Source organism: Erwinia aphidicola, from assembly GCF_014773485.1.
Classification (GTDB): Bacteria; Pseudomonadota; Gammaproteobacteria; order Enterobacterales; family Enterobacteriaceae; genus Erwinia; species Erwinia aphidicola.
Genome location: NZ_JACXBP010000001.1, coordinates 229040 through 285030 on the forward strand (window position 1 = coordinate 229040; position 55991 = coordinate 285030).

The window sequence follows — 55991 nt, forward strand, 5'->3', positions numbered from 1 at the left end:
ACCATTCGCTGGAACTGAACCCGAAGGCGCTGAATAACGCCAACTAGTTTGCGGGGCGGGCATGCCGCCCCCGACGACGCGATAAGCCGGAACTCAGGTTCCGGCTTTTTTTTACGTTTAATTTGCAGTTGCCGCTCTGGTCAAAACTGGACCAGACTGTAGAATAGTGCGTTTTTTACTCTGGGGCAGCGATGGTGACAATGATAGTGCGGGGATTAGCGGTGGGGCTGTGCGTGCTGGTGCTGAGCGGCTGCGGCAGTATTATCAGCAGAGCCGTGCCCGGACAGGGGCACGGCAATCAATACTACCCCGGCGTACAGTGGGATATTCGCGACAAGCCGTGGCGTTTTCTCGCCATTATTGACCTGCCGCTGTCGCTGGTGGTCGACACATTACTGCTGCCGGTTGATGCCAGCCACGGGCCTTACGAGTAATTATTGTCGGCGTCGGTGTTATCGTCTTCCCACTCTCCCGCTGCCGCGTCGGCCTCTTCGCTGCCGGCAGGCGGTTCCAGCTGGAATTCGCCCTCATCCCACTCGTACAGCGTCTTCTCCGGCAGCCACTCCTGACGCAGTTCAACCTCATCGAAATCATCTTCAAAGATGGCCTGCGCCGCATCTCCACTGCGGAAGGCCAGTAGCTCTCCTTCATCACTGTCATCGGTGAGAAACTCCGCCTGCCACATAATATCCCCATCCTGCATCACAAACTTCTGCAGATTGAACTGATTAACAGAGGCTTCACCCTCGTCCAGCTCCGGGTTATCAGCAAGGTACTCTTCACGTGCCATCTCAATCGCTTCTTCCAGCGTGGCATACATGCTCATGGCATCTCCTCAGGTCAAAAATGACTAAAGAGTAATTGTTGTCGCTATGGGCAAAGATGCAAGGCGGGGGAGGAGAAATATTTTCATGGTGATTTATTGTACGGGTATTGCCAGGGTTTATCCCTGAACCCCCATCCACTGCTTCAGCTTTGCCACCGAGGCAGGGGCCTGATAAACCAATCCACGCCCATCTTTGAGCGCACGCAATAAGCCGCGAGATGCCAGTGTCTTCAGGCGACTTCTGGCGGTGTTATCCGAGAGTGACAGACGCTGGCTGACGCCGGCGGCGCTCAGCAGAGAGCCGGGAGCGTTTAGCGCGAGTGCCAGAATATCCTGCGCGGTTTTATCCAGCATGAAGATATTTACTGTCGCTGGCGCTATGCTGCGCCAGTAGTGCAATAAGCTCCTCAGCGCTAAGTTCAGCCTCAGCCACTGAGGGCGGCGTTTTGATTCTCATCTCAGACAATCTCAAAAAGGCTATTATTTGAGATTACTTGAGATGAGCCGCCACCGCAATTCCCCTTACTCTGCTTCAGATAGCGGGCGCTGTTCTTCTTCCCGCACCACCATTCTTGCGGTTCGTTTTCTCAGCGTGTACCAGGTGTACCCCACGTTGAACAGCACGATGCAGGCGGTGACCAGAAACACCGCACGGAAACCGTAATGGGCCGACACCGCGGCGCCCATCAACGGGCCACTGACGTTACCGATGTCGCGGAAAGACTGGTTATAGCTGAAGATGCGCCCGGCGACCTGATTGCTGGCGTTGTAGATCAGCAGCGACTGCACCGCTGGCAGTAGTGCACCGTCGGCGGCGCCGAGCAGAAAGCGCAGGATCCCCAGCTGCCACGCATTCTGCACAAAAGCCATCGGGATCAGTAGCACGACTGAAATCAGCAGCATGGCAACGAGGATTCGCTCCGGGCCGATGCGATCCCCCAGCCTGCCAAGGCGTGGCGCACTCATCAGCGCCGCCACGCCAGGCACCGAGGCAATCATACCGCTAATAAAGGCCAGATTCGCCACGTTGCCCGCCAGCTCGCGCACGTACAGCGTCAGAATGGGGGCAATCGAACCGGTAGCGACCTGGATTATCAGCGTGGTGACGAACAGTGCCAGTACCAGCCGGGGATTTTTCAGCGAGGTGAACACCTGGCGGGCGTGCAGCAGATCTTTTTTCTGCACCGCGGTGAAGCTCTCACGGATGCAGAACAGGGTCATCAGGAAGCAGGAGAACAGCACCGCCGCAGTAATATAGAACACCGGGCGCAGGCCAAAGCTGTCGGCCAGCAGGCCGCCGATTAGCGGGCCGATCAGCGCGCCGCTGACCGCCCCGGTTGACAGCCAGCCCATCGCCCAGCCGGTTTTATTACGCGGCACCTGGGTGGCGATCAGCGCATTGGCGTTGGGCACAAACCCCCCGAGCAGGCCGAGCAGTGCACGCAGCGCCAGAAACTGCCAGACGGAAGTGGCCATACCCATCAGCATCATCACAATTGCCATGCCCAGGGCGGAGCGCAGCAGCATGATTTTGCGGCCTTTACGGTCGGCAAGTCCGCCCCAGAAAGGGGATGCAATAGCAGAGAACAGGAAAGTGATACTAAAAACCAGCCCGGACCAGATGTTCAGCGCCTGGGGATCGGTAATGCCCAGCTGCTCGACATACAGTGGCAGAAAGGGCATAACCAGGCTGAAACCGGCGCCGGTGAGGAAACATCCCACCCAGGCGACAAAGAGATTTCTCTGCCAGTTGATGACAGTTGAGGGCGTATCGGCCGTAGACATAGCGTGTGCAGTAACCTTAGAAGTTAACGTCGCAAATTAACCATTAGCTGGCTAAGTATGCGCCATTAAATGCTCACTGCCTAGCCACTGCAGAAATAAATGAAAAACGGTTTCAAATAGTGGAACAGGCCGGATAACCGGCCTGTGGAGAGGGGTCAGTAAAGGGAAGGTTGACCTTCCGGGCGGGTCTTAAAGCGGCGATGCAGCCACATATACTGATCTGGCGCCATCAGTACGCCGTGCTCGACCACGCGGTTCATCGCGGCGGCTGTGGCGACTTCATTGTCCAGTGGGATATCCTGAACTTCCGGCAAGATCACCATCTCATAGCCTTTACCCGACGGCAGGCGGCGTGGCACAAAAGGGATCACTGCCGGGTTGCCGCTGCGGATCAGCAGGTAGCTGCCTTTAGTGGTTGCCGCCTGGTCAACGCCGAAAAACGGTACAAATACGCTGCTGCGCGGACCGTAGTCGTGATCCGGAGCGTACCAGATAATATCGCCGTTTTTCAGGGCGCGGATCATGCCTTTCAGATCCTTGCGGTCCAGCATGCTTTTATTGGAACGCATACGGCCCCAGGTTTGCAGCCAGTCAATCAGCGCGTTGTCGTTGGGGCGGTAAACGCCAATACCCGGGTTGTGGATGCCGAAAATACGCGCGCCCAGTTCCAGGGTTAAAAAGTGCATGCCAATCAGCAATACGCCTTTACCGTCGGCAGCCGCTTTGCTGATGTGCTCCAGGCCGCTGACGCTGAACCATTTTTTGATGCGCCAGTCAGGCCAGAACCATGCCATGCCGGTTTCTATCAGGCCCATGCCGAGCGATTCGAAGTTGCGTGTTACCAGAGCTTCACGCTCGGCGGCAGGCATCTGCGGGAAACAGACTTCCAGGTTGCGCCGGGCAACCTCCACACGGCGCTTCAGTAGGTGCATTGACAGCCGACCCAGCCCGCAACCAATGTAGCGGAGCAGGGGGTAGGGCAGCATCACCAGCAGGTAAAGCAGGGCAATACCCAACCAGGTAAACCAATAACGGGGATGCAGCAATGCGCGACGAAATTGAGGCAGCTGAGTCATGATTTTCCAGATCGCAAAAAAAGGGGGAACATTATAGTGCCCGTTTAAAATGAGTTATGGCCTATTGTGCCATTTTATTCGCATCAGATGAAATAAGCGCCTGTTCAGATTAGGTTTTCACGGGCAGGTAGGTCAGGTGTGCTGCTAATAGCATAGTCATAATGCGCATATTGCGCATCGCTTTTTGCGCCGACTGCTGCTATTTACAGCGTTCATGCACGACAAACCCCGGGTCTCTCAGGTATGATAGCGCCGCAAAATTTTCCCTCTCTTTAGAATTCAGGAACGTACACCATGCCAGTGTTACATAACCTTGTTTCCAATGAAGAGCTGAAGGCACGCATGCTGGCCGAAACCGAACCGCGTACCACAGTCTCTTTTTATAAATACTTCACTATTGACGATCCGCGTGCGTTTCGCGACGCGCTCTACGTTACCCTCACCAAACTAAACGTGTTTGGCCGCGTTTACGTCGCCGCTGAGGGAATTAACGCGCAGGTCAGCGTTCCCGCCAGCCAGTACGAGCAGATGAAAGCCGCGCTGTACGCTTTCCACCCGGCGCTGAATAACCTGCGCATGAACATCGCGCTGGATGATGACGGTAAATCTTTCTGGGTACTGCGTCTGAAAGTACGTGAGCGCATTGTGGCTGACGGCATTACCGACGACAGCTTTGATGCCAGCGATGTCGGCGCCTATCTGAAAGCGGCGGAAGTGAACGCCATGCTGGACGATCCGCAAGCGGTGTTTGTCGATATGCGTAACCACTATGAGTATGAAGTGGGCCATTTTGAAAACGCGCTGGAGATCCCGGCGGATACTTTCCGCGACCAGCTGCCGATGGCAGTTGATATGCTGCAGCAGGATAAAGACAAAAAAATCGTCATGTACTGCACCGGGGGGATCCGCTGTGAGAAAGCCAGCGCCTGGATGCGTCATAACGGTTATGAGAATGTCTACCACATCGAAGGCGGAATTATTGAGTATGCCCGCCGCGCGCGCGAGCAGGGCTTACCGGTGCGCTTTAAAGGCAAAAACTTTGTCTTCGATGAGCGAATGGGCGAGCGGATTTCAGACGATGTGATTGCCAACTGCCACCAGTGCGGAGCGCCCTGTGACACCCATGTAAACTGCCTGAATGACGGCTGCCATCTGCTGTTCATCCAGTGCCCGAGCTGCGCCGAGAAGTTTCATAACTGCTGCAGCCCGCTCTGTATGGAAGAGCTGGCACTGCCGCCGGAAGAGCAGCGTGCGCGTCGTGCGGGCCGTGAAAACGGCAATAAGATTTTCAACAAGTCGCGCGGCCTGTTGAGCACCACCATGCATATTCCTGAAGAGTAACAGGCTGAACTCACCGGGCGCAGGCCCGGTGAGTGTGATGGCTACTGGCGCACGCCTTCCACCGAGATCATCAGCTCCACCTGCTGCGATGCCGGGCCCAAATCCTTCTCAATGTTGAACTCTTTCAGCGCGATAGTTCCCGTCGCTTCAAAGCCAGCACGGTAGCCACCCCACGGATCTTTACCTTCCCCGGTCAGTTTTGCCGCCAGTTTTACCGGTTTAGTCACGCCGTTCAGCGTCAGGTCACCGTCTACGATCAGGCCATCGCCCTGTTTACTGACCTTGGTGGAAACAAACGTTGCCTGGGGGAACTTCCCGGCATTGAGGAAATCAGCGCTGCGCAGGTGCTTGTCACGCTCGGCGTGGTTAGTGTCGACGCTGCCGGTATTGATAGTCACGTTAACTTTGTCTTTGCCAGGGTCGGCCTGATCAAAGGTAAAGCTGCCGTCGAAATCTTTAAACGTGCCGTAAAGCCAGCTGTAGCCCAGGTGCTTGATGCGGAACTGCACGAAAGCATGCTGCCCCTCTTTATCAATTTTGTAGTCGGCTGCGGCGGCTGTCCCCGCCGTCATCAGCAGGGCGGCGGTAGTGATGGCCAGAATACTTTTTTTCAACATGGTGTTCTCCATTCCAGAGGTTAATGGATGCGGCGGCCCAGCATCCTTTTCAAGGTAATATCACGATCGATAAAGTGGTGTTTTAGCGCGGCCAGGGCGTGCAGCCCGGAGAGGATCACCACGCTCCACGCCAGCCAAAGATGGACTTCCCCCGCCAGATCCGCCTGCTCGCCCAGCCCGGAAAACAGCGCAGGAACCGGCAGGATACCGAAGACATTGATCGGTTTACCCTCTGCGGTAGAGATCAGATAACCGGTAATCAGAATGGCGAACAGCACGCCGTACAGCAGCAGATGCGCGGTAATCGCGCTATAGCGTACTAGCGGGGAATAGCTGCTGAGCGGTTTCGGCGGCGGCGAAACAAAGCGCCACACCACGCGTACAATCATTACCGCGAACAGCGTGATGCCGATGCTTTTGTGCAGTTCGGGAGCTTTGTGATACCAGGTATCATAATAACCGAGGGTGACCATCCACAGTCCGAGGGCAAACATTCCGTAGACCGCAGCCGCGACCAGCCAGTGCAGGGTGATGCTCAGTGAGCCATATTTTGCAGCGCTATTTTTTAACGGCATCCAGGGTTCCGCCAATAAGAATTTTAAGTCAGACTGACGGCGACAAGGGTGAAAATCAACAAATAAATTAACTGATTACTAAATTAAATCTCATAATGAAATATTTTGAATAAAATAATGGCTTATCACCAGTAAATCAGAAAGCGGGTGGCCTGATATGGCTCTGCGCTCGAGTTTGTGGAGAAGCTTTGCCATGGTGAGGGCAGGATCATGTTCTGTATTTTTGTCTTTAATTTCAATAAATGTCATTTTTTTGTCACGTTATGTCAATAATACCTGCTGTGTAATAGTTATTTTGCTTAATGAATAGGGCGGGCGTGGTAGCCGCCGGGGGCCGCCTGCCAGTGGACTCTATTAACCAGGACAGAGAGGGTGGCGAATACGGCAGGTTTGCTCGCCAATGGCAGCGATTAGTGTGGTTAACTTGAAAAATCACCGAATCTTGTATAGATTAAATTTGTGTAAGCAACGGCAGTCTAAGATTTACCGTTCATTACCATCCGCATTTTCGCTGCGTTATAGCTTTCTTCCCCTCTGTTATTCCCCACTATTTTTCAGGCGACGAAAGCTATAAGGCTGCTCACTCACTACAACAGGGAGCTGCTATGAGCAATACATCTGAAGGGCAACAGCCGCAGAAGAAGCATTTCTGGAACAAGAACAAAAGCGCGAAGAAGGAGCTGAGCGTCGATGATATTACTATCGTCGATAAAGACATGCTCAAGCGTGCGGTCGGCGCGGCCGCGCTGGGTAACGCCATGGAGTGGTTCGACTTCGGGGTTTACAGCTACCTGGCTGTGACTATCGGTAAAGTTTTCTTCCCCGGCGGCAGCCCGGCAGCGCAGCTGCTGGCGACCTTTGGGGCATTTGCCGCCGCCTTCCTGGTTCGCCCGGTGGGTGGACTGGTGTTTGGCCCACTTGGCGACCGCATCGGACGCCAGAAGGTGCTGGCGATTACCATGATCATGATGTCGATCGGCACCTTCTGTATCGGGATTATTCCTGGCTATCACTCCATCGGGATTATGGCGCCAGTGCTGCTGCTGGCAGCGCGTCTGCTGCAGGGGTTCTCCACCGGCGGTGAATACGGCGGTGCAGCCACGTTTATTGCTGAGTATTCAACCGATGAGCGCCGCGGTTTTATGGGCAGCTGGCTGGAGTTCGGCACGCTCGGCGGCTATCTGCTAGGGGCGGGGCTGGTAACGGGCCTGACGGCGGCGATGCCGGAACAGGTCCTGCTTGACTGGGGCTGGCGTATTCCGTTCTTTATCGCGGCGCCGCTCGGCCTGTTTGGCCTCTATATTCGACTGAAGCTGGAAGAGACCCCGGCATTCCAGAAGCATATGGAAAAGCAGGAAGCGCTGGAGCACAGCAAACCGCGCCTAGGGTTGTGGCAGATGCTGAAGAAGTACCGAGCCTCAATGCTGAAATGTATTGGTCTGGTGCTGCTGTTTAACGTCTCCAACTATATGCTGACCTCGTATATGCCAAGCTACCTGACCGGGATCCTGGGTCTGAGCGAGCTGAGCAGCCTGCTGCTGATTCTGGTGGTGATGTTTGTCATGATGCCGCTGACCCTGTTCTGGGGCCACTGGAATGACCGTTTGGGCCGTCGTCCGGTGATCTGGGCCGGTGCCATCGGCCTGATCGTTATGGCAGTGCCGTGTATGATGCTGATTGGTACGGGCAACCTGTGGCTGGTGTTCCTGGGGCTGATTATTCTCGGGGTGATCCACACCTGCTTCAGCGGCTCAATGCCGGCGACATTACCGGCGCTGTTTGCCACCGATATTCGCTACAGCGCGCTGGCAATCGGCTTTAACCTGTCGGTTTCACTGTTCGGCGGCACCACGCCGCTGGTGACCACCTGGCTGGTGGAGAGCACCGGCAATCTGCTAATGCCGGCTTATTATCTGATGGGGGCGGGCGTTATCGGGGTGATTACGGTGTTCACGCTGCGTGAAACGGCGCGTAAGCCGCTGCGCGGCTCTGCACCCTCGGTCGGTAGCCGTGCCGAAGCACACCGCCTGGTCAATAAGCTGCGTCTGCGTCGTAAGAAAGAAGACGATGCCGCCAAAGCCGAAACGCTGACCAACAAATAACGGGCACTGACTGCCATTTAAAAAGGCTCACAGTTGAACTGTGAGCCTTTTTTTATTGTTTAACGTTGCTGACGAACGTCAGGCGAAGCGCGATAAAGAGAACGGGGTTAAGTCGAACTCGCTGCTTTTACCCTGAGCAAACTGTGCGGCGATTTCACCCAGCACGCTGGCGAATTTAAACCCGTGCCCGCTCAGGCCGGTAATGATCATGCGATCGGTTTCACCAGGGAAGCGGTCGATAATAAAGTCTTCATCCGGTGAGTTATCGTAGGTACAGGCTTCACCGCGCAGGCAGACGCCGACCCCGGGTAAGAACTGACGCAGGAAGCCAAACAGTTCGTTGCCGTCCGCCGCCACGCTACCAAACGGCTTGCGGCCTGCCGGGGAGTCGATCGGCTGTCCGCCTTCATGCTTTCCGATTTTAATGGCGTTATTATCCGCCGGGAAGCCGTAATAGTGGGTGCCGTCCGGCATCTGCGCGGTAAATGCCGGGAATGTGTTGTTCTCGCTGTAGCGGCCGTCAGCCTGATGCCAGGCAAAGACCTTGCGCACCGGCGCGACCGGCAGAGCAGGGTAGAGCGTTTTCACCCAGGTGCCGGCACTCAGCAGCAGCTTGCGCCCCTGGTAAATCCCGTCTGCCGTGGTGACGGTTTGCAGGCCGTCCAGCGTGTCGATCTGGCTGACCGGGCAGTTAAACAGCTGCGCGCAGCCGGCTTCTTTCGCCAGACGGATCCAGCTTTTAATCGCCACTTCGGATTTCAGATAGCCGGAGCCGGGTTCAAAAACGCCGATATAGCCCTGCGGCACGCTGATTTGCGGCCAGCGCTGCACGATCTCGTCGCTGTTGAGGATCTGCACTTCAAGCTGGTACTGCTGCGCGCTTTGCATCACGTTCTGAATAAATTCGGACTCCTGCGGCGCGAAGTTGAGCACGCCGCTGCGCTGCATGATGCGTTCACCGCTCTGCTGCTCCAGCTCATCCCACAGCTGCTGGGCACGCAGCACCATCGGTACGTAGCGCGCACCTTCACCGTAAGCGTGACGAATTAAGCGGCTTTCACCATGATGGCTGCCTTCGCGGTGCGGCGGATGGTGACCGTCGATCATCAGTACCTTCAGGCCGGCCTGGGTGGCATACCATCCGGCGGCAGCCCCTACGGAACCACTGCCGACCACAATTAAATCGTAAACCATTTGCAGCACTCTTTTTTTTCAGGAGAGGGCAGCAGAATAGCAAATTATTGCGGGCATGAAAAAGGCACCCTGCTGTGGGTGCCCTTAGGCGAAACGTTGAGCGAATTAGTGCTTCTTGTAATCACGATCCTGGTAATCGGTCGCTTCAATCTTGGCAATGCCAGCTTCGAGAATGGAGATAAATTGTCTGGCAACATCAGTGGTCAGCCAGTAAGTCTGGCCTACATCGGCATCTTCGGCTTGCTGCTGATTAGAAGAGAGCGAATGCAGACGGATCATCATGGCATCATAGCTGTCTACAGTACTGATATCCCATCCGATGAGGGGATGTGTCTGGATGACTTCTTTACTTCTGTCCATTAAAACCCCCTATAACTCGTGAATAATGACGATACCGGTCATACTTCAAGCTGCAGGTGCCTTGGCTTCTCTGGCTCACCCGAATCACTGACTGATGCAGGCTCATCGGGATTTGCTCATTTTCCGCCTTACTGCAACTCGAATTATTTAGGGTAACCAAGTGATTTTTCGAGGTTCAATGCGGCTTTTTTTCCATGGAGCAATGTCATTATAACAGCAATTCTCTCTTTCGCAGGATTAAATTTTAGCCTGGGTCAATATCGGATGTTATTGGCACGCTTATTAAGCCGGGAGCCTGGTAAATAATCAACGTTAAGAGTAAAAGAAGGATTATTCAGGGCTGACTATCAGATTCTACTGATGGTGAACCCAAACGTTTTTCCAGCTCCAGCGCCAGCCGAATGAAATGCTGCTGTAGCTGTTCATCACGATTCTGGTTTTGCCCTTCAAGGCGTAAGCTGTGGATTAACAGCTGGTTAGCTTTGTCATCAAGGCAAAATGACAGCGTAGAAAACGCATTTTCTAATACGGTCAGGCGGCGCTGTTGCTCGGCGATCATTGCCAGCAGCTCACCAAATGTCATTGCCTCTTCTGGATTATCGGCAGCCATGAAAAAAACCTCAGTAATTAATCACCGCCTCAGAATAGGTTATTCTGCCTGCGCCGTCTATCGGTGTTGCGGGGTAATAATTGGGCATAAAAAAGCCGGATAGCGTATCCGGCAAAAACGGCACAAGCGGTCGAAAGCGCAGCGCTTAATCGGTAATAAACCAGTCGTCGGCGCTTTCCCAGGTTTCCTGCAATATATCGGTGATGCGATCTTTGGCTTCTTTACCACCGCCCATCACCGTCAGGTTATTGGCGCTGGCGTAGCGTACCGAAATGGTATTGCTGCCATCCGGAAAATGCTGATCGATTCGTTTGCTAAGCTCCTGCGTTAGCGCGTCAATCGCGCCCGCAGGCAGGGAAGTGGTTTTTGCTACAGTGACTTCAATACGCATGATAGCCTCCGGTTGAATTACTGTAAATATATACAGTAATACCGGCGTAAGCAAATATTATTACTGGAGCAGTGAAATGCCGGGGACGCCCGCTGAGGGATCGCCATAAACATCGATCTGAATATCATCGCGGGATGACAGGCGTCAGGTTCCATGAGGGAGGACTGCTTTCCGCACCGGCATGAATACATCCCTGTAGCCTGGCTCACGGCCATCCCTGGCCGTGGGCCTGCTGCAATCAGCCCTCCCTCCTGCCACCCAAAGCCTCAGCGTCGCGGTTTAGAACCCACAGCGAGCACGATGATAGTGGGGGATGAGCTTGGCCTGAGGTAAGCCGGACGTCACGCGGCAGGGATGCCGCGTGCCGAGGCCCGCAGGGAGCGTCTTTTGCCGTTCCGGCGTGCTCAGGCTGAGCTCAGACCGGTTAGCGGACGATTAGCGATAGCAGTCATTTCAGGGGGGCCCCAGAGGACGACCGCTTTTCTGGTCGTCCCGCTGGACAGGTTAACTCTCGACGCGCCAGTTCAGCGTCTCGCCGGCCAGGAACGGCACCAGCGTATGGCCATCGTTACCGACCTGTACGCTTTCCGGCACGGTCCACGGCTGGCGCACCAGCTTGAGGGTGCCTTCATTCAGCGGCAGTCCGTAGAAGTTAGGGCCATTTTCGGAGCAGAAGGCGGCAAAATGCGCCAGCGCGCCGATCTCTTCAAACACCGTGGCATAAGCGCTCAGCATAGACGGGGCGTTGAACACGCCGGCACAGCCACAGCTGGTCTCTTTACGGTCGCGGGTATGAGGTGCGGTATCAGTACCGAGGAAAAAGCGTGAGTGCCCGCTGGCAACCGCCTCGCGCAGCGCCTGCTGATGGATGTTGCGCTTAAGGATTGGCAGGCAGTAAAGATGCGGGCGAATGCCGCCAACCAGCATATGGTTGCGGTTGAACATCAGGTGCTGAGGGGTAATGGTGGCCGCAAGAAAACGATTGCCTTCCAGCACATAAGCAGCGGCTTCTTTGGTGGTGATGTGCTCGCACACCACCTTCAGCTCCGGGAACTGCTGGCGTAGCGGGTCAAGCACGCTTTCAATGAAACGCGCCTCACGGTCAAAGATATCGATATGGGCATCGGTCACCTCGCCGTGGATCAGCAGCGGCATACCGATCTTCTGCATGCGTTCCAGCACCGGAGCAATCGCCGCGATACTGGTAACGCCATGCGCGGAGTTGGTAGTGGCATGCGCCGGGTAGAGTTTCGCCGCGGTAAACACCCCTTCATGAAAGCCCGTTTCGATTTCGTTCGGATCCAGGCCGTCGGTCAGGTAGCAGGTCATCAGCGGCGTAAAGGCGTGCGCGGCCGGAACGGCAGCCATGATGCGCTCGCGGTAGGCGCGGGCAGCGGCAACGCTGGTCACCGGCGGAACGAGGTTAGGCATCACAATGGCGCGGCCACAGACCTCACTGGTAAACGGCACCACGGCCTCCAGCATCTCACCATCGCGCAGATGGATATGCCAGTCATCAGGGCGGCGAATAATCAATTCTTGAGGTTGTGCGGTCATGCGATCTGCTCCGGCAAAGGGGTGGAATAGCTGTTTTTAGCCGGGTATAAAGATTAATGATAAAGCGCGGTGAATGCACCTGCTTTATACGCAGGCGGAAAAAAAACGCTGCGCGCAAGCCGCAGCGTTATCAGACGATCAGTCAGTAAATGGGATAATCAGCTCGCCCGGCTTCACTTCAAGCCCTTTGGCGAAGCGTTTGGCCAGCGACTCGGCCTTACTGCGGTCGGTACTCAGCACGTAAGCGGGTTTCTGGTTGAAGTAACTTTTCAGCGACTCATTAAGATATGGCGTCAGGGTTTTCAGCACGCCCTGCATTTTTTCCGGCTGCACTTGCACATCCACCAGCTCCATATCTTTCAGATAGATAGCCCCTTCCTGCTGGTTAAACACCGGCTGTGCTTTCATTGTCAGCTTCATATCCGCTTTTTGCGGGCCAAACAGGGAAGTGATATTCACTTTGGCATTGCCGATCAGCGTGACTTTATTCGGCTCCTCGCGGCCAATCTGGCTGCTGAGGTCGGTCAGGGTGATATGGGCATCGGCCAGCCCGGCCACGCCAATCTGCTTCTCATAATTGTTGTGTTTCGCCAGCGCCTGATTAATTTCCTGCTCGCTGATGCTGTATTGGGCAATCTGATTACAGCCGGTGACTAAGCCTGCTAATAGCAGCGCACCAAGACCAAAAAGTGTCTTCTTCATGTTATTCCTCTGTTTTATTCACCGGTCGACCCTACCGGGCAGCGAATAGCATGCACCACCGGGCGGCATTCGTCACCAGGACAACGCTTAACCGGCAGGGGGAAAGCACAACGGAATGTGTCGGGCCAGCAAAAGCTGGCCCGGCAATATCAGGAAGCGACAGAGGATAACAGGTTGATTTGCGTCTGTTTAGCCATGTTATCGCGGTAATCCGCCACGCGGGAAGGGTACTCAATACCGGCTACCAGCGACAGCGAACGCAGCAGTGGGAACAGATGGATGTCGTCCAGCGACAGCTCGCCGCTGACGGCATTCGGCTTAACGATCAGCTTATCCAGCTTGCGCAGGTCATCATTGACGTTTTTAATCCAGCCCGCCGAGTGTTCGCGCAGCTCGGAAAAATCACCATAAGTGCCCTGTTTTTTGTTTTTGAAGTAGTCGCGCGCTTCCGGCGTGGCGAACTCGGCAAACGGCGCTTCCGCCACGCGCGGGATCAGCAGCTTGTTAACATAGCTGTTGATATGGCGCAGCCAGTCGGTGATGGCCGGATTGGTTTTTCCGGTCAGCAGCGGCTCGCGATCGATACGATCGATATAGTGCACGATATCCAGACTTTCCGGCATGCAGCTGCCGTCTTCCTTCATCAGAATCGGCGCCATTTTCTGACCAATCAGGCGGGTGGGCGTCGCTTCGTCATCGTTCAACATCACCACCAGCTCAACCGGAAGGTTTTTCAGGCCGAAGATCATGCGGGCTTTTACACAGAACGGGCAGTGTTCATAGATATAGAGTTTCACTATCAATTCCTTCTTTTGCGATATCGATGAATTAACATCAATTATCTGAATGTATTATGAAAGTATGGAAGAGAACCCGCAGAAGGGCAACCGCAGGGGCGGGTATGGCGAGGTTTTAAGCTTAATTTCGTGGATTATGCCATTTTTTATGCGGCAGCGTATTACCGGCAAACGGGATGGCGGTTATAGTGAAACGAGTAGAGTGACGCGCCGTGGTGCGCGGTCTCACTCCCCAACTCACAATGCTTTCCAGACACGTGTTTCAGGAGAAATGATGTTTGGCTATCGTACTGCTGCACCTAAAGTGCGCCTGACTACCGATCGTTTGGTGATTCGTCTGGTCAACGAACGTGATGCCTGGCGGCTGGCTGATTACTATGCTGAAAACCGTGCTTTTCTTAAACCGTGGGAACCGGTGCGCGATGAGAGCCACTGCTATCCCTCCGGATGGCAGGCGCGGCTGGGGCTGATTGCTGAGATGCAGAAGCAGGGCAGTGCCTTCTACTTTGCGGTGATGGACCCGGATGAGAATGAAGTGCGCGGCGTAGCGAACTTTAGCAACGTGCTGCGCGGTTCGTTTCACGCCTGCTACCTCGGCTATTCGCTGGGGGAGAAGTGGCAGGGGCAGGGGATGATGTTCGAAGCGCTGCAAAGCGCAATTCGCTATATGCAGCGGCAGCAGCGCATGCACCGCATTATGGCTAACTATATGCCGCATAATCAGCGCAGCGGCAATTTACTGGCGCGCCTCGGTTTCGAAAAAGAGGGTTATGCCAAAGAGTACCTGCTGATCGATGGACGCTGGCAGGATCATGTCCTGACGGCACTGACCTCCCACGAATGGACGCCGGACCGGCGCGGAGTGTAATTTCACATGATCAAATCCCCTTTTACCGCCGCTGAAGCGCGGGTGATTGGCTGCCTGCTGGAAAAGCAGGTCACCACCCCGGACCAGTATCCCATGTCGCTGAACGGCGTGGTGACCGCCTGTAACCAGAAGTCTAACCGCGAGCCGGTAATGTCACTGAGCGATAGCGAGGTGCAGAACACACTCGACCTGCTGGTGAAAAAACATCAGCTCACCGCGCTAAACGGCTTTGGTAGCCGGGTGGTGAAATATGAGCAGCGTTTCTGCAACTCGGAGTTTGGTCAGCTCAAGTTCACCCCGGCAGAGGTGGCGGTGGTCGCCACGCTGCTGCTGCGCGGCGCCCAGACGCCGGGCGAGCTGCGCACGCGCAGTTCGCGCATGCATGACTTTGCCGATATGAACGAAGTGGAGCAGACGCTGGAGCGACTGACGCAGCGCGAAGACGGTGCGCTGGTCGTGCGGCTGGCGCGCGAGCCGGGCAAGCGTGAAAGCCGCTATATGCACCTGTTCAGCGGAGAGGTGGATGAGAGCCTGGCCGCCAGCCCGCAGCCGGAAACGGACAGCGGGCTGGAAGCGCGGGTACAGCTGCTGGAACAGCAGGTCGCCACGCTGCAACAGCAGCTATCCACACTGCTGGCAGAGGGGGAGGGCACATGAGCGGCTTGAAAGTGGGCATCGTCGGGCTGGGCGGCATTGCGCAGAAAGCCTGGCTGCCGGTGGTAACCCGCACCGACGGCTGGCAGATTGCCGGGGCATTTTCGCCCAATCAGCAAAAAGCGCGCCCGGTCTGCGACAGCTACCGCATTCCGCTGCACGCATCGCTGGACGATCTCGCCGCCGCCAGCGATGCGGTGTTTGTCCACAGCAGCACCGCCAGCCACTATGAGATCGTTAATCGACTGCTGCGCGCGGGGGTCGATGTCTGCGTTGATAAGCCGCTCGCCGCTACGCTAAGCGAAGCCGAGCGGCTGGTGGAGCTGGCGGAAAAGCGCGGGCGCAAGCTGATGGTGGCGTTTAACCGCCGCTTTGCCCCGCGTTATCTGCAGCTGCAGGCGGCACTGCAACAGCCTGCGTCACTGCGCATGGATAAACATCGCAGCGACAGCGTCGGGCCCAACGATCTGCTGTTTACCCTGCTGGATGATTATCTGCACGTGGTCGATAGCGCGCTGTGGCTGTGCGGCGGGGAGGGTAAGCTGCAAAGCGGCACGATCCAGACCAACGACAGCGGGCAGATGCTCTACGCCGAACACCATTTTAGCGTGGGGGGGACGCAGGTGACCACCAGTATGCATCGTCGCGCCGGAAGCCAGATGGAGCGAGTGATGGCGGTCGATGATGGCGCGGTCTACCAGCTGAGCGAGATGCGTGACTGGCAGCAGGAGCAGGCGGGCGTCGTGACCATCGACCCGATCCCCGGCTGGCAAACCACGCTGGAGCAGCGCGGATTTGTCGGCGCGGCGCACCATTTCATCCGCTGCGCAGAAAATCAGACAATGCCGCAAACCAGCGGCGAGCAGGCGCTGATGGCGCAGCGGCTGGTGGAGAAATTATGGCGTGAAGCCGAGCGGGAATAGGCTACAACCTGCCTTCCTGTAGGGGCCGCCCCTCTTTTCCGGTCGGCCCGAGGCAGGATGGATTCGGGTCGACCGCGAAAAAAAGGTCGACCCTTACGCGATCCTCGATATACCCGGTAACAAACCGCTATGGTTATTTCCTTTTACTTCAGTAGACTATCCGCATCAAAAAACGATCGGGGTTCCCCGGTCCGTTATCCAGAACCAGGAAAGACATGAACCTGTTGAAATCACTGGCAGCGGTCAGCTCAATGACCCTGTTTTCACGCGTGCTGGGATTTGCCCGCGACGCGATTGTCGCGCGCGTATTTGGCGCCGGGATGGCAACCGATGCCTTTTTCGTCGCGTTTAAGCTGCCTAACCTGCTGCGACGCATCTTTGCCGAGGGGGCGTTCTCCCAGGCGTTTGTTCCTATTCTCGCCGAATACAAAAGTAAACAGGGTGAAGAAGCCACGCGCGTCTTTGTGGCTTATGTTTCCGGCTTGCTGACGCTGGCGCTGGCGATTGTCACGATTTTGGGGATGTTTGCTGCCCCGTGGGTGATCCTCGTCACTGCCCCCGGCTTTGCAGATACCGCCGATAAGTTCGCACTGACCTCATCGCTGCTGCGCGTGACCTTCCCGTATATCATGCTGATTTCACTGGCTTCGCTGGCCGGGGCGATCCTCAACACGTGGAACCGTTTTTCGGTCCCGGCGTTTGCCCCGACGCTGCTCAACGTCAGCATGATTGGTTTTGCGCTGTTTGCCGCACCGCACTTCCACCCGCCGGTGATGGCGCTGGCCTGGGCGGTCGTCGCCGGCGGCGTATTACAGCTTGGCTATCAGCTGCCGCATCTGAAAAAAATCGGCATGCTGGTGCTGCCGCGCCTTAACCTGAAGGATGCGGGCGTGTGGCGCGTGATGCGCCAGATGGGGCCGGCGATCCTTGGCGTGTCGGTCAGCCAGATCTCGCTGATCATTAATACCATTTTCGCCTCGTTCCTCGTTTCCGGCTCGGTGTCGTGGATGTACTACGCTGACCGCCTGATGGAGTTTCCCTCCGGGGTGCTGGGCGTGGCGCTGGGCACTATTTTGCTGCCGTCGCTGGCGAAGAGTTTTGCCAGCGGCGACCAGGCAGAGTATTCGCGCCTGATGGACTGGGGCCTGCGCCTCTGTTTCCTGCTGGCGCTGCCGAGCGCCGTGGCGTTAGGGATTCTGGCAAAACCGCTGACCGTTGCGCTATTTCAGTACGGCAAATTTACCGCCTTTGATGCCGCAATGACCCAGCGTGCGCTGGTGGCCTATTCAGTCGGTTTGATGGGGCTGATCGTGGTGAAGGTGCTGGCTCCGGGCTTCTACTCGCGGCAGAACATCAAGACGCCGGTGAAGATTGCTCTCTTCACGCTGCTGGCAACCCAGGCGATGAATCTGGCATTTATTGGTCCACTGAAGCATGCCGGACTGTCGCTGTCGATCGGTCTGGCGGCCTGCCTGAATGCCGCGCTGCTTTACTGGCAGCTGCGCAAGCAGGATATTTTCCAGCCGCAGCCGGGCTGGGCGAGTTTCCTGGTGCGTCTGTTTTTCGCCGTTGTGGCGATGGCGGCGGCGCTGGTCGGCGTGCTCTATCTGATGCCTGACTGGGCTAACGGCAACATGCTGTGGCGGTTAATCCGTCTGGCAGCGGTCTGTGCGGTGGGTGGCGGCGTCTACTTTGCCGTGCTGGGCCTGTTAGGTTTCCGCCCGCGTGATTTTGCCCGCCGCACCGTGGCATAAACAGAAAAACCCCGCAGCGCAGGCGCGGCGGGGTAAAGTCTGACAATAATTACGCTTTACGGCTGACGGGCGCGCTGTGGATCGCCTGGCCGTCGGGGCCATAAAATTTTTGTGACTGATAAGGCTTCAGTACCTGCAACGCATGCTCGTTATGACTGATTTGATGATTGAGCAGCATACCGTTGTGTAGATTGGTATCGCGTAATTTTACCGTGTGATCCTGAATCGATGACCAGCGTCTCGCCAGTTCCGGGTGGCGGCTGTAGGGCACGTGCAGCCCGGCCGCTTTTTCTTCATCGCGGCGCATTTTTTCCAGGAAGTCCAGGGTGGCAAGCAGCGAGCTTTTATCCTCGGTAATTCGCTGCAATAAGCTGCTGTTGACCTGACCCGCCGAGAGCTGTTCTTGCTCCGCATTCATCACATCGGCCAGCGACGAAAGAACTTCCAGCATTTTATCAAGCGTGTTGAGCAGCTTATCCATTGAGTTAATTACCTTGCAGTGAGTCTTTAGCTTCCTGAATCAGTGCGTCGGCGATTTTGCCGCTGTCCATCTTCAGTTCGCCGTTACGAATAGCGGTTTTCAGCTCTTCCACGCGGGCAGTATTAATGTCCTGTGAGCTGGCCTTGGTCAGCTGTGACTGTGCGCCACTCAGTACCACCTGGGTGCCGGCAGTTTCAGTGGTTTTGCTTTCCGCTGCGCGAGCCTTCGGCTGGGCAACATCATTAGTATCGCGTTGTTGAACGGTGCTGGCCGGGTTCAGTGGCTGGGTTCTGTCGATGCTCATATCTGGCTCCTGTTAACTCAGGTGTGACTACGCCTGATGCTCAATATTCTAATAGTACTACGGCTGTTATTAACACTATCGGCAGAACTGATGCCTTCTTTAGTGGTTTATAGCGATATCAGAATATTCCCATCCGAGTCGACTTTGCCCATCACAATCTGGCCGGAGCTCATGCGTACCCTGACCGACTGCAGGGCCGTTGCGTTGTTCATTGCTTTGCCTTCGCTACTGATATTGAAGCCGTCGCCGCTGGCGGTCACGGTGACCATCTGCCCGGCTTTTACGCGCCACGGCTGGCGCATCATCATCTGGGTTACCGGCTGGCCGGGATTGATATCGCGCAGGGTAATGGCACCTACCGCATCTTCAGCTTTCATCAGCGTGCGGGCGGGCAGAGTATCTAAGCGGCCCTGCTGCATACGCAGATCGCCAGCGGCGATAGCGGTTCCGCGCGGCACCTGGCGGGTGGCCACCAGATAACTGCCGCTGACCTGCACCTGCACCTGAATATAGCGGCGGTTCTGATCACAGTTGGCCGCGACGCTGATATTGCCCCACATGCGGCTGTTGCCCGGCAGGGAGAACTGCGGCGCATCACAGGCGGGCCACATATTCTGCGGTGTCTTCACCACCACGCTCAGGTTATCGGCACCCTGGCCGTTTTCCCCATAGCGGTTTTTAAAAAACTGGTTGAGCTGTGCGTTGAGATCGCCAGCAGTGGCGGTGACGCTCGCCAGGCTCAGCAGCGCGCTTAACAGCAGTGTGGCTCCACGCATGGCGCCCCCTCTTTTTTATCAACATGGCAGCGATTCTACCCTCGCGGGTGCGATGTCAAGGCGCAAATTAGCGACCATTTTTAGCGCTATTCAAACGATAGGCCTTCCCACCCCGAGATTATGCTGTCAGCTCTAAATTCTCACTTGCGGAGGACGCATGCTCGACAAACTGGACGCAGCACTACGGTTTAACACCGAAGCTCTGAACCTGCGCGCACAGCGGCAGGAGATCCTGGCATCCAACATCGCGAACGCAGACACGCCAGGCTATCAGGCGCGCGATATCGATTTCGCCAGCCAGATGAACAAGGTGATGGAACAGGGGCGGGCGCAGGGTTCCGGGCTACAGCTTGCGGTCACGTCGGCACGCCATATTCCTGCAGAAACGCTTCAACCCCCATCCATGGATTTGATGTACCGCATTCCTGACCAGCCTGCGCTGGACGGAAACACGGTTGACATGGACCGGGAACGTACCGAGTTTGCAGATAACAGCCTGAAATATCAGACCGATCTCACCATGATCAGCAGTCAGATCAAAGGCATGATGTCCGTGCTACAGGGGCAATAAGTTATGGCACTTTTGAACATTTTTGATATTGCCGGTTCGGCAATGGCTGCACAGTCACAGCGTCTGAACGTCAGCGCCAGTAACCTGGCCAACGCCGACAGCGTCACCGGGCCGGATGGTCAGCCCTACGTCGCGAAGCAGGTGGTTTTCCAGACTAACGCGATGCCGGGTTCACCGACCGGTGGCGTGAAGGTCGCTCAGGTGATCGACGACCCGGCGCCCGCGCGCCTGGTGTACGAGCCGGGTAACCCGATGGCGGATGCCAAAGGCTACGTGAAGATGCCGAACGTGGATGTCGTAGGGGAAACGGTGAACACCATGTCAGCTTCGCGCAGCTACCAGGCCAACGTTGAGGTTTTAAACACCGTTAAACAGATGATGATGAAAACCTTAACGCTGGGCCAATAAGGAGCTTCCCAATGAGTATTGCTGTAGGCGTAAACGAAAAACAGGCGACCACCACGCTAACGAACTCTTCATCCAGCTCTGATACCTCAGCAGCGGATCTCCAGAGTAACTTCCTGACGCTGCTGGTCACCCAGCTACAGAACCAGGATCCGACCAATCCAATGGATAACAGTCAGCTGACCTCTCAGCTGGCGCAGATCAATACCCTGAGCGGGATTGAGAAGCTGAACACCACGCTGGGCTCCATCTCCGGGCAGATCACCAGCGGCCAGTCGCTGCAGGCATCGACCCTGATTGGCCACGGTGTGATGGTAGACGGTTCGCAGATCCTGGTCGGCAGCAGCACCACCACGCCGTTTGGGGTGGAACTGGCTCAGGCCTCAACCAGCACCACCGCCACCATTAAAGATGCCAGCGGCGCAGTGGTTCAGACCATTGACCTTGGCGCACAGACTGCAGGGGTTCATACCTTCCAGTGGGATGGCAAAGCGGCGGATGGCACCACCGCGGCAGACGGCAAATATACCGTGTCTATCGCTGCCAGCAACGCTACCGGCCAGCTGGTCGCACAGCCGTTGAACTACGCCTACGTCAGCGGCGTAACCACAAATTCTACCGGTGCGGTGCTCGACCTCGGCACCATGGGCACGACAACCCTGGCTAACGTTCGTCAGATCGTTTAATCCACTAATTTTGCTTCAGGAGTGACAACATGGGCTTTTCACAGGCGGTCAGTGGCTTAAACGCTGCGTCCAGCAACCTTGACGTTATTGGTAACAACATCTCCAACTCCGCCACCGCGGGCTTTAAATCCAGCACTGTCGCGTTTGCCGATATGTTTGCCGGTTCTAAAGTCGGCCTCGGCACCAAAGTGGCTGCTGTGGTGCAGGACTTTGGTGACGGTACCACCACCACCACCAGCCGCGGTCTTGACGTGGCGATCAGCTCTGCAGGCTTCTTCCGTATGGCCGACACCAGCGGCGCGGTCTATTACAGCCGTAACGGCCAGTTCACGCTGGACGCGGATCGCAACATCGTGAACATGCAGGGCCTGAAGCTGACCGGCTACCCGGCATCCGGCAACCCGGCCACCGTGCAGACCGGTGCTAACCCGGTGGCGCTGACCATTCCTGAAGCGTCCATGCCGGCCAAGATGACCAGCACCGCGTCACTGACTGCCACGCTGAACTCTTCCTCTGCCGCGACCACCGGTGCGTTTAACGCCTCCGACACGTCGACCTATGACAAAAAAACCTCGCTGACCGCGTATGACTCGCAGGGCAACGAGCACACCATCAACATGTACTTCGTCAAAACTGCGGACAACAGCTGGACCGTTCACGCGCAGGATGCCTCTGCTACTGACCCGTCCACCACCGACACCACCACTAACCTGGTGTTCGATACCAGCGGCGCCCTGACCACCGCCAGCGCCAAAGCGATTAGCGTGACCATGGACAACAAAGGTGGCAGCGTCACCGCCAGCCCGTTCACTGTGGATATCACCGGCAGCCTGCAGCAGAACAACGGTGGGTCCACTTTTGGTAACCCAACGCAGAATGGTTATGCCCCGGGTGACCTGACCAGCTACCAGATCAATGACGACGGTACGCTGGTCGGTAACTACTCGAACGAAAAAACCCAGGTACTGGGTCAGATCGTGCTGGCGAACTTTGCTAACCCGGAAGGGCTGAAGTCGGAAGGCGACAACGTCTGGTCTGCCAGTGCTTCCTCTGGCCAGGCGCTGACCGGTATCGCCGGTACCGGTAACCTCGGTACGCTGACGGCGGGTGCGCTGGAGTCCTCCAACGTCGACCTGAGTAAAGAGCTGGTGAACATGATCGTGGCGCAGCGTAACTACCAGTCGAACGCGCAGACCATCAAAACTCAGGACCAGATCCTCAACACGCTGGTCAACCTGCGTTAATACGGTTAACAGGGGAGTTCAATGGATCACGCGATATATACCGCAATGGGGGCTGCCAGTCAGACCCTCGATCAGCAGGCAGTGACGGCGGCCAACCTCGCCAACGCCTCTACGCCGGGCTTTCGCGCACAGCTGAATGCCGCGCGCGCGGTGCCGGTGGAAGGCTTATCTCTGCCTACCCGTACGCTGGTCACGGCTTCAACGCCGGGATCGGATATGAGCCAGGGCGCGCTGGATTATACCGAGCGCCCGCTGGATGTGGCGATGCAGGGTGACGGCTGGCTGGCGGTGCAGACCGCTGACGGCACTGAAGCCTACACCCGCAACGGCAATATGGAAGTCAGCCCGGCCGGGCAGCTTACCGTGCAGGGCAACGTGGTGATGGGCGACGGCGGGCCGATTGCGGTGCCGCAGGGTTCGGAAATCACCATCGCGGCTGACGGTACCATTACCGCGCTGAATCCGGGCGATGCACCAAATGCCACGGTACAGCTGGGCAAGTTGAAGCTGGTGAAAGCCAGCGGTAGCGAACTTCAGCGCGGTGATGACGGCATGTTCCGTCTCACTGCCGCTGCCCAGACTACCCGCGGCGCAACGCTGCCGCTGGACGCGACGATGAAAGTGATGCCTGGCGTGCTGGAAGGTAGCAACGTCAGCACCACCCAGACCATGGTCGATATGATCGCCAACGCCCGTCGCTTTGAGATGCAGATGAAAGTGATCTCAAGCGTTGACGAGAACGAACAAAAAGCCAACCAGCTGCTGTCAATGGGCTGATCAGAGGAATAAACAGATGATCCGTTCTTTATGGATTGCCAAGACCGGCCTTGACGCTCAGCAGACCAATATGGACGTTATCGCCAACAACCTGGCCAACGTCAGTACCAACGGTTTTAAACGTCAGCGTGCGGTCTTTGAAGACCTGATGTACCAGACCATGCGTCAGCCGGGTGCGCAGTCATCCGATCAGACCACGCTGCCTTCCGGCTTGCAGATTGGTACCGGTACGCGTCCGGTTGCCACCGAGCGCCTGCACAATCAGGGCAACCTGTCGCAGACCGACTCGTCTAAAGACGTGGCGATTAACGGTCAGGGCTTCTTCTCGGTCCTGATGCCGGACGGCACCACGGCGTATACCCGCGATGGCTCTTTCCAGACTGACCAGAATGGCCAGCTGGTGACCAACGCCGGTTTCCCGGTGCAGCCAGCCATCACCATCCCGGCGAACTCGCTGAGCATGACCGTCAGCCGTGACGGCGTAGTGAGCGTCACGCAGCAGGGCCAGACGAACCCGGTGCAGGTCGGTCAGCTGACCCTGAGCACCTTTGTCAACGATGCCGGCCTGGAAAGTATGGGTGAGAACCTGTACCAGGAAACTCAGGCCTCCGGTGCGCCAACCGAAAGTAACCCGGGCAACAACGGGGCCGGTACGCTGTATCAGGGCTACGTTGAAACCTCAAACGTTAACGTCGCAGAAGAGCTGGTAAGCATGATCCAGACCCAGCGCGCCTACGAAATTAACAGTAAGGCCGTCAGTACTTCCGACCAGATGCTGGCGAAGCTGACCCAGCTGTAATACGACGGAGAGCTTGACCGTCGCAGGTGCCGGGCTTTACTGCCCGGCCCGTTAATAAAATATTCACGTAATGAAAGGTTCATTTCCATGGCGCAGCAGATCTCATTGCCTGGACGTTTGTTAGTAGCCGCGATGCTGCTGACGCTTAACGGTTGTGCGTTAGTTCCCCGTAAGCCTCTGGTAGAAGGTTCGACAACGGCTCAGCCGCTGCCTGCTTCTCCGCCGGTGGTCAACGGCTCTATTTTTCAGGGTGTGATGCCAATGAACTACGGCTACCAGCCGCTGTTTGAGGATCGACGCCCGCGTAATATTGGCGACACATTAACCATCACGCTGCAGGAAAACGTCAGCGCGAGTAAGAGTTCTTCTGCCAATGCCGGACGTGACGGCAGCAGCAGCTTCGGGCTGACCGCCACGCCGAACGCGCTGGCTGGCCTGCTGGGCGGTGACAAAACCACCTTCGCCGGGGCCGGTAAAAATGATTTCGCCGGTAAGGGTGGCGCAACGGCCAATAACACCTTTACCGGTACGATTACCGTTACCGTCAATCAGGTACTGCCAAACGGCAACCTGAGCGTGGTCGGTGAGAAACAGATTGAGATTAATCAGGGAACTGAGTTTATCCGCTTCTCCGGGGTGGTTAACCCACGCACGATTAGCGCCAGCAACAGCGTAGTATCAACCCAGGTGGCGGATGCGCGCATTGAGTACGTCGGTAACGGCTACATCAATGAAGCACAAACCATGGGCTGGCTGCAGCGGTTCTTCCTGAACATATCACCGATGTAAGAGGTTTTCATGCGTAATGTACTGATTCGATTTGCTTTGCTGCTGACGATGGGGATCAGCGCCCTGGCGCAGGCCGATCGTATTCGCGATCTCACTACCGTTGGCGGAGTGCGCGATAACTCCCTGATCGGCTACGGCCTGGTGGTGGGGCTGGACGGCACCGGTGACCAGACTACCCAGACTCCGTTTACCACTCAGAGCCTGAGCAACATGCTGTCGCAGTTGGGGATCACCGTCCCCGCCGGCACCAATATGCAGCTGAAAAACGTCGCGGCGGTGATGGTTACCGCCAAGCTGCCGGCCTTTGGTCGCCAGGGGCAGGTGGTGGACGTGGTGGTTTCCTCTATGGGTAACGCCAAAAGCCTGCGCGGCGGTACGCTGCTGATGACTCCGCTGAAAGGCGTGGATAACCAGGTGTATGCGCTGGCGCAGGGTAACGTGTTGATCGGCGGAGCCAGTGCCGCCGCCGGTGGCAGCAGCGTGCAGGTCAACCAGGTGAACGGCGGGCGCATTACCGGTGGCGCCACCATTGAACGTGAGCTGCCAAACAACTTCGGCAGCAGCAACGTGATTAACCTGTTCCTTAATCAGGAAGATTTCAGCATGGCGCAGCGCATCAGCGACGCCATCAACAGCCGCGGCGGCTATGGCATGGCGCAGGCGCTGGATGGCCGCACCATTCAGATCCGCAGCAGCGCTAACAGCACCTCGCAGGTGCGCCAGCTGGCCGATATTCAGAATATCGACGTCTCCGTGCCGATTCAGGATGCCAAAGTGATCATCAACTCGCGCACCGGCTCGGTGGTGATGAACCGCGAAGTGATGCTGAGCCAGTGTGCAGTGGCGCAGGGCAACCTGTCGGTGACGGTGAATCAGACTCAGAACGTCAGCCAGCCGAACACGCCGTTTGGCGGCGGTCAGACGGTGGTGACGCCACAGACACAGATTGATCTGCGCCAGAGCGGCGGAGCGTTGCAGAGCGTGAATGCCAGCGCCAATCTCAACAGCGTGGTGCGCGCCCTGAATGCGCTGGGTGCAACGCCAATCGATCTTATGTCCATTCTACAGTCGATGCAGAGTGCCGGTTGCCTGCACGCCAAACTGGAAATTATCTGATGAGTGACAACAGCCAGTCGATGATGGGCGCGGCGTATGACAGCCGCTCGCTTAACAACCTGAAGCGCCTTGCCAGCAGCGATCCGAAAGCGCATGCGCTGCAGGTTGCTAAGCAGGTGGAAGGGATGTTCGTGCAGATGATGCTGAAAAGCATGCGTCAGGCGCTGCCGCAGGACGGCATGCTAAGCACCGAACAGACGCGGCTGTACACCTCAATGTATGACCAGCAGATCGGCCAGCAGATCGCCTCGAAGGGGTTAGGGCTGGCCGATATGATCGTCAAGCAGATGGAAACGCAGAAAGCCCCGGACGAAAAAGCCGGAACGGTGCCTATGCCGTTGGATAAAGCCTTTATCAACACGCTGCCGCCGCTGGCGATGGAACAGATGGTGCGTAAAGCGGTTCCGCGCTTCAACGCCAGCGAAATGCCGCTTTCCGGCGATAACAGCGACTTTATCGCCCAGCTGTCGCAGCCGGCAAAAGCCGCCAGCGAGCAGAGCGGAATTCCGCATCACCTGATCCTCGCCCAGGCGGCGCTGGAATCCGGCTGGGGGCAGCGCCAGATCCTGACGCGTGACGGTAAGCCGAGCTATAACGTCTTTGGCATCAAAGCTACGGGCAGCTGGCAGGGCAAAACCACCGACGTAATGACCACCGAATATGAGAACGGCGAAGCGAAGAAGGTGAAGCAGAAGTTCCGCGTTTATGACTCCTACTTCGACGCGCTGACCGACTACGTCAAGCTGCTGAGCAACAACCCGCGCTACGCCGCCGTCACCACGGCAGCATCACCGGAGCAGGGCGCCCAGGCCTTGCAGGCGGCGGGTTACGCGACCGATCCGAAATATGCACAGAAGCTGGTGGGGATGATCCAGCAGTTCAAAAACATGGGTGAAAAAGTGGTGAAAGCCTATGGTCAGGATATGAAAGATATCTCCACGTTATTCTGATTTTTTTGGCTTTTGGTCTCAAGTTTACCCCGGTTGTACCGATAACCTTTTCAGGCCGGATTTGAGTTAACCCAACTTACCGGCAAACGATTCGTCAATGCTGGCTCTGCAGTTGCCGGTTAACAAGGACCCGAAATGGCAAACTTAATTAATACCGCGATGAGCGGATTGAGCGCCGCCTCCGCCGCGCTGAATACCACCAGTAATAACATCACTAACTATGCCGTTAGCGGTTATTCACGCCAGACCACGGTCCTTGCCCAGACCGCCAGCACCCTGAGCGGCAACAACTACTACGGCAACGGGGCCAGCGTCTCGGCGGTGTATCGCGAATATGACCAGTTCATCACCAATCAGCTGCGTGCCGCCAGCACTCAGGCCAGCAGCATCAGCACGCAGTACAGCCAGATGTCGAATATCGACGATATGCTGTCCAGCACCACTAACACCCTGTCGAGCAACATCCAGGACTTCTTCAGCTCGCTGCAGAGTCTGGTCAGCAATGCCAGCGACTCCTCGTCGCGTACTGCCGTGCTGGGTAAAGCGGAAGGGCTGGTAAACCAGTTCAAGGTCACCGATACCTATCTGTCCAATCTGGACAGCAGCGTCAATACCTCTGTCACCTCGACCGTTGATCAGATCAATAACTACGCTAAGCAGATCGCGAACGTTAACCAGCAGATCGGCAAGCTGAAGGGTGCAGGAGCGGGCAGCGAACCGAATGACCTGCTGGATCAGCGCGATCAGCTGGTAAGCGAGTTGAATAAGCTGGTGGGTGTTACCGTCAATCAGCAGGATGGCGGCAGTTACAACATCTCCATCGGCAGCGGCGTCTCGCTGGTGCAGGGCAGCAGCTACAGCCAGCTGGCAGCCGTGCCGTCCAGTGCCGATCCGTCGCGTACCACTATCGCTACCGTGGATGCCACCACCGGCGCAAAAAGCGAACTGCCTGAATCACAGGTGACCAGCGGTTCACTCGGGGGCCTGCTGGCGTTCCGTAAAGAGCTCGACGGCGTGCGTAACCAGATTGGCCAGCTGGCAATGGCGCTCGGCACCAGCCTGAACACCCAGCACCAGGAAGGTGTGGATGCCAACGGCGATGCGGGCGGCGCGCTGTTCAGCCTCGGCAGCCCGGCGGTGGTCTCGAACACCAAAAATAGCGGTGGGGCATCGTTAAGCGCCACCTGGGCGGACACTACGAAGGTACAGGCCTCCAACTACACCGTCAGCTATGACGGTACTAACTGGACGGCAACACGCCTTTCCGACAACAGCAAAGCCGCTATCACCGTTGACAGCACCGCGCAGACGCTCTCTTTTGATGGTCTGACGCTCAGCTACGATAAGCTGCCTGCTGCCAAAGACAGCTTCACGGTCAAGCCGGTTGCCGACACCATTACCGGAATGAGCGTGCTGATCTCCGATGAAGGCAAACTGGCTGCCGCCAGTGCTGTCGGTGGCGCAAGTAACAACGAGAATGCGCAGAAGCTGCTGAATATCCAGACCGCCGGTGTGATTAACGGCAAAAGTACCCTGACTCAGGCTTATGCCAGCCTGGTGGCGGATGTGGGAAACAAAACCAGCACGTTGAAAACCACCAGTACCACGCAGACCGCTGTGGTGACGCAGCTGACCAATCAGCAGCAGTCGGTTTCCGGCGTCAACCTTGATGAAGAGTATGCCAATCTGACGCGTTACCAGCAGTACTACATGGCGAATGCCCAGGTACTGCAGACCGCTTCCACCATTTTCCAGTCGCTGATGTCCGCAGTCAGCTGATTTTTGCAGAGGAATTAAACCATGCGTCTCAGTACCAGCATGATCTATGACCAGCAGGCCCGCGGCATTGCCAACTCGCAGCAGAGCTGGTTGAAAGTCGGTGAGCAGCTGTCCAGCGGTAAACGCGTCGTCAATCCGTCGGATGACCCGGTAGCAGCCGCGCAGGCGGTGGTGGTTTCCCAGGCTCAGGCCCAGACTGCGCAATTTTCCACGGCGCGCGTGTTTGCCACGCAAAACCAGTCAACCGAAGACACCACGCTGAAGCAGGTTGCCGATGTGGTGATCAGCGCCCAGACTACCCTGGTGGCGGCATCGAACGGCACGCTGTCTGATGATGACCGCGCCTCTTACGCTACTCAGCTGGAGGGCCTTCGTGCACAGCTGCTGAACCTGGCTAACAGCACTGACGGTAATGGCCGCTATGTGTTTGCCGGCTACAAAAGCGATACTGCCCCGTTTGTCACGGACGCCACCACGGGTGAAACGACTTATGCAGGTGGCACCACGCCTATTACGCAAAAGGTAGATGCCAGCCGTACGTTGACGACCAACCACACCGGTGCACAAATTTTCGACTCCTTGACCAGTAACGCCACGAAAGAGCCGGATGGTTCGACCGGTGAAAGCAACATATTCACGACGCTGGACACCGCGATTAAAGCGCTGAAAACGCCGCTGGCTGACGCCGATCAGACCACCGTCGATTCCGCCTCCGCCGATATGGAAAAATCGATCCGCGGCCTTAAGAACTCGCTGAATAATGTCTCTACCGTGCGCGCCGAGGTGGGGACCAACCTGCAGGAGCTGACAAACCTCGACTCCAAAGGGGATGACACTACTCTGAACCTGAAAACTCAGCTGAGCGGGCTGGTAGATGCCGATACTACCGAAACTATCTCCAGCTACACCATGCAGCAGGCCGCTTTGCAGGCTTCCTATACCGTGTTCCAGCAGATGTCCAAGCTGTCGCTGTTCAAGCTGAATTCCTGATCCCATATTAAATTTTGAGCATGCTTAAACCGGGTGTGCTCAGTTTCCCCCGCTGTCGGTATTTACCTGCCGACAGCGGGATTTTTTTTGCCTGCCATTTACGCCCGGTGGCGACCTCCCCGAGTGTACCTTGCGCGCGCACCGGGGCAGGTTTTGTCGCCTGCGTTGAGCGGGCGGTTGCCGGCGGTGTGCGAGCAGGTGATAGACGACATTATGCGGGTGTGGGATTCACTGGCCGTTCAGGCATAAAAAAAGCCCCGGTCATCAGACCGGGGCTTTTTACTCAGCGGGACAGTTACGGACGCGTTGCCGGTGCCGTCGCCTGATGAGTGGCAGCATGACCGCCTGCGGAGCCTTTACCTTCAAAGTTGAAGTCAGGGCGCACCCAGTCGCTTTGGCGAGCAGGTTCTGGCTGGTAAGCCGGAGCCGGCGCTTTAGTCATTGGCGCGGTAGCATGGTGCTTGAAGCTGCTCTGCGCTGGCGCAGCAACGGCGGCAACGGCCGGCTCGTCACGTGCCGGAACCGGTGCGTGCGGCTCGCTGATGGCAGCTGGCTGCTCAGCGGCAGCTTCTGGTGCGTGCAGCACTTCGGCAACAAGCTGTTCAACTTCCGGGCTAACGTCAGCGACAGTTTCATGCGCCAGTTCGCTGGCCGCTTCAGTAACCTGAGGCTGTTCAGCGTGCTGGGCTTCTTCCACCATTTCTGCCACGGCATCAACCGCTTCGAAAGCTGGCGCAGGCTGCGCCGGGACCGCTTCGGCTGCCGTTTCCTGTGCAACAACTTCGTCAGCGCTGGAGATCACCGCCGGCTCTTCGTTCACCGCAGCATCGATAGCTGAAGTGTCCGCCGCTTCCACCGGAGCAATCTCCGGCTGCATTTCAGGCTGTGGTTCTGCGATATGCACAGGTTCAGCTTCTGATACCGGCACCGCTGGCGTTTCCGCAACCGGGGCTTCTGCCACGGCTGCCGGTGCAGTCACTTCCGCCGGAGCCGCTACTTCAGCAGGGGCCTCAACCGCAGCAGGTGCTTCAACCGCAGCAGGGGCTTCGATAGCCGCAACGGTTTCAACAGCGGCAACGGCGGCAGCGGTTTCCACGGCGGCAGATTCTGCCACATCGGCGTGACCGTAAGCGGGAACCACAGACTGATGCTCAGCATGAGTTTCGTGATCGTTAGCCTGCGCAACCGGATAGGAGACCCACACTTTCCCGGATGCCATCTCTGGCGATGCAGCAGCGTTAGCCAGCGGCATTGGGGACTGTGTTGGGTAGCGCTCATCACGGTAACGACGACGACGCTGACCGCTGACGCGCAGGTGGCGCGGCGAACGGCGTGAACGGCGCGGCATGTTGTTGCTTTCGCGATCTTCGCTGTCATCGGCTTCAGCGGCAGCTGGCTCATTCACCGCAGCTGCTGGTGCAGCGACTTGCGGTTCGAATGAACGCGCGGCAGTCTGCTCGGCGGTTTCGATACGCACTTTCTGATTCAGCTGGCGCGGTTTACGGCGCGGCATCACCTGTACGTTCTCTTCCTGCGCATCCTGATTTTCATCTACCGCGGCGACGATCGGTTCAACAATTGCCTCTTCCTGCACAACCGGGCGTTTTTCTTCCTGGTTCTGAGACGGGCGACGACGCTGACGTTCCTGACGCGGCTGCGGCTGTGAAGGCTCGCTGCGCTCGAATTCGTCCGGCACCATGCGCTCGCTGCGTGAGTCGTTCTGCTGCGAGTTGCGTTTGTTATTGTTGCGACGGTTGTTATCACGGCCTTCACGCGCTTCATTGTTACGCTCGCGCGGGGCACGATCGTTACGTTCAGTACGCTCGCCATTGCGATCCGCATTACGATCGTTACGCTCTGCGTTACGGTCGTTATTACGCTCACCACCGCGCTCGTTGCGCTCACCGCTACGTTCGTTGCGGTCACCGTAACGCTCATTGCGCTCGCCGTTGCGGTCACCATTACGGTCGCGACGGTTATTTTGGCGGCGATTGTTGCGGCGTTCACCACGCGGTGCAGCGGCTTCTGGCGCTTTCTCTTCTACTACCGGCTGTACTGGCTGCGCTGGCTGTTTCTCTTCAGCGGCAAACATTTTCTTCAGCCCGCTGAAGAAGCGGCTCATCAGGCCCGGCTGAGCGGGGGCCGCAGGGGCTTTCGCTTCCGGTTTCGCAGGGGCGGCAGGGGCAACAGCTGCGGTAACTTCTTCTACCGGCGCCGGTGGTGCATCTGGCATCACGAAGGCGGCCAGAGCGGGCTGTTCAGGGCGCTTACGCTCTGAATGCTCTTCCTCAGACGGCAGGGCCATTTCGGCTTCGTGCAGCTTCGGCAGATGGTAGCTCAGGGTCTGAGTCTCTTCGCCGTTACGCACGCGCAGCACGGAGTAGTGCGGAGTCTGCATCTGATCGTTTGGCACGATGATAGCTTTGACGCCACCCTGACGCTTCTCGATGGCGCTGACCGCTTCGCGCTTCTCGTTCAGCAGGTATGACGCTACCTGGACTGGAACAATCGCGTGAACTTCTTTGGTGTTCTCTTTCAGCGCTTCTTCTTCAATCAGACGCAGGATAGAGAGCGCCAGCGATTCGTTATCACGGATGGTGCCGGTACCGCTACAGCGTGGGCACACGTGATGGCTGGATTCACCCAGTGACGGGCTGAGACGCTGACGCGACATTTCCAGCAGGCCGAAGCGTGAAATATGGCTAATCTGAATACGCGCACGATCCTGGCGAACCGCTTCACGCAGGCGGTTTTCAACCGCACGCTGGTGACGTACCGGGGTCATATCGATAAAGTCGATAACGATCAGGCCGCCGAGGTCGCGCAGGCGCAGCTGGCGGGCGATTTCGTCAGCCGCTTCCAGGTTGGTGTTGAAGGCGGTCTCTTCGATGTCGCCGCCGCGGGTTGCGCGCGCGGAGTTGATATCGATAGCGGTCAGGGCTTCAGTGGTGTCGATAACAATCGAGCCGCCGGAAGGCAGACGCACTTCACGCTGGAAAGCGGACTCGATCTGCGACTCAATCTGATAGTGGCTGAACAGCGGGATTTCACCGGTGTACAGTTTAATTTTGCTGCTGAAATCCGGACGGCCCAGTGCGGCGATATGCTGGCGCGCCAGTTCGAGCACTTTCGGGTTGTCGATCAGGATTTCGCCGATGTCCTGGCGCAGATAGTCACGGAAAGCACGCACAATCACGTTGCTCTCCTGGTGGATCAGGAACGGGGCAGGGCGGCTGTCAGCGGCTTTCTTTATGGCGTCCCAGTGCTTCAGGCGGAAACTGAGGTCCCACTGCAGCGCATCGGCCTGCTTGCCAACGCCCGCAGTACGCACGATCAGGCCCATGCCATCTGGCAACTCAAGAGCCGAAAGGGCTTCTTTCAGTTCGGTGCGGTCGTCACCCTCGATGCGGCGTGAAATCCCGCCTGCACGTGGGTTATTTGGCATCAGGACCAGATAGCTGCCTGCCAGGCTGATAAAGGTGGTCAGGGCAGCACCCTTGTTACCACGTTCTTCTTTATCAATCTGTACGATCACTTCCTGGCCTTCACGCAGTACGTCCTTAATATTCGGGCGGCCGTGTGCGTTGTAGTTAGCAGGGAAGTATTCGCGGGAGATTTCTTTCAGAGGTAGGAAACCGTGTCTTTCAGCGCCGTAGTCAACAAATGCGGCTTCCAGACTGGGTTCAATGCGGGTGATCTTGCCTTTATAGATGTTGGCTTTTTTCTGTTCGTGTCCAGGGCTTTCAATATCCAGATCGTACAGACGTTGTCCGTCCACGAGGGCAACACGCAACTCTTCCTGCTGAGTTGCGTTTATCAGCATTCTTTTCATCGTAACTTACTCATTATTCTTACATTAGTGACAAAGCTGCGGGCAAAGTAACGCTGGACGTGAAAGACCGATGACCCCGTGTCTAATCGCAAAGCCGTCAACCTCACGGATGTCGGCTGCTCTTGGGGCGCAAATACTCGGTAGCCTGTTTTACATATGGAAAAACAGCGCTTTGATAGGGAGAACCGCCAGTATAATACCAGGTGAACCAATCCCGTTTTCGTCCAGGCTGCAACCCGCAGCCCGCTAAATGCCTGATTGCACAATACGTCTTACGCCATTGCTGCGTGTATGGGCTATCCGGCAAAATTTCGTATTACACCCTTATCTTTCAACTGCCATATAAAGGAAGGCTGAAAGCTATCGGGTAAACGCTTTTTTCTCGCATTCACAAGTCTTAGCGTCAAAACGGAAACATTATTCCATTGCTAAGCGGGTGATCGCAAGATGACTTTCTCCGCGTTGAGAAGTTTCTCTCAGCTTTTAGAGCGAATTGCAGTGCTTTTCAGCAGATCGTCTAAAAACCGATCATAACCTTCTGCGAAACCGTCCAACTCAGTTAAGCACAGAAAAAGAGGTGGCGCTATCACAGCGCACTATTTAGAATCGCCAACCATGAAAACCAATACTCCAGCCGTACATTTTATTGCTATTTCTGCCGATGAGGCAGGACAGCGCATCGATAACTTTTTGCGCACCCAACTAAAAGGGGTGCCGAAGAGCATGATTTATCGCATTTTGCGTAAGGGCGAAGTGCGGGTGAACAAAAAACGCATCAAGCCTGAATACAAGCTTGAGGCCGGGGATGAGGTGCGTATTCCGCCGGTGCGCGTGGCTGAACGTGAAGAAGAGAACGTGTCGCCGAAGCTGACCAAGGTGGCTGCGCTGGAAGGCGCGATTGTTTATGAAGATGACCATATTCTGGTGATGAACAAGCCTTCCGGTACCGCGGTTCACGGCGGCAGCGGTCTAAGCTTTGGCGTGATTGAAGGCCTGCGCGCGCTGCGCCCGGAGGCCCGCTTCCTTGAATTGGTGCACCGCCTGGACCGCGATACGTCCGGCATCCTGCTGGTGGCGAAGAAGCGCTCGGCGCTGCGCTCGCTGCACGAGCAGCTGCGCGAAAAGGGCATGCAGAAAGATTATCTGGCGCTGGTACGCGGGCAGTGGCCTTCGCACGTGAAGGCGGTGCGGGCGCCATTGATGAAAAATATTCTGCAAAGCGGCGAGCGCATCGTCAAAGTGAACAGCGAAGGTAAGCCGTCCGAGACGCTGTTTAAAGTGGAAGAGCGCTACGCAATAGCAACGCTGGTGAAAGCCAGCCCGGTTACCGGGCGTACTCATCAGATCCGTGTGCATACGCTCCATGCCGGGCATCCGATTGCGTTTGACGATCGCTATGGTGAGGCCGAGTTTGACATGCAGCTGAGCGGCACCGGGCTTAAACGCCTGTTTCTGCATGCTGCAGCGCTGCGCTTCACCCATCCAGCAAGCGGCGAAGTGATGCGCGTGGAAGCACCACTGGACGACCAGCTCAAGCGCTGCCTGGATATCCTGCGGAAGCAGTACCCGGCAACGTAACCTGTTATTTAATGGGGTCAGGCATGCCTGACCCGCATCACCGTCGCGCTATCATCCTAGCGGATTCACCCCTGCCTTTCTTAACATCTCACACAGCGCTATCAGCGGCAGCCCGACCAGCGTATTGGGGTCGCGCCCCGATAAACGGTCAAATAGCGTGATGCCCAGCCCCTCACTTTTAAAACTGCCTGCGCAGTTTAGCGGCTGTTCTTTGCCAACATATGCCGCAATTTCACTGTCGCTTAATTCACGGAAATCAACGCTGAATGGCTCACAGATAAGTTGCGTTGTTCCTTCGCGGCTGTCGTGCAGTGCCAGGCCGGTGTAAAACACGACGCTGTGCCCGCTGGCGGCACGCAGCTGGGCGTGGGCATTCTCCTCGGTATGCGGTTTGCCGCAAATTTTGCCCGCGACCACGCAGACCTGATCTGAGCCGATAATCAGGTGATCGGGGTATGCAGCCGCCAGTGCCTCAGCTTTCGCTGCCGCAAGGCGGGCCACCAAATCTGTCGCGGATTCCCCGGCGAGCGGGGTTTCATCAACCTGCGGTGCCGCAGTGATAAACGGCAGCTGAAGCTTGGTGAGCAGCGCCTTTCGGTAGGTGGACGTAGAGGCTAAAACCAGTTGGCGCATAATTTTTTCCAGAATATATAGCGAATCGGTGGCAGGCATTTTAAACTATGCGCCGCACAGGATGCGAATCATGGCTGAAAGATGCCGTTTTACGGCCTTTTTCTTTGACTCTATGTCGTTACAAAGTTAATATGCGCGCCCTATGCAAAAGGTAAAATTACCCCTGACTCTCGATGCGGTCCGAACCGCTCAAAAACGCCTGGACTACCAGGGTGTTTACACCCCTGAACAGGTTGAGCGTATCGCCGACTCGGTGGTTAGCGTGGACAGTGATGTTGAATGTGTGATGTCGTTTGCGATTGACGAACAGCGCCTGGCGGTACTGAAAGGTACGGCTGAAGTTTCTGTGACGCTGTGCTGCCAACGCTGCAATCAGACATTCCCGCATCATGTCCACGTATCGTACTGTTTCAGCCCGGTCGTCACTGACGAACAGGCCGAAGCATTGCCGGAAGCGTACGAGCCGATCAACGTCAACGAGTTTGGCGAAACCGATCTGCTGGCATTGGTTGAGGATGAAATCATTCTCGCCCTGCCTGTCGTTCCGGTGCATGATTCTGAACACTGTGAAGTGTCCGAGGCGGACATGGTCTTTGGCAAGTTGCCTGCAGAGGCAGAAAAACCAAACCCATTTGCCGTATTAGCCAGTTTAAAGCGTAAGTAATAGGAGTAAGGTCCATGGCCGTACAACAGAATAAACCAACCCGTTCCAAGCGTGGCATGCGTCGTTCACACGATGCCCTGACCACTGCAGCTCTTTCCGTAGACAAAGTTTCTGGCGAAACTCATCTGCGTCACCACATCACTGCGGATGGTTACTACCGCGGTCGCAAGGTCATCGTTAAGTAATTCCGCGGCTAGCGGAGCTATTTTGACACGATTGACCCTGGCGATAGATGCCATGGGCGGGGACTTCGGTCCCTGCGTGACAGTGCCTGCATCACTGCAGGCACTGGCATCTAACCCACATCTGCATCTTCTATTAGTCGGCGATCCCGACAAAATCACGTCATTACTTACCACAGCTGATTCTGCCCTCAGGGCGCGTCTGCAGATTATTGCTGCCGAATCGGTTATTGCCAGTGATGACAGCCCTTCAAAGGCGATTCGCGCCAGCCGCGGGTCATCCATGCGAATGGCGCTGGAGCAGGTGAAAGAAGGGCAGGCTCAGGCCTGCATTAGCGCGGGCAATACCGGGGCGCTGATGGGGCTGGCCAAATTATTATTAAAACCGCTGGACGGCATTGACCGCCCGGCGTTAGTTACCTTGTTACCGCATCAGCAGCACGGCAAGACCGTGGTTCTGGATTTAGGCGCTAACGTCGATTCTGACAGTGCTATGCTGGTGCAGTTTGCTGTTATGGGTGCGGTAATGGCGGAAGAAGTGTTAGCCATTACGCGCCCAAGAGTGGCACTACTTAATATTGGTCAGGAAGAGACCAAAGGGTTGATTTCGATTCGCGATGCGTCAGCCAGGCTGCGTGAAACGCCAGAAATTAACTATATTGGATACCTCGAAGGCAACGATCTTCTTACCGGTAAGACAGACGTGCTTGTCTGCGACGGTTTCGTGGGCAATGTCACGCTGAAAACGATGGAAGGCGTGGTAAGAATGTTCCTTTCGCTGTTGAAATCACAGGGCGAAGGTAAAAAGACGGTCTGGTGGTTGCGAGTGCTGGGGCGCGTTTTACAAAAGCGCCTGGCGAAGAAATTCGGCCATCTCAACCCCGACCAGTACAATGGCGCCTGTCTGTTAGGATTACGCGGCACCGTGATTAAGAGTCACGGTGCCGCGAATGAACGCGCATTTGCGGTGGCTATCCAACAGGCAGAGCAGGCGGTGCGGCGGCAAGTACCCGAGCGGATTGCTGCCCGCCTTCAAGCTGTATTACCTAAGAGTGACTGAGCGTACATGCATACGAAAATTATCGGTACGGGCAGCTATTTGCCCGAACAGGTGCGGACTAACGCCGATCTGGAAAAAATGGTGGATACGTCAGACGAGTGGATTGTCACTCGTACCGGTATCCGTGAACGTCGTATCGCCAGCCCGGATGAAACCGTGGCAACCATGGGTTTCCACGCCGCAGAACGTGCGCTGTCCATGGCCGGAATTGATAAGAACGACATTGGCCTGATCGTGGTTGCGACCACCTCCTCAAGTCACGCATTCCCAAGTTCCGCCTGCATGATCCAGCAAATGCTGGAGATTGATGATGCGGCATCTTTCGATCTGGCTGCCGCCTGCGCGGGTTTCACCTATGCGCTTAGCGTGGCCGACCAGTACATCAAAAACGGCGCAGTAAAACATGCCCTGGTGATCGGCGCTGACGTGCTGGCGCGCATGCTTGACCCTGAGGATCGCAGCACGATCATTCTGTTTGGTGATGGCGCAGGCGCAGTGGTACTGGGCGCCAGCGAAGAGCCGGGTATTATCTCGACTCACCTGCATGCCGATGGCCGCTATGGCCAGCTGCTGACCCTGTCAAATCAGGATCGTGAGCATCAGGATCAACCGTCCTATGTGACCATGGCGGGTAACGAAGTCTTTAAAGTCGCCGTGACCGAGCTGGCACATATCGTTGACGAAACCCTTCAGGCCAATAATCTTGACCGCAGCGCTATCGACTGGCTGGTGCCGCATCAGGCTAACCTGCGTATCATCAGCGCCACCGCCCGCAAGCTGGGTATGGATATGGATAAAGTGGTGGTGACGCTCGATCGTCATGGCAACACCTCGGCGGCCTCGGTGCCGACGGCGCTGGATGAAGCGGTGCGCGATGGTCGTATTCAACGCGGCCAGTTAATCCTGCTGGAAGCCTTTGGCGGCGGGTTCACCTGGGGTTCGGCGCTGGTGCGCTTCTGATTATCTTTTTTGATTAATAAGAATTTTATTAATAAGTCATCGCGACTAACAGGAAATCACAATGACGCAATTTGCAATGGTTTTCCCTGGACAGGGATCTCAGGCGCTGGGCATGCTGGCCGATTTGGCGAGCGAAAACAAGCTTGTGGAAGAAACCTTTAGTGAAGCCTCTGCTGTGCTCGGTTATGACCTCTGGCAGCTGGTTCAACAAGGACCTGCTGAAGAGTTGAACAAAACCTGGCAAACTCAGCCTGCTTTACTGGCCGCATCTGTTGCCATTTTCCGCGTTTGGCAGGAAAAAGGCGGAAAAGCGCCGTCAATGCTTGCAGGCCACAGCCTGGGTGAGTACAGTGCGCTGGTTTGTGCAGGTGTGATTGCTTTTGCCGATGCGATCAAGCTGGTTGAACTGCGTGGCAGACTGATGCAGGAAGCCGTTCCTGAAGGAACGGGCGCGATGCAGGCCATTATTGGTCTGGACGATGCGTCTATCGCCAAAGCCTGTGAAGACGCTGCGCAGGGGCAGGTTGTTTCTCCGGTAAACTTTAACTCCCCTGGTCAGGTCGTGATTGCCGGCAACAAAGAAGCCGTTGAGCGTGCGGGTGCTGCCTGTAAGGCCGCCGGCGCTAAACGCGCGTTGCCACTGCCAGTGAGTGTACCGTCGCACTGCGCGCTGATGAAGCCCGCTGCGGATAAGCTCGCGGTAGCGCTGGAGCAACTTACCTTTAACGCCCCCGCCTTCCCGGTGGTGAATAACGTTGATGTGAAGTGCGAAACATCAGGCGAAGCGATTCGCAGTGCGCTGGTTCGCCAGCTGTACAGTCCGGTACGCTGGACAGAATGTGTAGAATTTATGGCTCAGCAGGGCGTCACTTCGCTGCTGGAAGTGGGCCCGGGTAAGGTTTTGACCGGGCTGACTAAACGTATTGTTGACACTCTGACGGCGGCGGCGGTAAACGACCAGGCCAGCCTGTCAGCGGCGCTTGAACAATAAACGAGGATGAACATGAACTTCGAAGGTAAAATCGCGCTGGTCACCGGTGCAAGCCGTGGAATTGGCCGTGCTATTGCAGAAACTCTGGTAGCTCGCGGTGCCAAAGTTGTGGGTACTGCAACCAGCCAAAGCGGTGCCGATGCTATCAGCGCCTATCTGGGTGATAACGGTAAAGGCCTGCTCCTGAACGTTACCGACTCAGCCTCGATTGAGAGCGTGTTGGAAAATATTCGTGCCGAATTTGGCGAAGTTGACATTTTAGTCAATAATGCAGGCATCACGCGTGATAATCTTCTGATGCGCATGAAGGACGATGAGTGGCAGGATATTCTGGACACCAATCTGACTTCCGTATTCCGCCTGTCGAAAGCGGTAATGCGTGCCATGATGAAAAAACGCGCGGGCCGAATTATTACCATTGGCTCCGTAGTTGGAACAATGGGTAATGCGGGCCAGGCAAACTACGCGGCAGCAAAAGCGGGTTTGATTGGCTTTAGCAAGTCACTGGCGCGTGAAATCGCGTCACGTGGCATTACCGTTAACGTCGTGGCACCCGGTTTCATTGAAACCGACATGACGCGTGCGCTGAGCGAAGATCAGCGTGCGGGCATTCTGGCGGAAGTGCCTGCAGGTCGCCTCGGCGGCGCGCAGGAAATCGCCAATGCCGTTGCATTTTTAGCCTCTGACGAGGCTGCGTACATCACTGGTGAAACGCTGCACGTCAACGGCGGAATGTATATGGTCTGATCATCACGAAAGTATTTGCGTTATTTGGGGTAAAAGCCGCAAAATAGCGTAAATCGTGGTCATACCAGCCGGGATTTAGTTGCATCTTTTTCAACATTTTATACACTACGAAAACCATCGCGAAAGCGAGTTTTGATAGGAAATTTAATAGTATGAGCACTATCGAAGAACGCGTTAAGAAAATCATTGGCGAGCAGCTGGGCGTTAAACAGGAAGAAGTTGTTAATACTGCCTCTTTTGTAGATGATCTGGGTGCTGATTCTCTTGATACCGTTGAGCTGGTAATGGCTCTGGAAGAAGAGTTCGATACCGAGATTCCGGACGAAGAAGCTGAGAAAATCACTACCGTTCAGGCTGCCATTGATTATATCAATTCAGCTCAGGCATAAGTGAACATCTCCAGGCGGTCATTCGACCGCCTGAGTTTTATCTGAACTTCCCACACAGTGTCAACTTTTCCCTCCCTGGAGGACGAACGTGTCTAAGCGTCGTGTAGTTGTGACTGGTCTTGGCATGTTATCTCCTGTCGGCAATACCGTAGAGTCCACCTGGAATGCTCTTGTTGCCGGTCAGAGTGGCATCAGCCTTATCGACCATTTTGATACTAGTGCCTACGCAACGCGTTTTGCTGGCTTAGTAAAAGATTTCAATTGTGATGAATTTATCTCGCGTAAAGATCAGCGCAAGATGGATGCTTTCATCCAATATGGCGTCGTCGCTGGCATTCAGGCCATGCACGATTCCGGCCTGGAGATCACCGAAGAGAACGCCGACCGTATTGGTGCCGCTATTGGTTCCGGTATTGGCGGGTTAGGTCTGATTGAAGAAAACCATGCCTCTCTGGTGAATGGTGGCCCGCGTAAAATCAGCCCGTTCTTTGTGCCTTCGACCATTGTGAACATGATTGCGGGTCATCTGACCATCATGTTCGGTATGAAAGGTCCTAGCATCTCTATCGCTACCGCCTGTACTTCCGGTGTGCATAACATCGGTCACGCTGCCCGTATCATCGCGTATAACGACGCGGATGTGATGCTGGCAGGCGGTGCTGAGAAAGCCAGTACCCCACTCGGCGTCGGTGGATTCGGGGCGGCACGAGCGCTCTCAACCCGCAACGAAAACCCGCAGGCGGCAAGCCGCCCGTGGGATAAAGACCGTGACGGTTTCGTCCTCGGCGACGGAGCAGGGTTAGTGGTGCTGGAAGAGTATGAGCACGCGAAAAAACGCGGCGCGAAAATCTATGCAGAAGTCGTAGGTTTCGGCATGAGCAGCGATGCTTATCATATGACTTCGCCACCTGAAAATGGTGCAGGTGCCGCCCTGGCGATGGTTAATGCATTGAAAGATGCACAGCTGTCTGCGGAGCAGATTGGTTATATCAACGCGCACGGTACTTCGACGCCGGCCGGTGATAAAGCCGAAGCTCAGGCGGTGAAATCCGTGTTTGGTGCTTCAGCGCACAGCGTTATGGTCAGCTCGACCAAATCCATGACCGGGCATCTGCTCGGCGCGGCGGGGGCGGTGGAGTCTATCTTCACTATCCTTGCGCTGCGCGATCAGGTTATCCCACCCACCATCAATCTGGATAATCCGGATGAGGGTTGTGACCTGGATTTTGTCCCGCATACCGCACGTCAGGTGAAAGGTATGGAGTACAGCCTGTGTAACTCCTTCGGCTTTGGCGGAACTAACGGCTCGCTGATCTTCCGTAAAATCTGATCCTGCACGTACTTATCTAAGGCCCGCACCCAGCGGGCCTTTTTTATTTGTGGCCGTTGCGGGCCGGTTCTATACGCTTCATTACCTGGAATCAGATGATTCTGGCGCGCCGGACAGGTAATCTGTTCGGGTGAAAATTACGGAGAGCAAGCATGATGTGGGTGAATGGCCTGGCGCAGGAGAGCATTGACGCACGCGACCGTGCCGTGCAGTTTGGTGACGGCTGCTTTACGACCGCCCGTGTCCTGCACGGCAGTATGCAGCGACCGCAAGCCCACCTCCAGCGGTTGCAACAGGCCTGTGAGCGCCTGAGGATCGCCGGGGTTGACTGGCAGCTCCTTGCGCAGGAAATCACGGCTATCGCCAGCACGATAGATGATGGCGTGCTGAAAGTGATTATTACGCGCGGCAGCGGCGGGCGTGGCTACAGCGCCAGCGGCTGCCAGCAGCCTGCTCGAATTATTTCACTCTCCGCCTGGCCCGCGCACTACCTCAGGTTGCGCCAGACCGGGGTGCGTCTGGCGCTCAGCACGGTCCGGTTGGGGAAAAATCCGCTACTGGCCGGGATAAAACACCTCAACCGCCTTGAGCAGGTGATGATCCGCACAGAGCTTGAGCAGACCGCCGCGGATGAGGCGCTGGTGCTTGACAGTGACGGCATGCTGGTGGAATGCTGTGCGGCAAATTTATTCTGGCGCGTGGGAAAACAGGTATTTACCCCCGATCTCAGCGCCTCCGGGGTGAACGGCATCCAGCGCCAGCAGGTGATGCAACAGGTCATCGCTCTTGGTTATACCCTGAGCGAAGTGCGCCAGGGCTATGAGGTGTTGGCCGATGCGGAAGAAGTGCTGATTACCAATGCGCTGATGCCGATATTGCCGGTCAGCCAGATTGAGGCGTGGCGCTTTACGTCACGCGACCTGTTCAGCCAGCTCAACCCTGATAATGAATGATGTGGAAACTTCATGACTAAAATCCGAAAGATACTCGTCGCGCTGCTGGCTATCGCCGTGCTGGCTGCCGCATTCAGCTACTGGAAAACGCGTCAGTTTGCCGATTCCGCCCTGACCATTGACAGTGAAACTCTCTTTACGCTGCCGGCCGGTTCCGGGCGAGTGGTACTGGAAGCGCAGCTGGAATCAAAACACATTATCAGCAGCACGCCGTGGTTTGGGATGTTGTTGAAGCTGGAACCGGAGCTGTCGAAATTCAAAGCCGGGACCTACCGCTTTACGCCAGAAATGACCGTGCGTGAAATGCTGCAACTGCTGGCCAGCGGGAAAGAAGCGCAGTTCCCGCTGCGTTTTGTTGAAGGTACGCGCATGCAGGAGTGGCTAAGCCAGCTACGCAGCGCGCCCTACATCAAGCACACGCTGAGCGACGATAAGCTGGCGACGGTGGCCGCTGCGCTCAAGTTAGAGGGCGAGCAGCAGGGCGTGGAAGGCTGGTTCTATCCGGATACTTACCTGTATACCGCAAACACCACCGATGTGGCGCTGCTGAACCGTGCCCATGAGCGCATGGAAAAACTGGTGGATAGCGTCTGGCAGGGCAAAATGGATGATCTGCCGTATAAAAGCAAAAATGATATGCTGACCATGGCCTCAATTGTTGAGAAAGAGACGGCGGTGAGTGAAGAACGCAGTAAAGTGGCCTCGGTGTTTATTAACCGGCTGCGCCTTGGTATGCGTCTGCAAACCGACCCAACCGTGATCTACGGGATGGGCGACAGCTATAAAGGCACCCTGACGCGTAAAGATCTGGAAACGCCGACCGCCTATAATACCTACACTATCAGCGGCCTGCCGCCAGGCCCGATTGCGATGCCGGGTAAGGCCTCCCTGGAAGCAGCAGCCCACCCAGAAAAGACCAACTTCCTCTATTTTGTCGCCGATGGGAAAGGGGGGCACACCTTTACTACTAACCTGGCGAGCCATAACAAAGCCGTGCAGGTGTATCGCCTCGCGCTGAAGGAAAAAAATGAACAGTAAATTTATCGTTATCGAAGGGCTGGAAGGCGCAGGAAAAACCACGGCACGCGATGCGATAGTCAGTGAACTGCAGCGCCACGGCATTAACGATATTGTTTTCACCCGCGAACCGGGCGGCACGCCGCTGGCCGAGAAACTGCGCGATTTAATCAAGCAGGGCATAGAGGGTGAGCAGGTCACTGACCAGGCCGAGCTGCTGATGCTGTACGCCGCACGCGTGCAGCTGGTGGAAAACGTGATTAAACCAGCGCTGGCACGCGGTGCATGGGTGGTGGGCGATCGTCACGATCTCTCCTCTCAGGCCTACCAGGGAGGCGGACGCGGTATGAACAGCGACCTGATGAGCAGCCTGAAGCAGGCCGTGCTGGGCGATTTCGCACCGGATTTGACCCTGTACCTTGACGTGACCCCGGAGATTGGCCTGCAGCGCGCGCGCGCGCGCGGTGAGCTCGACCGTATCGAACAGGAGTCGCTGAACTTCTTTACCCGCACGCGTGAGCGCTATCTTGCCCTGGCCGCCGCCGATAGGCGTATCCGCAGCGTGGATGCCACCCAGCCGCTGGAACAGGTCAGCGCCGCGCTGAAGGCCACGCTCAACCAGTGGCTACAGGAACAGCAATGAACTGGTATCCGTGGCTGAACCACAGCTATCGCCAGATCCTCAGCCAGCACCAGGCACAGCGCGGGCATCATGCCCTGCTGATTCAGGCACTGCCCGGTATGGGGGATGATGCGCTGGCCTGGGGCATCAGCCGCTGGCTAATGTGCAAACAGCCGGACGGACTGAAAAGCTGCGGCGAGTGCCACCCCTGCCAGCTAATGCAGGCGGGGACGCATCCGGACTGGTATCGGCTGGAAGCGGAGAAGGGCAAAAGTTCGCTCGGCATTGATGCGGTACGTAACGTGACCGACAAGCTCTGGCACCACGCGCAGCAGGGCGGGGCAAAAGTCGTCTGGCTACCGGATGCCGGGCAGCTGACCGAAGCGGCGGCCAATGCTTTACTGAAAACGCTGGAGGAGCCGCCGAAGAATACCTGGTTTCTTCTCAGCAGCCGTGAACCGTCGCGCCTGCTGCCAACGCTGCGCAGCCGCTGCCTGTTGTGGCACCTCGCGCCGCCGGATGAAGCACAAAGCCTGCAGTGGCTGCATAAGCAGTGTGCCGCCGGGCTGAATGAGCGCACCGCTGCGCTGCGCCTTGCCTCCGGGGCACCGGCGGCCGCGCTTGAACTGCTGCAAGAGAAAACCTGGCAGCAGCGCCAGCAGGTTTGTCAGGCGTTGCCTGCCGCCCTGCAGGGCGATACGCTGGGCCTGCTGCCTGCACTTAACCATGATGACGCTGCACGGCGCATCGGCTGGCTCTGTTCGCTGCTGGTGGATGCCGTCAAGTGGCAACAGGGCGGCGGGCAATATATCAGCAATGTCGACCGCCAGGCTGAAGTGATTCACCTTGCCAGCCTGCTGCCCTCGGCGGCGATCGATGCCAGCCTGCGCCAGTGGATGCAGTGCCGCGATCGTCTGCTCAATGTGGTCGCGGTTAATCGCGAGCTGCTGCTAACCGAACAGCTGCTGAGCTGGGAAGCTATTGTTAAACCGGCTGCGGCCGCTTCACCGAATTAGAGAGTAATGCGATGTTTTTAGTCGATTCCCACTGCCATCTTGATGGCCTGAATTATGAAACCCTGCATCAGGACGTGTCCGACGTGCTGGCCAAGGCCGCCACGCGCGATGTGAAATTTATGCTGGCAGTGGCGACCACGCTGCCGGGGTACAAGGCCATGGTTGACCTGATTGGCGAGCGGCCAAACGTGGTCTATTCCTGCGGTGTGCATCCGCTGAATCAGGAAGAGGAGTACGACTTCGCCGAGCTGCGCGCCCTGGCAGCCCATCCGCGCGTGGTGGCGATGGGGGAAACCGGGCTGGACTACTTTTACCAGAAAGAGACCAAAGCGCGTCAGCAGGCCTCCTTCCGTGAACATATCCGCGTAGGGCGCGATCTGAACAAACCGGTGATCGTCCACACCCGCGATGCGCGTGAAGACACGCTGGCGATCCTGCAGGAAGAGAAGGCCGACGAGTGCGGTGGCGTGCTGCACTGCTTTACCGAAGATCGTGAGACGGCCGAAAAGCTGTTAGATATGGGCTTTTACATCTCGTTCTCCGGCATTGCCACTTTCCGTAACGCGGAGCAGATCCGTGACGCGGCGCGCTACGTTCCGCTCGACCGCATGCTGGTCGAAACCGACTCGCCTTATCTGGCCCCGGTGCCGCATCGTGGTAAAGAAAACCAGCCGGCTTACACGCGCGATGTGGCGGAATATATGGCGGTGGTCAAAGGGGTGAGTATTGAAGAGATGGCCCAGGCCACTACGGAAAACTTCTCACGCCTGTTCCACGTCCCCATGTCGCGCCTCGCCGATTAATGATTGAGCAGCGATTTCTTTTATAGCTCGTAATTAATAGGCAGAAGTCGTAAAGTGCAGCGCCATAAAAGGTTGCTGCACTTTTTTTGTGCCGGAAAACGGCCCTTTTTTGCCGGAGTCTTCTAAAGAAATGGCCCACGTTCAACGAAACGTGATAGCCATCAAACAAATTTTAACGGATTTATTTTACTCTTCGTAATAAATACCGAGAGCGCAAAGCGCTCCACCCGCAGCGGGACCTCCCCCCTCTGTAACGCAGGCCGATCTCTCAGCCTGCGATAAAAAAAGCACTCATACTCAGGAGCTTTACACTATGTTCAAAAATGCATTTGCGAACCTGCAAAAGGTCGGTAAATCGCTGATGTTGCCCGTATCGGTTCTGCCGATCGCGGGTATTCTGCTGGGCGTTGGTTCTGCCAACTTCAGCTGGCTGCCTCTGGTAGTTTCACACGTTATGGCGGAAGCCGGTGGTTCGGTGTTCGCCAACATGCCGTTGATTTTTGCTATTGGTGTGGCGCTGGGCTTCACCAATAACGACGGCGTTTCAGCACTGGCGGCCGTAGTGGCCTACGGTATTATGGTGAAAACCATGGCCGTGGTCGCCCCGCTGGTATTACATCTGCCAGCCGAAGAAATTGCGGCGAAACACCTGGCGGACACCGGGGTACTGGGCGGTATTATTGCCGGTTCCATCGCCGCGTATATGTTTAACCGCTTCTACCGCATCAAGCTGCCTGAGTATCTGGGCTTCTTCGCCGGTAAACGCTTTGTGCCGATTATTTCCGGTTTCACCGCCATCTTCCTCGGCGTGATCCTCTCCTTTATCTGGCCACCGGTCGGTACCGCCATCCAGACGTTCTCACAGTGGGCAGCTTATCAGAACCCGGTTGTGGCCTTTGGTATCTATGGGGTGGTTGAGCGCTCGCTGGTGCCGTTTGGTCTGCATCATATCTGGAACGTACCTTTCCAGATGCAGATCGGTGAATACACCAACGCCGCGGGCCAGGTGTTCCATGGCGATATCCCTCGCTACATGGCGGGTGACCCGACTGCGGGCATGCTGTCCGGCGGCTTCCTGTTCAAAATGTATGGTCTGCCAGCGGCGGCTATCGCCATCTGGCACTCAGCGAAGCCTGAGAACCGCGCAAAAGTGGGCGGCATCATGATCTCCGCTGCGCTGACCTCGTTCCTGACCGGGATTACCGAACCGATCGAGTTCTCGTTCATGTTCGTTGCGCCAATCCTGTATGCCATCCACGCTATCCTGGCGGGCCTGGCCTTCCCAATCGCTATCCTGTTAGGCATGCGTGACGGCACCAGCTTCTCACACGGTCTGATCGACTTTATCGTGCTGAGCGGCAACAGCAGCCGCATCTGGCTGTTCCCTATTGTCGGGGTGGTTTACGCGCTGGTTTACTACACCGTGTTCCGCGTGCTGATTGTCAAACTGAACCTGAAAACCCCTGGCCGTGAAGATACCGCCAGCGAGCAGAGCACCAGTTCAGCCAGCGAAATGGCCGGTAACCTGGTGGCGGCATTTGGTGGCAAAGAGAACATCACCAACCTCGATGCCTGCATCACCCGTCTGCGCGTGAGCGTTGCCGACGTCGCAAAAGTTGACCAGGCTGGCCTGAAAAAACTGGGCGCTGCGGGGGTGGTTGTGGCAGGTTCCGGCGTTCAGGCAATTTTCGGCACTAAGTCCGATAACCTGAAAACCGAAATGGATGACTACATCCGTAACATGTAATTCATGACGTGAGTCGGGGACGGGCAATGCCCGTCCTTTTTTTATCTCATTCCTGATGCGATCGGTAGGGGACGGGCATGCCCGTCCCTTTTTTTTTATCTACCGCTCGATGAAGCGACTACAAATAGACCCGCAGATACTCCGTCAGGCACAGCAGCGCCATCGCCTGGCCGTAAGGCATCGAGGTCAGCGGTACCTGGCGATAGTAGTCGAGGTCGTTGCCCATCGCGGTGCCGAATGAGACCTGCGTCAGCTCGCCAGCATCATTAATGCGCTCAATCACTCCCTGTAACGCCCGTTCCGCCACCGGCGTATAGTCGCGGCTGATATAGCGTTTGCGTATCGCTTTCAGTATCCCGTAGGCAAACCCGGCGGTAGCGGAGGCTTCCAGATACGAGTCGCTGTCGTCGAGCAGCGTATGCCACAGCCCGCTTTCATGCTGGCACTGCGCCAGCGCCCTGACCTGAGTCTCCAGCACCTGCAACAGATAGCGGCGCGTGGCGTGCTGTTCCGGCCAGTTCATCAGCTCAATAAAATCGGGGATGGCAATCGTCAGCCAGCTATTGCCACGCGCCCAGCGCGCTTCGGCAAAATTGTGCTGGCCGTCGAAGGTCCAGCCGTGGAACCACAGGCCGCTCTTACGATCCATCAGATACTGGGTGTGCAGCAGGAACTGGTAGGTGGCTTCCTCGACGAATTCGGGGCGGTTCAGCAGCTGGCCGATCTTTGCCAGCGGCATCACGCTCATCATCAGCGTGTCATCCCACATCTGCTGGTGGTTCTCATTGTTATAAACCAGGTGCTGAATGCCGTGATGCTCGGTGCGCGGCATCTCATACATCACCCACTCCGCCCAGCGCTCCAGCACCGGCAGCAGCGTCGGGTCGCGCGTCTCCTCATAGCGGCAGGCCAGCGTCAGAAACGGGCAGGCGGTGTTGACGTTTTTGGTCGGCGTGCCTTCTGCCAGCCGGGCGCGGAACCAGTCGTCAATACGTTGCAGCGTCAGCGGGTCCCCGGTCTGCTGGTAATAGTGATACATGCCGTACAGCCCGATGCCGTGCGTCCACTCCCAGCCCGCCCAGCCTTTGGTGTCAATCACCCGGCCATCGTCAAGGCGCAGCAGAAACTCGCCGCTTTCGTCGGTAATGCTCACCAGATTGTCGCTGACGCGGGCAATCAGTTTGCGCAGTTCGGGCTTAGGCAGCAGGAATTCGGGCTGGCGCAGCAGCGCGCTGTACTTAACCGGGTAGACTGTCATCATGGTGCTCCTGAGGTCGGATAGCAGGGAAGGTGGGCGCCTGCGGCAGCATAGCTGCCGGAGGTTTATTACGGTTGAGGTAGCCAATATTGTTATTACCCCACAGATTTTCATAGGCCATGCCGGTCAGCGTCTCGACGGTGGCGCGTGCCTGCGCGCTTAACTGCTGAGGTACCGGCCCATCAGCCGCGCGCATTTTCAGCGTCTCTTCGCGCAGCGTGCGGTGCGTGTGCAGGTTGAGCTTAAAGCGCAGTGAGATAACAAAGCCGCAGGTCAGTATTGCCAGCGTGCCGACGCTGAGGATAAAGATAATCGTATGGCTGACCTGCGGCAGCTGCTCTGACCTGCCGGAGACAAAGCCGGAAAGCTGCAGCACGATACCCACCACCATCACGGCACCTGCCTGCGAGGCTTTGCGCGTCAGCGTCATGATGCCGGCAAAAATCCCCTCGCGGCGCTGGCCGGTAATCGCCTCATCGACATCGGCAATGTAGGTGTAAATGTTCCACGGGATGTAATTGATGCCGCCGCGACCCAGCCCGGCCACTGCAGAGATCAGCACCAGCAGCGCCAGGCTGTTGCTCATTCCGGCATACCACAGCAGCGCATAAGAGAGGGAGCTGGCGGCGAACAGCGCCACCACCAGGCGGTAAGCCGGGGCCGGGCCGATACGAATGCACAGCGGGATCATGCCGATCACCGCAATAAACTGCAGAACCGCCATGGTGCCCATCAGATTGGCAGCCAGCTGCGCACCCTGCATCAGCACAAACACCACGTACCAGGTAAACACCGCGTTAAACACGTCCTGCGCAATATAGCCGCCGAGATACATCCCCAGATGCTGGCGGAAGATACGAATGCGCAGCGTGGAAGCCAGCTCCACATACAGCCGTTGCAGGCTCTGACGCAGGTTAAGCTGCTGTTTCTCCGCCATGGCGCGCTGCGACTCGGCCGAAAGGGCATCTGCCGGGCGCTCCCAGGTGAACGCCCACACCAGCATCAGCACGATGGCGCAGAGGGTGGAGAACACCAGGCTGGCATAGAAAAATGACACCGCATTGTCCTTGCCGAAAATCCCCAGCAGAATGCCGGGCAGAAACGCGGCGAGGATGGTTGAGAGCTGGGCCAGTGCGATGCGCGCGCCGGAAAAGCGGGTTTTCTGCTTAAAATCGTCGGTCATTTCCGGTACCAGGGTTTCATACGGCACCAGCACCATGGTGTAGACGATATCAAACGCCAGGTAGGTCAGCAGATACCACAGATAGCTCATCTCACCGACCCACATCAGGCTGTAGCTGAATACGCCGGGAATACCGAGCAGGATGAAGAATTTACGGCGGCCAAAGCGTTTTCCCAGCCGGGTGGACCCGAAGTTGTCGGTGAGAAACCCCATCAACGGACTGATCGCCGCATCCAGCACGCGGGCAAGGGCAAAGATAAAAGTCGCTTCAATCGGCGTCATGCCGCAGAAGGTGGTATAGAAATAGAGCAGCCAGGCGGCAGTCAGCGCCGTGGTCCCGGCACCGAGGAAATCCCCGGAGCCGTAGGCAAGGTAATTCACCAGTCCGATCTTGCGAGTGTGCATCAGGAAAGCTCCTTTGCTGTAGGGTGGCTTCAACCACGTATTCCGGACAACTCAGACGGATGGTGGAAAAGTAGAATGTTCCCAACCATTCAACCTTGTCATTTTTGCCAGCAAATTGAGCAGAGTGGCAAAATCACCGTGATTACCTTGCGGGATCTCTAAATTTATAAAACAGTGTTTCGTTTTTATCGAAAATGGCAGTTCATTGTGCGAAGCGTCACGCAAAAATAATTTTTTGACGGGCGGGCGGGGGCATAACGTCGTAAAGCCGTGCGATTAGCGAAAGAAAAGTCAGTTGCAGGTTGAAAGAAAAGGATTCTCTCGCTCATACTGCGGTAACTTATATTACGCTCAAGGACATGCAGCATGGCTGAAGAAACCATTTTCAGTAAAATCATCCGCCGTGAGATCCCGGCCGACATCATTTTTCAGGATGAGCTGGTTACCGCATTTCGCGATATCTCCCCGCAGGCACCGACGCATATTCTGATTGTGCCGAATATCTTAATCCCTACCGCCAATGATGTTGGCGCCGCGCATGAAGCTGCGCTGGGGCGCATGATGACGGTTGCGGCGAAAATCGCTAAAGATCAGGGCATCGCCGAAGATGGCTATCGCCTGATCATGAACTGCAATAAGCACGGGGGTCAGGAGGTGTATCACATCCACCTGCACCTGCTCGGCGGCCGTCCTTTAGGCCCAATGCTGGCGTCCTGAACGCCAACGACTACGGACACAAATCTATGCGGGCAAGCGTAACGGCACTCACGTTACTGGTAGCGTTAGCCGGATGCAGCAGCGAGCGCACCACCATCAATACCTCACAGTCGTTAGTGATGGAGTCGGCCGTGCTGTCGGCGGGCATTACCACCGATGAACCGAATATTGGCGAAAGGGAAGGGCAGCAGCGCGCCACCACCGTGCTGTTTAATCAGCAGGAAAAGCCGGTTCAGGTCACTTATCGCTTCTACTGGTATGATGATAAAGGGTTAGAGATCTTACCTTTTGAACGCCCGCGCACGGTGACAGTACCCGCGCATGGTAAAGCCGACATCTCATCCCAAACCGGTAATCTGACGGCGAGCAAAGTTCGTCTCTACCTGTATCTGTAAGGAGTTAAGTGTGAACAGGAATATCTTTAAGCTCTCAGGCGTGCTGCTACTGGCGCTGATTCTGAGCGGCTGTATCAACAATCAACAGCAGCAGCAGCCTGAGCAACCCGCCAAGGTTGAGCCCGTGCAGCCGCCGGTAACCGTGCCGGAGCAGCCAAAACCGGAACCGGGCCAGAACGTACCGCAGCCGCCAAAAATGCAGACCATCAACTGGCCTGCCAGCGTATCACCGCTGGTGGCGCAGATGCTGAAAGCAGACGGCGTCACGGCGGGCAGCGTACTGCTGGTGGATAACGTGAAGAACAGCACTAACGGCAGCCTGCAGAGCGCGAAAGCGACCGCGGCGCTGCAAAGCTCGCTGGCGAACAACGCGCAGTTTACCCTCGTCACCTCGCAGCAGCTGGCGGTAGCGAAACAGACGCTGGGGCTCTCCGCAGAGGACAGTCTGGTGTCGCGCAGCAAAGCGATTGGCCTGGCGCGCTATGTCGGCGCCCAGTACGTGCTGTACAGCAATGCCGAAGGTGACGTGAAGTCACCGACGCTGCAGATGCAGCTGATGCTGGTGCAGACCGGCGAAATTATCTGGTCAGGCAGCGGTGCCGTCCAGCACTGATCCCGCGCTCGACAGGCTGATCGGGCAACAGTTTCCGGCGGCGAGTGCCGCCGGTTCCTTTTCTGCGCTCAGCGGATTGAGCGGCTACAGCGTGCAGGTCTCGCTGGACGATCGCAAATTTCTGGCACGGCGGGCAGCCAGCGGGCAGACCATGCCGGGGGTTGACCGCCAGCGCGAATATCGTCTGCTGCGTAAACTGGCCGCCAGTGGCCTGACGCCTGGTGTACACGGCAGGAATAGCGACTGGCTGCTGCTGGGGTGGCAGCCAGGCGAAGTGTTGAGCGCCGGGCAGCTGGACAGCTGGCTGGAGGGGCTGGTGGATGAGGTTGTCAGCTTACATCACCAGCCGCTGAGCGGTTATCGCCTGCAGCTGATGCCGCTGCTGATGGATTACTGGCAGCGCAGCCAGCCGCAGCGCCGCACCGTTCAGTGGCTGCGCGCGCTGCGGCAGCTGCAGCGTCAGGGTCAACCGCATCCGCTGCGGCTGGCGGTGCTGCATATGGATCTCCACTGCGGAAATCTGGTCGCCGAAGGCAGCCGGCTGCGCTTTATTGACTGGGAGTACGCAGCGGATGGCGATGTGGCGCTGGAGCTGGCCGCCATCATCAGCGCCAATGGGCTGGACGGCGCGCAGCAACAGCGGCTTATTACCCGTTATGCGACGCGTCAGCAGCTGAACATTGACGCGCTGAGCGGCCAGATCCAGCGCTGGCAGCCGTGGCTGTCTCTGCTGGCGACCAGCTGGTACGAGCTGCGGGCGCAGCAGAGCGGTGAACAACATTTTTATACGCTGGCAGCAGAAGGCTGGCAGCAACGACAGAACAAGAGGTGAAGTGTGGGACCGGTAATGTTAGATGTGCTCGGCTGCGAGCTGGATGCGGAAGAGCGTGAGATTTTACAGCATCCGCTGGTAGGGGGGCTGATCCTGTTTAGCCGCAACTATCATGACCCGGCGCAGCTGCGTGAGCTGGTACGGCAGATCCGCAGCGCCTCGCGCAACCGGCTGGTGGTGGCAGTGGACCAGGAAGGCGGCCGCGTGCAGCGTTTCCGCGACGGCTTTACCCGTCTGCCGGCGATGCAGGCGTTTGCTGCGCTGAATGATGCGGCCAGCGCGGAACAGCTGGCGCAGCAGGCAGGCTGGCTGATGGCCTCGGAGATGATCGCCATGGACATCGACATCAGTTTTGCCCCGGTGCTGGATATCGGCCACGGTAGCGCGGCGATTGGCGAGCGCTCTTTCCACGAAGACCCGGCAATTGCCCTGCAAATGGCGCGCTGTTTTATTCGCGGCATGCATGATGCCGGCATGAAGACCACCGGAAAACATTTTCCCGGACATGGTGCCGTCAGTGCGGACTCGCATAAAGAGACACCGCGAGATACGCGCAGCGAGGCGGAGATCCGCCATCATGATATGCCGATCTTTCAGCAGCTGATCGCCGAGCAGGCGCTGGACGCTATTATGCCTGCCCATGTTATCTATACTGAAGTCGATGCGCGCCCGGCCAGCGGCTCATCACACTGGCTGAAAACGGTACTGCGTAAGGAGCTGGGCTTTAACGGGGTGATCTTCTCTGACGATTTGTCGATGGAAGGCGCGGCGATTATGGGCAGCTACGCAGAGCGTGGCCAGGCGGCGCTGGATGCCGGTTGCGATATGATTCTGGTGTGTAATAACCGCGCAGGCGCGGTCAGCGTGCTGGATAACCTGTCGCCGATCAATGCAGAAAGGGTCGCTCAGCTCTACCATCGGGGAACCTTTACCCGTCAGCAACTGCAGGAATCGTCGCGCTGGAAGGAGACGAGCAACGCGTTAAATACGCTGCAGGAGCGCTGGCTGGCCCATAAAGCGGCTGCGGGCATCTGACAACAGGCTGCCCGTGGCGAATCACAATGAGGATGACGATGATTATCTATCTGCATGGTTTTGATTCAAACAGCCCGGGCAATCACGAAAAAGTGTTGCAGCTTCAGTTCATCGACCCGGACGTGCGCCTGCTCAGCTACAGCACCCGCCATCCTAAACATGATATGCAGCATCTGCTCAAAGAAACCGACAAGATGCTGCGTCAGAGCGACGACGATCGCCCGCTGATTTGCGGCGTGGGGCTGGGGGGTTATTGGGCCGAGCGTATTGGCTTTCTCTGCAATGTGCGCCAGGTGATGTTTAACCCCAATCTGTGGCCGAATGAAGTGATGGACGGCAAGATTGATCGTCCGGAAGAGTACCTGGATATTGCCACCAAGTGCGTCAGCCACTTTCGCGAACAGAATCGCCAGCGCGGGCTGGTGTTTCTCTCCCGCCATGACGATGCGCTCGACAGCACCCGCAGCGCGCAGGCCTTACACCACTATTACGAAGTGGTGTGGGATGAAGTTGAGGGCCACAAGTTCCGTAACATCTCCCACCATCTGCCGCGCATTAACGCCTTCAAAACACTCGGTTAAATCGCCGCACCCGGCGTCACATCCAGCCGCTGAAGCCCGCTAAAGTGCGGGCTGATTTTGTGGTCTTTATTCGTACTATTCTTAGTTTTGCTAATAACATTGACCAGGATCAATTTTCTTATAGCAGATGATTTCCTCCGTGTTATTCTGACCCCAGCTCGCGAATTAATATCGCCAACCCTATGTTAATTAAGGTTATTTATTTAACTTTTAATTAACGATTGGTTCACTTTTACAGGGGGTCGTTTGACAACACCTATGAAGAAAATTGTGATTATCGGCGGAGGTGCCGGGGGACTTGAACTGGCTACTCAGCTCGGCCATAAGCTGGGCCGCAAGAAGAAAGCCCAGATTACCCTGGTCGACCGCAACCATAGCCATTTATGGAAGCCGTTGCTGCATGAAGTCGCCACCGGATCGCTGGATGAAGGCATCGACGGTCTGAGCTATCTGGCTCATGCCCACAAGCATGGCTTCAGCTTCCAGCTTGGCACCTTGACCAACCTCGACCGCGAAAATAGCCGCCTGCAGCTGGCGGAAATCCGCGATGCGCAGGGTGAAGTGCTGGTACCGGAACGCGAGCTGGCCTACGATACGCTGGTGATGGCGCTGGGCAGTACCTCAAACGACTTCGGTACGCCGGGCGTGA

At 56.7% G+C, this 55991-nt stretch carries 61 protein-coding genes (2 of these 61 running past the window's edge); 41 read left to right on the top strand and 20 right to left on the bottom strand.

Annotation, left to right across the window (positions count from 1 at the left end; all coding sequences use genetic code 11):
* Both mdoH and ID864_RS01035 read left to right on the top strand, forming a co-directional pair.
* A protein-coding gene (gene mdoH, locus ID864_RS01030; RefSeq protein ID WP_048916435.1) for a glucans biosynthesis glucosyltransferase MdoH crosses the window boundary here: on the top strand, window positions 1–47 show its 3' portion. It extends 2512 nt beyond the left edge of the window; 47 of the gene's 2559 nt are visible here — the last part of the coding sequence; the start codon falls outside the window, past its left edge; the stop codon is at window positions 45–47.
* A gap of 144 nt (window positions 48–191) precedes the next feature.
* The gene (locus tag ID864_RS01035; RefSeq protein WP_048916434.1) at window positions 192–434 is read left to right on the top strand and encodes a YceK/YidQ family lipoprotein; all 243 of its coding nucleotides are present in this window, start codon (window positions 192–194) and stop codon (window positions 432–434) included.
* Here ID864_RS01035 and ID864_RS01040 read toward each other — a convergent pair.
* The 4 genes from ID864_RS01040 to ID864_RS01055 form a co-directional block, all read right to left on the bottom strand.
* Entirely contained in the window at window positions 425–826 is a 402-nt protein-coding gene (locus ID864_RS01040) for a MysB family protein (protein ID WP_048916433.1), read from the bottom strand. The two genes, ID864_RS01035 and ID864_RS01040, sit on opposite strands and share 10 nt — an antisense overlap.
* Before the next feature lie 117 nt (window positions 827–943).
* Window positions 944–1180: a helix-turn-helix transcriptional regulator gene (locus ID864_RS01045; RefSeq protein WP_048916432.1), complete on the bottom strand. Its 237-nt coding sequence runs from the start codon at window positions 1178–1180 to the stop codon at window positions 944–946.
* Window positions 1181–1348: 168 nt separating this feature from the next.
* Complete coding sequence (mdtG, locus tag ID864_RS01050) at window positions 1349–2611, bottom strand: multidrug efflux MFS transporter MdtG (RefSeq protein WP_048916431.1); 1263 nt, start codon at window positions 2609–2611, stop codon at window positions 1349–1351.
* Window positions 2612–2766: 155 nt separating this feature from the next.
* Window positions 2767–3687, bottom strand: coding sequence for a Kdo(2)-lipid IV(A) acyltransferase (locus ID864_RS01055; protein ID WP_048916430.1), 921 nt, complete (start codon window positions 3685–3687; stop codon window positions 2767–2769).
* Between the two features lie 294 nt (window positions 3688–3981).
* Between ID864_RS01055 and trhO the strand changes: the two genes are divergently transcribed.
* Entirely contained in the window at window positions 3982–5028 is a 1047-nt protein-coding gene (gene trhO, locus ID864_RS01060; RefSeq protein ID WP_048916429.1) for an oxygen-dependent tRNA uridine(34) hydroxylase TrhO, read from the top strand.
* 41 nt (window positions 5029–5069) lie between these two features.
* Here trhO and ID864_RS01065 read toward each other — a convergent pair whose 3' ends face one another.
* Window positions 5070–5645 (bottom strand): YceI family protein, encoded by a 576-nt coding sequence (locus ID864_RS01065; RefSeq protein ID WP_048916441.1) that lies wholly within the window; start codon window positions 5643–5645, stop codon window positions 5070–5072.
* Window positions 5646–5665: 20 nt separating this feature from the next.
* Window positions 5666–6220: a cytochrome b gene (locus ID864_RS01070; RefSeq protein ID WP_048916428.1), complete on the bottom strand. Its 555-nt coding sequence runs from the start codon at window positions 6218–6220 to the stop codon at window positions 5666–5668.
* Window positions 6221–6825: 605 nt separating this feature from the next.
* On the opposite strand from ID864_RS01070, the gene proP reads away from it, so the two are divergent.
* Window positions 6826–8322: a glycine betaine/L-proline transporter ProP gene (gene proP / locus ID864_RS01075; RefSeq protein ID WP_062818134.1), complete on the top strand. Its 1497-nt coding sequence runs from the start codon at window positions 6826–6828 to the stop codon at window positions 8320–8322.
* Between the two features lie 78 nt (window positions 8323–8400).
* Here proP and solA read toward each other — a convergent pair whose 3' ends face one another.
* From solA to grxB, 7 genes are all read right to left on the bottom strand, one after another.
* The gene (gene solA / locus ID864_RS01080; RefSeq protein WP_048916426.1) at window positions 8401–9516 is read right to left on the bottom strand and encodes an N-methyl-L-tryptophan oxidase; all 1116 of its coding nucleotides are present in this window, start codon (window positions 9514–9516) and stop codon (window positions 8401–8403) included.
* 105 nt (window positions 9517–9621) lie between these two features.
* Entirely contained in the window at window positions 9622–9876 is a 255-nt protein-coding gene (gene bssS, locus ID864_RS01085) for a biofilm formation regulator BssS (protein WP_048916424.1), read from the bottom strand.
* 334 nt (window positions 9877–10210) lie between these two features.
* Window positions 10211–10486 (bottom strand): hypothetical protein, encoded by a 276-nt coding sequence (locus ID864_RS01090; protein ID WP_048916423.1) that lies wholly within the window; start codon window positions 10484–10486, stop codon window positions 10211–10213.
* 145 nt (window positions 10487–10631) lie between these two features.
* On the bottom strand, window positions 10632–10877 hold the full coding sequence (gene dinI / locus ID864_RS01095) for a DNA damage-inducible protein I (protein ID WP_048916422.1): 246 nt from the start codon (window positions 10875–10877) through the stop codon (window positions 10632–10634).
* Window positions 10878–11381: 504 nt separating this feature from the next.
* Complete coding sequence (pyrC, locus tag ID864_RS01100) at window positions 11382–12434, bottom strand: dihydroorotase (RefSeq protein WP_048916421.1); 1053 nt, start codon at window positions 12432–12434, stop codon at window positions 11382–11384.
* 138 nt (window positions 12435–12572) lie between these two features.
* The gene (locus ID864_RS01105) at window positions 12573–13136 is read right to left on the bottom strand and encodes a lipoprotein (RefSeq protein ID WP_048916420.1); all 564 of its coding nucleotides are present in this window, start codon (window positions 13134–13136) and stop codon (window positions 12573–12575) included.
* 149 nt (window positions 13137–13285) lie between these two features.
* On the bottom strand, window positions 13286–13933 hold the full coding sequence (grxB, locus tag ID864_RS01110) for a glutaredoxin 2 (protein WP_048916419.1): 648 nt from the start codon (window positions 13931–13933) through the stop codon (window positions 13286–13288).
* 274 nt (window positions 13934–14207) lie between these two features.
* Here grxB and rimJ point away from each other — a divergent pair, with 274 nt between their 5' ends.
* From rimJ to murJ, 4 genes are all read left to right on the top strand, one after another.
* Entirely contained in the window at window positions 14208–14801 is a 594-nt protein-coding gene (gene rimJ / locus ID864_RS01115) for a ribosomal protein S5-alanine N-acetyltransferase (protein ID WP_191149470.1), read from the top strand.
* A 6-nt stretch (window positions 14802–14807) separates the two neighbouring features.
* Window positions 14808–15458, top strand: coding sequence for a DUF480 domain-containing protein (locus ID864_RS01120; RefSeq protein WP_191149278.1), 651 nt, complete (start codon window positions 14808–14810; stop codon window positions 15456–15458).
* Window positions 15455–16378, top strand: a complete 924-nt coding sequence (locus tag ID864_RS01125; RefSeq protein WP_191149279.1) for a Gfo/Idh/MocA family protein — start codon at window positions 15455–15457, stop codon at window positions 16376–16378. The genes ID864_RS01120 and ID864_RS01125 overlap by 4 nt, the downstream gene beginning before the upstream one ends.
* Before the next feature lie 215 nt (window positions 16379–16593).
* Window positions 16594–18132 carry a murein biosynthesis integral membrane protein MurJ gene (gene murJ / locus ID864_RS01130; protein WP_191149280.1) on the top strand — a complete coding sequence of 513 codons (1539 nt, stop codon included), beginning with the start codon at window positions 16594–16596 and terminating at the stop codon, window positions 18130–18132.
* A 49-nt stretch (window positions 18133–18181) separates the two neighbouring features.
* On the opposite strand, the gene flgN is transcribed toward murJ, so the two are convergent.
* From flgN to flgA, 3 genes are all read right to left on the bottom strand, one after another.
* Window positions 18182–18613 carry a flagellar export chaperone FlgN gene (gene flgN, locus ID864_RS01135; protein WP_191149281.1) on the bottom strand — a complete coding sequence of 144 codons (432 nt, stop codon included), beginning with the start codon at window positions 18611–18613 and terminating at the stop codon, window positions 18182–18184.
* A gap of 4 nt (window positions 18614–18617) precedes the next feature.
* Window positions 18618–18917, bottom strand: a complete 300-nt coding sequence (gene flgM / locus ID864_RS01140) for a flagellar biosynthesis anti-sigma factor FlgM (RefSeq protein WP_048916413.1) — start codon at window positions 18915–18917, stop codon at window positions 18618–18620.
* Window positions 18918–19024: 107 nt separating this feature from the next.
* A complete protein-coding gene (gene flgA, locus ID864_RS01145; RefSeq protein ID WP_048916412.1) occupies window positions 19025–19693 on the bottom strand; it encodes a flagellar basal body P-ring formation chaperone FlgA in 669 nt (222 codons plus the stop codon).
* A 157-nt stretch (window positions 19694–19850) separates the two neighbouring features.
* On the opposite strand from flgA, the gene flgB reads away from it, so the two are divergent.
* The 11 genes from flgB (at window position 19851) to flgL (ending at window position 29799) form a co-directional block, all read left to right on the top strand.
* Window positions 19851–20264: a flagellar basal body rod protein FlgB gene (flgB, locus tag ID864_RS01150; RefSeq protein WP_048916411.1), complete on the top strand. Its 414-nt coding sequence runs from the start codon at window positions 19851–19853 to the stop codon at window positions 20262–20264.
* Between the two features lie 3 nt (window positions 20265–20267).
* Window positions 20268–20672: a flagellar basal body rod protein FlgC gene (gene flgC / locus ID864_RS01155; RefSeq protein WP_048916410.1), complete on the top strand. Its 405-nt coding sequence runs from the start codon at window positions 20268–20270 to the stop codon at window positions 20670–20672.
* A gap of 11 nt (window positions 20673–20683) precedes the next feature.
* Window positions 20684–21355, top strand: coding sequence for a flagellar hook assembly protein FlgD (gene flgD, locus ID864_RS01160; protein WP_062818135.1), 672 nt, complete (start codon window positions 20684–20686; stop codon window positions 21353–21355).
* Window positions 21356–21384: 29 nt separating this feature from the next.
* The gene (gene flgE, locus ID864_RS01165) at window positions 21385–22599 is read left to right on the top strand and encodes a flagellar hook protein FlgE (protein WP_048916408.1); all 1215 of its coding nucleotides are present in this window, start codon (window positions 21385–21387) and stop codon (window positions 22597–22599) included.
* 21 nt (window positions 22600–22620) lie between these two features.
* A complete protein-coding gene (locus ID864_RS01170; protein ID WP_048916407.1) occupies window positions 22621–23376 on the top strand; it encodes a flagellar basal body rod protein FlgF in 756 nt (251 codons plus the stop codon).
* Window positions 23377–23392: 16 nt separating this feature from the next.
* A complete protein-coding gene (flgG, locus tag ID864_RS01175) occupies window positions 23393–24175 on the top strand; it encodes a flagellar basal-body rod protein FlgG (RefSeq protein WP_048916406.1) in 783 nt (260 codons plus the stop codon).
* Window positions 24176–24262: 87 nt separating this feature from the next.
* A complete protein-coding gene (locus ID864_RS01180) occupies window positions 24263–24964 on the top strand; it encodes a flagellar basal body L-ring protein FlgH (RefSeq protein WP_048916405.1) in 702 nt (233 codons plus the stop codon).
* Between the two features lie 9 nt (window positions 24965–24973).
* The gene (locus ID864_RS01185) at window positions 24974–26080 is read left to right on the top strand and encodes a flagellar basal body P-ring protein FlgI (protein ID WP_048916404.1); all 1107 of its coding nucleotides are present in this window, start codon (window positions 24974–24976) and stop codon (window positions 26078–26080) included.
* A complete protein-coding gene (flgJ, locus tag ID864_RS01190; protein WP_048916403.1) occupies window positions 26080–27030 on the top strand; it encodes a flagellar assembly peptidoglycan hydrolase FlgJ in 951 nt (316 codons plus the stop codon). Before ID864_RS01185 ends, flgJ begins: the two co-directional genes overlap by 1 nt.
* Window positions 27031–27165: 135 nt before the next feature.
* Window positions 27166–28809: a flagellar hook-associated protein FlgK gene (flgK, locus tag ID864_RS01195; protein ID WP_048916402.1), complete on the top strand. Its 1644-nt coding sequence runs from the start codon at window positions 27166–27168 to the stop codon at window positions 28807–28809.
* 21 nt (window positions 28810–28830) lie between these two features.
* Window positions 28831–29799, top strand: a complete 969-nt coding sequence (gene flgL / locus ID864_RS01200; protein WP_048916401.1) for a flagellar hook-associated protein FlgL — start codon at window positions 28831–28833, stop codon at window positions 29797–29799.
* Between the two features lie 295 nt (window positions 29800–30094).
* Here the strand turns inward: flgL and rne are convergent, their stop codons facing one another.
* A complete protein-coding gene (gene rne, locus ID864_RS01205) occupies window positions 30095–33631 on the bottom strand; it encodes a ribonuclease E (RefSeq protein WP_191149282.1) in 3537 nt (1178 codons plus the stop codon).
* 615 nt (window positions 33632–34246) lie between these two features.
* Here rne and rluC point away from each other — a divergent pair.
* Complete coding sequence (gene rluC, locus ID864_RS01210; protein ID WP_048916399.1) at window positions 34247–35209, top strand: 23S rRNA pseudouridine(955/2504/2580) synthase RluC; 963 nt, start codon at window positions 34247–34249, stop codon at window positions 35207–35209.
* A gap of 51 nt (window positions 35210–35260) precedes the next feature.
* Here the strand turns inward: rluC and ID864_RS01215 are convergent, their stop codons facing one another.
* Entirely contained in the window at window positions 35261–35842 is a 582-nt protein-coding gene (locus ID864_RS01215) for a Maf family protein (protein ID WP_191149283.1), read from the bottom strand.
* Between the two features lie 142 nt (window positions 35843–35984).
* Between ID864_RS01215 and yceD the strand changes: the two genes are divergently transcribed.
* The 14 genes from yceD to ptsG all read left to right on the top strand — a co-directional run bounded on the left by yceD (window position 35985) and on the right by ptsG (window position 48323).
* A complete protein-coding gene (yceD, locus tag ID864_RS01220; protein WP_133623949.1) occupies window positions 35985–36506 on the top strand; it encodes a 23S rRNA accumulation protein YceD in 522 nt (173 codons plus the stop codon).
* 14 nt (window positions 36507–36520) lie between these two features.
* Complete coding sequence (rpmF, locus tag ID864_RS01225; protein ID WP_003849870.1) at window positions 36521–36691, top strand: 50S ribosomal protein L32; 171 nt, start codon at window positions 36521–36523, stop codon at window positions 36689–36691.
* 22 nt (window positions 36692–36713) lie between these two features.
* The gene (plsX, locus tag ID864_RS01230; RefSeq protein ID WP_191149284.1) at window positions 36714–37748 is read left to right on the top strand and encodes a phosphate acyltransferase PlsX; all 1035 of its coding nucleotides are present in this window, start codon (window positions 36714–36716) and stop codon (window positions 37746–37748) included.
* 6 nt (window positions 37749–37754) lie between these two features.
* Window positions 37755–38708 carry a beta-ketoacyl-ACP synthase III gene (locus ID864_RS01235; protein WP_048916395.1) on the top strand — a complete coding sequence of 318 codons (954 nt, stop codon included), beginning with the start codon at window positions 37755–37757 and terminating at the stop codon, window positions 38706–38708.
* Between the two features lie 61 nt (window positions 38709–38769).
* A complete protein-coding gene (fabD, locus tag ID864_RS01240; RefSeq protein WP_048916393.1) occupies window positions 38770–39699 on the top strand; it encodes an ACP S-malonyltransferase in 930 nt (309 codons plus the stop codon).
* A gap of 12 nt (window positions 39700–39711) precedes the next feature.
* Window positions 39712–40446, top strand: coding sequence for a 3-oxoacyl-ACP reductase FabG (gene fabG / locus ID864_RS01245; protein ID WP_048916392.1), 735 nt, complete (start codon window positions 39712–39714; stop codon window positions 40444–40446).
* Window positions 40447–40598: 152 nt separating this feature from the next.
* A complete protein-coding gene (acpP, locus tag ID864_RS01250) occupies window positions 40599–40835 on the top strand; it encodes an acyl carrier protein (protein WP_048916391.1) in 237 nt (78 codons plus the stop codon).
* An 88-nt stretch (window positions 40836–40923) separates the two neighbouring features.
* Window positions 40924–42165: a beta-ketoacyl-ACP synthase II gene (gene fabF, locus ID864_RS01255; RefSeq protein WP_048916390.1), complete on the top strand. Its 1242-nt coding sequence runs from the start codon at window positions 40924–40926 to the stop codon at window positions 42163–42165.
* A gap of 152 nt (window positions 42166–42317) precedes the next feature.
* A complete protein-coding gene (gene pabC / locus ID864_RS01260) occupies window positions 42318–43118 on the top strand; it encodes an aminodeoxychorismate lyase (RefSeq protein ID WP_191149285.1) in 801 nt (266 codons plus the stop codon).
* Window positions 43119–43130: 12 nt separating this feature from the next.
* Window positions 43131–44156 (top strand): cell division protein YceG, encoded by a 1026-nt coding sequence (gene yceG / locus ID864_RS01265; RefSeq protein WP_133623947.1) that lies wholly within the window; start codon window positions 43131–43133, stop codon window positions 44154–44156.
* On the top strand, window positions 44146–44778 hold the full coding sequence (tmk, locus tag ID864_RS01270) for a dTMP kinase (RefSeq protein ID WP_048916387.1): 633 nt from the start codon (window positions 44146–44148) through the stop codon (window positions 44776–44778). The genes yceG and tmk overlap by 11 nt, the downstream gene beginning before the upstream one ends.
* The gene (holB, locus tag ID864_RS01275) at window positions 44775–45773 is read left to right on the top strand and encodes a DNA polymerase III subunit delta' (RefSeq protein ID WP_191149286.1); all 999 of its coding nucleotides are present in this window, start codon (window positions 44775–44777) and stop codon (window positions 45771–45773) included. The genes tmk and holB overlap by 4 nt, the downstream gene beginning before the upstream one ends.
* Window positions 45774–45784: 11 nt before the next feature.
* A complete protein-coding gene (locus ID864_RS01280; RefSeq protein WP_191149287.1) occupies window positions 45785–46576 on the top strand; it encodes a metal-dependent hydrolase in 792 nt (263 codons plus the stop codon).
* A 313-nt stretch (window positions 46577–46889) separates the two neighbouring features.
* A complete protein-coding gene (gene ptsG, locus ID864_RS01285) occupies window positions 46890–48323 on the top strand; it encodes a PTS glucose transporter subunit IIBC (protein ID WP_048916384.1) in 1434 nt (477 codons plus the stop codon).
* 118 nt (window positions 48324–48441) lie between these two features.
* Here ptsG and bglB read toward each other — a convergent pair whose 3' ends face one another.
* Window positions 48442–49581, bottom strand: coding sequence for a beta-galactosidase BglB (gene bglB / locus ID864_RS01290; RefSeq protein WP_191149471.1), 1140 nt, complete (start codon window positions 49579–49581; stop codon window positions 48442–48444).
* The gene (locus ID864_RS01295; protein ID WP_099753401.1) at window positions 49562–51169 is read right to left on the bottom strand and encodes an MFS transporter; all 1608 of its coding nucleotides are present in this window, start codon (window positions 51167–51169) and stop codon (window positions 49562–49564) included. The genes bglB and ID864_RS01295 overlap by 20 nt, the downstream gene beginning before the upstream one ends.
* A 366-nt stretch (window positions 51170–51535) precedes the next feature.
* Here ID864_RS01295 and hinT point away from each other — a divergent pair, with 366 nt between their 5' ends.
* From hinT to ID864_RS01330, 7 genes are all read left to right on the top strand, one after another.
* Window positions 51536–51886 carry a purine nucleoside phosphoramidase gene (gene hinT / locus ID864_RS01300; protein ID WP_048916381.1) on the top strand — a complete coding sequence of 117 codons (351 nt, stop codon included), beginning with the start codon at window positions 51536–51538 and terminating at the stop codon, window positions 51884–51886.
* Window positions 51887–51912: 26 nt separating this feature from the next.
* Window positions 51913–52281, top strand: a complete 369-nt coding sequence (locus ID864_RS01305; RefSeq protein WP_099753402.1) for a YcfL family protein — start codon at window positions 51913–51915, stop codon at window positions 52279–52281.
* A 22-nt stretch (window positions 52282–52303) separates the two neighbouring features.
* Window positions 52304–52894, top strand: a complete 591-nt coding sequence (gene lpoB / locus ID864_RS01310; protein ID WP_099753418.1) for a penicillin-binding protein activator LpoB — start codon at window positions 52304–52306, stop codon at window positions 52892–52894.
* Window positions 52878–53726, top strand: coding sequence for a thiamine kinase (thiK, locus tag ID864_RS01315; protein WP_099753403.1), 849 nt, complete (start codon window positions 52878–52880; stop codon window positions 53724–53726). Before lpoB ends, thiK begins: the two co-directional genes overlap by 17 nt.
* Window positions 53727–53741: 15 nt before the next feature.
* Window positions 53742–54761, top strand: coding sequence for a beta-N-acetylhexosaminidase (gene nagZ, locus ID864_RS01320; protein WP_191149288.1), 1020 nt, complete (start codon window positions 53742–53744; stop codon window positions 54759–54761).
* Between the two features lie 38 nt (window positions 54762–54799).
* Entirely contained in the window at window positions 54800–55342 is a 543-nt protein-coding gene (ycfP, locus tag ID864_RS01325; RefSeq protein ID WP_187497355.1) for an alpha/beta hydrolase YcfP, read from the top strand.
* A 246-nt stretch (window positions 55343–55588) separates the two neighbouring features.
* Window positions 55589–55991: the start of an NAD(P)/FAD-dependent oxidoreductase gene (locus ID864_RS01330; protein WP_048916376.1), read on the top strand. Its footprint extends 902 nt past the window's final position; only the first 403 of its 1305 coding nucleotides appear in the window; its start codon is at window positions 55589–55591; its stop codon lies beyond the right edge, outside the window.

What these genes read in the sequence shown, in the direction of transcription:
- ID864_RS01035 (WP_048916434.1), top strand. Translation starts at nt 192, where the DNA reads ATGGTGACAATGATAGTGCGGGGATTAGCGGTGGGGCTGTGCGTGCTG.
- ID864_RS01040 (WP_048916433.1), bottom strand. Translation starts at nt 826, where the DNA reads ATGAGCATGTATGCCACGCTGGAAGAAGCGATTGAGATGGCACGTGAA.
- ID864_RS01045 (WP_048916432.1), bottom strand. Translation starts at nt 1,180, where the DNA reads ATGCTGGATAAAACCGCGCAGGATATTCTGGCACTCGCGCTAAACGCT.
- mdtG (WP_048916431.1), bottom strand. Translation starts at nt 2,611, where the DNA reads ATGTCTACGGCCGATACGCCCTCAACTGTCATCAACTGGCAGAGAAAT.
- ID864_RS01055 (WP_048916430.1), bottom strand. Translation starts at nt 3,687, where the DNA reads ATGACTCAGCTGCCTCAATTTCGTCGCGCATTGCTGCATCCCCGTTAT.
- trhO (WP_048916429.1), top strand. Translation starts at nt 3,982, where the DNA reads ATGCCAGTGTTACATAACCTTGTTTCCAATGAAGAGCTGAAGGCACGC.
- ID864_RS01065 (WP_048916441.1), bottom strand. Translation starts at nt 5,645, where the DNA reads ATGTTGAAAAAAAGTATTCTGGCCATCACTACCGCCGCCCTGCTGATG.
- ID864_RS01070 (WP_048916428.1), bottom strand. Translation starts at nt 6,220, where the DNA reads ATGCCGTTAAAAAATAGCGCTGCAAAATATGGCTCACTGAGCATCACC.
- proP (WP_062818134.1), top strand. Translation starts at nt 6,826, where the DNA reads ATGAGCAATACATCTGAAGGGCAACAGCCGCAGAAGAAGCATTTCTGG.
- solA (WP_048916426.1), bottom strand. Translation starts at nt 9,516, where the DNA reads ATGGTTTACGATTTAATTGTGGTCGGCAGTGGTTCCGTAGGGGCTGCC.
- bssS (WP_048916424.1), bottom strand. Translation starts at nt 9,876, where the DNA reads ATGGACAGAAGTAAAGAAGTCATCCAGACACATCCCCTCATCGGATGG.
- ID864_RS01090 (WP_048916423.1), bottom strand. Translation starts at nt 10,486, where the DNA reads ATGGCTGCCGATAATCCAGAAGAGGCAATGACATTTGGTGAGCTGCTG.
- dinI (WP_048916422.1), bottom strand. Translation starts at nt 10,877, where the DNA reads ATGCGTATTGAAGTCACTGTAGCAAAAACCACTTCCCTGCCTGCGGGC.
- pyrC (WP_048916421.1), bottom strand. Translation starts at nt 12,434, where the DNA reads ATGACCGCACAACCTCAAGAATTGATTATTCGCCGCCCTGATGACTGG.
- ID864_RS01105 (WP_048916420.1), bottom strand. Translation starts at nt 13,136, where the DNA reads ATGAAGAAGACACTTTTTGGTCTTGGTGCGCTGCTATTAGCAGGCTTA.
- rimJ (WP_191149470.1), top strand. Translation starts at nt 14,208, where the DNA reads ATGTTTGGCTATCGTACTGCTGCACCTAAAGTGCGCCTGACTACCGAT.
- ID864_RS01120 (WP_191149278.1), top strand. Translation starts at nt 14,808, where the DNA reads ATGATCAAATCCCCTTTTACCGCCGCTGAAGCGCGGGTGATTGGCTGC.
- ID864_RS01125 (WP_191149279.1), top strand. Translation starts at nt 15,455, where the DNA reads ATGAGCGGCTTGAAAGTGGGCATCGTCGGGCTGGGCGGCATTGCGCAG.
- murJ (WP_191149280.1), top strand. Translation starts at nt 16,594, where the DNA reads ATGAACCTGTTGAAATCACTGGCAGCGGTCAGCTCAATGACCCTGTTT.
- flgN (WP_191149281.1), bottom strand. Translation starts at nt 18,613, where the DNA reads ATGGATAAGCTGCTCAACACGCTTGATAAAATGCTGGAAGTTCTTTCG.
- flgM (WP_048916413.1), bottom strand. Translation starts at nt 18,917, where the DNA reads ATGAGCATCGACAGAACCCAGCCACTGAACCCGGCCAGCACCGTTCAA.
- flgA (WP_048916412.1), bottom strand. Translation starts at nt 19,693, where the DNA reads ATGCGTGGAGCCACACTGCTGTTAAGCGCGCTGCTGAGCCTGGCGAGC.
- flgB (WP_048916411.1), top strand. Translation starts at nt 19,851, where the DNA reads ATGCTCGACAAACTGGACGCAGCACTACGGTTTAACACCGAAGCTCTG.
- flgC (WP_048916410.1), top strand. Translation starts at nt 20,268, where the DNA reads ATGGCACTTTTGAACATTTTTGATATTGCCGGTTCGGCAATGGCTGCA.
- flgD (WP_062818135.1), top strand. Translation starts at nt 20,684, where the DNA reads ATGAGTATTGCTGTAGGCGTAAACGAAAAACAGGCGACCACCACGCTA.
- flgE (WP_048916408.1), top strand. Translation starts at nt 21,385, where the DNA reads ATGGGCTTTTCACAGGCGGTCAGTGGCTTAAACGCTGCGTCCAGCAAC.
- ID864_RS01170 (WP_048916407.1), top strand. Translation starts at nt 22,621, where the DNA reads ATGGATCACGCGATATATACCGCAATGGGGGCTGCCAGTCAGACCCTC.
- flgG (WP_048916406.1), top strand. Translation starts at nt 23,393, where the DNA reads ATGATCCGTTCTTTATGGATTGCCAAGACCGGCCTTGACGCTCAGCAG.
- ID864_RS01180 (WP_048916405.1), top strand. Translation starts at nt 24,263, where the DNA reads ATGGCGCAGCAGATCTCATTGCCTGGACGTTTGTTAGTAGCCGCGATG.
- ID864_RS01185 (WP_048916404.1), top strand. Translation starts at nt 24,974, where the DNA reads ATGCGTAATGTACTGATTCGATTTGCTTTGCTGCTGACGATGGGGATC.
- flgJ (WP_048916403.1), top strand. Translation starts at nt 26,080, where the DNA reads ATGAGTGACAACAGCCAGTCGATGATGGGCGCGGCGTATGACAGCCGC.
- flgK (WP_048916402.1), top strand. Translation starts at nt 27,166, where the DNA reads ATGGCAAACTTAATTAATACCGCGATGAGCGGATTGAGCGCCGCCTCC.
- flgL (WP_048916401.1), top strand. Translation starts at nt 28,831, where the DNA reads ATGCGTCTCAGTACCAGCATGATCTATGACCAGCAGGCCCGCGGCATT.
- rne (WP_191149282.1), bottom strand. Translation starts at nt 33,631, where the DNA reads ATGAAAAGAATGCTGATAAACGCAACTCAGCAGGAAGAGTTGCGTGTT.
- rluC (WP_048916399.1), top strand. Translation starts at nt 34,247, where the DNA reads ATGAAAACCAATACTCCAGCCGTACATTTTATTGCTATTTCTGCCGAT.
- ID864_RS01215 (WP_191149283.1), bottom strand. Translation starts at nt 35,842, where the DNA reads ATGCGCCAACTGGTTTTAGCCTCTACGTCCACCTACCGAAAGGCGCTG.
- yceD (WP_133623949.1), top strand. Translation starts at nt 35,985, where the DNA reads ATGCAAAAGGTAAAATTACCCCTGACTCTCGATGCGGTCCGAACCGCT.
- rpmF (WP_003849870.1), top strand. Translation starts at nt 36,521, where the DNA reads ATGGCCGTACAACAGAATAAACCAACCCGTTCCAAGCGTGGCATGCGT.
- ID864_RS01235 (WP_048916395.1), top strand. Translation starts at nt 37,755, where the DNA reads ATGCATACGAAAATTATCGGTACGGGCAGCTATTTGCCCGAACAGGTG.
- fabD (WP_048916393.1), top strand. Translation starts at nt 38,770, where the DNA reads ATGACGCAATTTGCAATGGTTTTCCCTGGACAGGGATCTCAGGCGCTG.
- fabG (WP_048916392.1), top strand. Translation starts at nt 39,712, where the DNA reads ATGAACTTCGAAGGTAAAATCGCGCTGGTCACCGGTGCAAGCCGTGGA.
- acpP (WP_048916391.1), top strand. Translation starts at nt 40,599, where the DNA reads ATGAGCACTATCGAAGAACGCGTTAAGAAAATCATTGGCGAGCAGCTG.
- pabC (WP_191149285.1), top strand. Translation starts at nt 42,318, where the DNA reads ATGATGTGGGTGAATGGCCTGGCGCAGGAGAGCATTGACGCACGCGAC.
- yceG (WP_133623947.1), top strand. Translation starts at nt 43,131, where the DNA reads ATGACTAAAATCCGAAAGATACTCGTCGCGCTGCTGGCTATCGCCGTG.
- tmk (WP_048916387.1), top strand. Translation starts at nt 44,146, where the DNA reads ATGAACAGTAAATTTATCGTTATCGAAGGGCTGGAAGGCGCAGGAAAA.
- holB (WP_191149286.1), top strand. Translation starts at nt 44,775, where the DNA reads ATGAACTGGTATCCGTGGCTGAACCACAGCTATCGCCAGATCCTCAGC.
- ID864_RS01280 (WP_191149287.1), top strand. Translation starts at nt 45,785, where the DNA reads ATGTTTTTAGTCGATTCCCACTGCCATCTTGATGGCCTGAATTATGAA.
- ptsG (WP_048916384.1), top strand. Translation starts at nt 46,890, where the DNA reads ATGTTCAAAAATGCATTTGCGAACCTGCAAAAGGTCGGTAAATCGCTG.
- bglB (WP_191149471.1), bottom strand. Translation starts at nt 49,581, where the DNA reads ATGACAGTCTACCCGGTTAAGTACAGCGCGCTGCTGCGCCAGCCCGAA.
- ID864_RS01295 (WP_099753401.1), bottom strand. Translation starts at nt 51,169, where the DNA reads ATGCACACTCGCAAGATCGGACTGGTGAATTACCTTGCCTACGGCTCC.
- hinT (WP_048916381.1), top strand. Translation starts at nt 51,536, where the DNA reads ATGGCTGAAGAAACCATTTTCAGTAAAATCATCCGCCGTGAGATCCCG.
- ID864_RS01305 (WP_099753402.1), top strand. Translation starts at nt 51,913, where the DNA reads ATGCGGGCAAGCGTAACGGCACTCACGTTACTGGTAGCGTTAGCCGGA.
- nagZ (WP_191149288.1), top strand. Translation starts at nt 53,742, where the DNA reads ATGTTAGATGTGCTCGGCTGCGAGCTGGATGCGGAAGAGCGTGAGATT.
- ycfP (WP_187497355.1), top strand. Translation starts at nt 54,800, where the DNA reads ATGATTATCTATCTGCATGGTTTTGATTCAAACAGCCCGGGCAATCAC.